This window comes from Comamonas sp. F1-6, assembly GCF_039581415.1.
In the GTDB taxonomy this organism is placed as follows: Bacteria; Pseudomonadota; Gammaproteobacteria; order Burkholderiales; family Burkholderiaceae_C; genus Comamonas; species Comamonas thiooxydans.
Map to the genome: position 1 here is coordinate 57,507 of NZ_JBCPWN010000016.1, position 56,959 is coordinate 114,465.

Here is a 56,959-nt window from a genome sequence, read left to right on the forward strand (position 1 = left end):
GAGCTGCGCTTCCACGACTCAAACCGCATCCACCAATGGTGGCATGGCTAGTACCACTCCTGGCACTTTGCTGGCCAAGTACGCCCCCGCTAGCTGCCGTTAATAACGCAGCTTCCTAAGCTGGAAAAAGGATTCCGTAAGGAATCCTTTTTTATTGTTGGCTTGATTTGCGCAGTTCTCCGGCCCCCGCCTCTCAGCCTGTCACAGACCCCTTATTGAACCGCAACGCTAGCGCATGCAACAGAGCACAAAGCCTACACGTCTGACTTTTGCCCTAAGGGCTCTGAGTATCCACTTTGGCGCCAGCTGCGCTCTGGCTCTGGTTGTTGCGTGGATCGTTTTTGCGTACTGGATTCCTAAGCCTTATTACGGCTTGGTGGGGGCGCCCCAGTTATTTCTGATTTTGCTGGGCGTCGATGTTGTATGTGGCCCGCTGCTCACAGCGATACTGGCCAATCCGGCTAAGCCTCGCCGAGAGTTGTTGATGGACCTCAGTCTGGTCATCTTGCTGCAACTGGGCGCACTGACTTATGGGCTACACACGATTGCTAACGCCCGCCCTGTTGCGTTGGTGTTTGAGGTGGACCGGTTTGTGGTCGTATCCGCCTCGCAAATCAACACCGAAGACATGGCTCAAACTTTAGGAGGCTTTCGGCAGCTGCCTTGGGACGGACCTCGATTGTTGGGTGTGCGCGCTTCGCGAAACGGCGGAGAAACTTTGCAAAGCATAGAGCTGTCACTGCAAGGCATCGAGCCCAGTGCTCGCCCTGGCTGGTGGCAAAGCTATGACATCAGTCGCCCTCAAGCGATGCAGCGTATGCAGCCTATCGCTACGCTGCTCCACGCAGCAAGCGCAGAGCAGCGGCAATTGATTGACAAAGCCATGCAAGCGTTACCACAGACGCTTAAGCAGGTATTTTATTTGCCGCTGGTCTCTGGCCGCCAGCTCGACAGCTGGATCGTGCTGCTGGACGCGAAGGCAAACATCATTGGTTACGTGCCTGTAGGAGGCTTTTAGTAAACCCGCTCAGAGTGAGCCGGTGGGGCAGCGTCTGCGCAGCTCATGTCTTTCATCTTTCGTATTCATGGGCCTTATTCGCTTCTTGCCACAACGCACAACATCCATGCCCTGCCACGTGAATGAACCTGGGCAATGCTCACTGTCGCCTCTGCGGACGCGATGGTATGCCCAGCCTGCCTGGTGGTTTTTTGTGGTCTTGGTGCTCGTCTGGAATATTCCGAACCTGCTGCCCTGGGAGCAGAGCTTGTACCCCGCCACGTATTGGCTGGACATGCAGGATCGCTTGTTCAAATCTTTGCTGCTGGCTGCTCTGGCAATGGCACTGTTTGCCCGCCCCTGGGTAGCTTGGGGCGTTTCGTGGGGACTGTGTCTGTGGTGGCTACCCATTTCGGTGGCAGTGCGTTATATGAACGAAACGCCGCTGAATGCCAGCCTGATTGGCATGGCCATGGCTAGCAGCCTTGGTGAATTGAAGGGGCTGTTGCTGTCTATGCCACGCAACATTGTGCTGGCGATGCTGCTCTGGAACGGTTTGTGTGGCCTGGTGCTTTACGGGCTTTGGCACAAGCGTCACTGGCGCTGGGCGGGATGGCCGCGGGCGCGTGTGTTGCTGGTGTGCGTGGGTCTGCTGCTGCTTCCCCGTATCGTGCAGTGGAGTGTGCGGGAGCCTGTGGTTGAGCAGCATGCCAAGGTTCAGAGTCGAGCATCGATGAACGACGACCCTTTCAAGGAGGGGGATCGGGCCATTGGTTTCGATGTTGATTTGCCCCGCGCCTTTCCATATGAGTTGCCATGGGCATTGGCGCAGTACTGGCAGGCGCGACGGGTGGTGGAGGCGTCTATCGCAAGCATGCGCGAGGTGCAGGATGCACCTGCGCTGGCCTCGGGCGCGCCAGAGGTGGTGGTATTAGTGATTGGTGAGTCTTCCTCGCGCAAGGCTTGGCAGCTGTTTAATCCTCAACTCGAGGTACAGACCACGCCCCTTTTATTAGAGCGTTTGGCGCGGGGCGAGCAGGTTCTACCGTTTTCCAATGTGGTCGCGCAGTCTGTTTCAACGCGGCAGGCAGTGCCTTCCATGCTGACGAAAGAGCCCGTGCTATGGCCGGACGGCACGCCTAATCCACAAGCAATGCGCTCCGTTCTGTCGCAGGTAGCACAGGTGGGCTATCGCACCGGCTGGTTCTCCAATCAGGCGGCTGTGGGCGAGTTTGATGGCGTGATCGCTGCATACGCGAATGAGGCACAGTCTAGAGCTTTCCTGAATCCTTCCAGCTTTGTGTCACAAGGCAGCTATGACGAGGTTTTGTTGCCCGCGTTGAAGCGCTTTTTGGCGATAAATGAGGGGGCTGGGCGGGCGTTTGCGGTGTTGCACACCATGGGCAGCCATTTCCAGTTTGAGCACCGTTATCCACCAGGTTTCGGTCCCTTTGCCCTGCCGCACAGCGCGGAGCAGGCCTACCAAAACAGTGTTGCCTATACCGATGCAGTGCTTGATCAGGTGATCGATGCTCTGGAGCAGGACGGGCGTTCGGCCGTGATGCTGTATGTGTCTGATCATGGGCAGGGGCTGTCTGAACAACGGTGCAGCAAGTCGGATATCAATCGGTTGACAGTGGACTCTTATGAGGTGCCAGCCTTGCTTTGGCTCAGTCCAGGCTATGCGCAGGCTAATCCTCGGGTGGTGACAGCGTTGAAGGCCAACTCCAAGCGTCCTTACACCACGGCGGTAGTTCACCAGACGCTGCGTGATTTGCTTGCAGGCGATGAGGCTGCACAGGCACCAGCTTTGGCGCAGGCAGGCAGTTTTTTGCGCACGCCGCCACTGGATTTTGTGCAGAGGGTGGTGTTTGCCGGTGCACAGTGGGTAGATTTTCAGGAAGCAGCGGCTCGCAACCCTTGCTTTATCAAAGCGCCTTGAGCCGTCGGGCGAATTAGGTATTGGCTGTTTGCTATGGACGTGTTTGTAATGAAGAAACTTTCTTCTGCGCTGATTGCGCTCACATTTTTTTCCTCTGGATGTGCCGCGCTGGTGTATCAGGTGGTGTGGCAGCGCTATCTGTTTACCGGGCTGGGGGTCGATATCGATTCTGTGACGCTGATCGTTTCGTCTTTCATGTTGGGCATTGGCATTGGTGGGGCGCTCGGGGGCTGGCTGGCTGATCGCTGGCCGCGTGAGCGGCTTCGGTTTTATGCGTTGGCGGAGCTGGGACTAGCCGTGATCGGCTTTGTCAGTCCATGGTTGTTTGCCGCCGTGCAGTCGCTTGGTAGCTGGGGCTGGTCTTATGGAAGTGTGGCGTTTATGGCGGTATTGATAGTGCTGGTGCCCACTACGATTATGGGAACCACGCTGCCCTTGCTCACAATGTTCTTTGATGAGTCCCTGACCAATGTGGGAGTGTCGGTCGGAATGCTGTACTTCTTCAATACTCTGGGAGCGGCGTTTGGGGCGTGGCTGACGGCCAATATATTGTTTATGCACTGGGGTCTAAATACTAGTGCCTGGACGGCAGCAGCCATCAATCTGGGCTGTTTTGCGGCGACCTTGCTGGCGGCGAAGTTGTCGCGTGGGCATTCGGCAAATATGACTGCGCATGCTGCAGCCTAAAGGAGATTTTTTGCCATGAATGCTGCTCGTTTTATCAGTTTCTGGACAGGTTTTTGTAGCCTGTCACTTGAGATCGCCTGGGTGCGTCTCTATGGTTATGCCAATCAGAGCACGCCGCAGGCGTTTGCCTTTGTGTTGGCCACTTATTTGCTGGGGATCGCCCTGGGGGCGCAGATCGGCAAGCGCGTGTGTCAGTTGCCGCAGCGTCAGGATATTGAGAAGGTCTCAGTGCTGGTGCTGCTGCTGGGAGCCGTTGTAGCGGTGATGGCTCCTTGGGCTTTTTTAGGCTCCACAGATTTGGCGTTAGACGATATTGTCGCCCCACTGGGTATTTTTCTGACTGCTGCCACCTTGTCGGTGTTGTTCCCTGTAACCCATCATTTAGGCACTCCACAACAGTCGGCGGGCAATGATGTGGGCAAGGGACGGCACTTCTCGCGAGTCTACATTACGAATGTGGCCGGGGCTGCGCTAGGGCCTCTGGTAACGGGCTATGTCTTGTTGGAGTTTCTGACAATTACGCAGACCTTTGCCTTTCTGGCTAGTGTGATTTTTTTGCTGGCCTGCGCTGCTGGTTGGGTATATGGTCTGGGGCGAAAATTAATGGTGCAGGGCTGTGCACTGCTGTGCCTAGGCTTGACTCTGGTTGGTACATATTGGGCCTGGAGTGACGCGCATGCGTTTGCCCGCTCTATGGCGATTAAGTATGGGGATCCGGAGCCGGTGGTGATGGTCCATGAAAATAGGCATGGAATTATTACGATCACTGAATCCCCAAACGTTGGAGGGCAGACGTTTGTTGATTACTTGGTATATGGCGGGAACGTGTATGACGGCAAAGTGAATGTCGATCTGGAGCGCAACACCAATGGACTTGAACGACCGTTGGCCTTGAATGTACTGCAGCCCGAGGCCAAGAGGGTGCTGATTCTGGGCCTGTCCATCGGGTCGTGGTTGACAGTCGTGCAAGGCTTCCCTGGCGTGGAGCAGATAGAGGTGGTCGAGATCAATCCCGGCTATCTGACGCTGGCTCGCCAGTTTGAGGCACAGCGTAGGGCACTGGAAGACCCGCGTGTACGTCTACATATTGACGATGCACGCCGCTGGCTGCAGTACCACCCGCAAGAAAAATACGACCTTATTCTGATGAATACGACCTGGCATTGGCGCGCCAATAGCTCTATGTTGCTTTCACAGGAAATGATGGCGTTGGCCGGTCGTCATCTAACCGATAAAGGAGTGCTGGCATTCAACGCGACGGGATCGGTGGACGCGTTCTATACGGCATCGACGGTATTCAAGGAAACACGACGCTATCAAAACTTTATCTATGGCGCGCAGTGGGACCCTTTCACGCAGGCCCAATCTTTGCAGTCTTGGGAGCGCCTTTATCAGGTGACAGTGGATGGTAAGCCTAGCTTCAGAAAGGGGCATGGTTTTGTCGAGAAGTACGCCAAAATCCCGTTTTTAAATGTGGAGCACGATCTTCAGGCGCTAGGCAGAGCCCCTGAAGTGATCAGAGATGACAATATGCTGGTGGAATACAAATATGGGAAAAAATAACGAGTGTTCTACAGTGGGACCTCACCCTTGCAACCGTTCCTAATGGTGAAGAAAGGAAGCTGTATCCCATATTGCAAGCGCACATCGAGTATCATTCGCTCAAGTTTGTTTGAGTTTGTACTGGGTAAGGATTCAGGCGACCCAATCCCCCGACTTCCCCCCCTGCTTCTCTAACACCCTGACTCCCCCCATCACCATCCCCTTATCCACCGCCTTGCACATATCGTAGATAGTCAGCAAGCCGACCTGCACGGCGGTCAGGGCTTCCATTTCCACGCCGGTCTGGCCTTTTAGCTCGACGGTGGCGGTGCAGAGAATGGAGCTGGATTCGGGCTCCAGCTCGAACTCCACGGCAACGCGGGTCAGGGCCAGGGGGTGGCAAAGCGGGATGAGGTCGCTGGTCTTTTTGGCGGCCATGATGGCGGCGATGCGGGCCACGCCCAGCACGTCGCCTTTTTTGGCCGTGCCGGCCTGCACAATGGCCAGGGTCTCGGGCTTCATGGTGATGCGGCCTTCGGCGACGGCGATGCGGTGGGTGCTGGGCTTTGCTCCAACGTCCACCATATGGGCCTGGCCCTGGGCGTCGAAGTGGGTAAGAGAGGACATGGCGGTTCTTTCCGGCTGCAGACGGGTTCGGCTCTGCGGCGCAATCAGGGTTGAGCGGGTGGTGGGTGGCGGCTATACCTGGGCATCACAGGCGGGCATCTCGCCGCATCCATCAATCAAGGCATCATAGTGGGGTGTGGAACGGTCGGCATATGGAGGATCCGTATGTCGGCAATGCTGTGATTGCCATGCCATTTTTGATGCCAAAACTGCGTACAGTTCATATTCTAAAAGCGCTGACAGCTTCTGTTTTGATAGCTATTCAGGCCGTATCCCCATTGGCTTCCTCTGCGCAGGCGGCGGGTTTGCCGACCCTGGGCGACGGCGCATCGTCGCTGACCACGGGCGAGGAGCGGCGTCTGGGCGATTCCATCGTCCGCGAGCTGTACCGCGATCCGGACTATCTGGACGACCCGGTGCTGCAGGAATATGTGGAAGGCATCTGGCTGCACCTGCAGGATGCGGCGCGCAAGAATGGCGAGCTGTCGCCCGAGCTGGAGGAGCGCTTTGCCTGGACGCTGCTCCTGGGCAAGGACCGCCAGGTCAACGCGTTTGCACTGCCCGGCGGCTATATGGGCGTCTATCTGGGTCTGATCGGCGTGGTCAGCAGCGGCGATGAGCTGGCCTCGGTCATTGCCCATGAAACCAGTCACATCACCCAGCGCCACATTGCCCGCATGATGGCGCAGCAAGGCAAGCAGACGCCGCTGATGCTGGCTTCCATGCTGCTGGGCGCCCTGGCGGCCACGCGCAGCCCCGATGCAGCCATGGCCATCATGATGGGCGGTCCGGCGGCGGTGATGCAAAACCAGCTGAACTTCTCGCGCGCCATGGAGAGCGAGGCGGACCGCATGGGTTACAGCCTGATGTCTCCCGCGGGCTTTGCCCCCCAGGGTTTTGTGAGCATGTTCGGCAAGCTGCAGCAGGCCAGCCGGCTCAATGACAACGGCAGCTGGCCCTATCTGCGCAGCCACCCGCTGACTACCCAGCGTATCGCGGACATGGATTCGCGCATTCCGCCCGGCAAGCGTGCGGCCGACCCCGTGCCGACGCTGGAGCATGTGATGATGGCGGCCCGCGCCCGTGTGATCTCCAACCCCGGTGTCGAGGTACGTCGCCAGTGGGCCACGCTGCCGCGTTCCGGCAGTTTTTCCAGCCTGAGCCAGTTGGAGCAGGTCGCTCAGCTCTATGCCGCGACGCTCAGTGCCATGTATCTGCGCGACTGGCCGCTGGCGCGCGAGATGGCGCAGCGGCTGCTCGCGGCGACGGCGGGCAACGCACCAGCGAATATTCAAGCCAGATGGCTGAATGCCGAGCTTGAATTCAAGGCAGACAACCCGCAGGCGGCCTTGGCGGCTTTGCCGCTGCAGTCCGGCAATGCCCCCCAGGCGGCGCCCAGGGTCATGGCCAGCGGCAATCTGGCCGGGCCGCGCGAGGCCGGGCCGCGTGAGGCCGGGCCAAGCCTGGCCACGATTGACGTGGTGGAGCAGGTCGCACCACGCAGGCCAGAGCTGTTGCTCAAGACGGAAATCCTGCTCAGGCTCAACCAGGCTGGATCCATGGCCAGCCCCCTGCAGACCTGGGTGACGGACCATCCGCGCGATGGCTCGGCCTGGCAGACGCTGGCGCGCGTGTGGCGCAGCCAGGGCCAGGAGATGCGCGCCCTGCGGGCCGAAGCAGAGGCCCAGGTGGCGCACTATGACTACGCGGCAGCGGTGGATCGCTTCAAGGCCGCGCAGGATCTGGCCCGCAAGGCCGGCGCCAGTGCCGATTACTTCGAGGCTTCCATCATCGACACGCGTTTGCGTGCCGTGGAAGAGTTACTCCGGGAACAGCTGCGCGACAAGGCGGTCAATAAGTAGGCCCAGTACCGAGTAGATCAGCGCACCCAGCATGGCGGCCCAGAAGCCGGTGACATGGAAGCCGCCGAGGATGCCGGAGGCCATCCAGAACATCAGGCCGTTGACCACCAGCAGGAACAGGCCCACGGTGATGATGGTCACGGGCAGCGTCAGTATCACCAGGATGGGGCGAATGATGGTGTTGAGCAGGCCGATGACCAGGGCCGCAATCATGGCCGAGCCGAAGCTCTGTACCTGTACGCCGCTGTAGACATAGGCGACCGCGAGAAGAGCCGCCGCGCAAAGAAGCCATTTGACGAGGATTTTCATGCTGACCAGCATAGCAGCAGGCCGTGTCTGCGCTCATCGCGGCACAGCATAAAAAAAGCCTTGCGAGGTGTTGGCCGCGCAAGGCTTATTTTGAGAGTGCTTGAAGCTCTTAAATCGAGAGCGAGTCGTCGATCACAAAGCCCATCATGGCGGCAATCGCCGCCATGGTGCCGGGCAGATTCCAGCGGCCACCGGTGGCGCCTGTCTTGGCATTGGCCTTGACGGGAGCGGCTTGCACGACCTCCTGCTTGGGGCGGCGGGCGTCGATGATCTGCGCTGCGCCATGTTCCTGTTGCAACTCGGCGACCAGCTCGGTCAGCGGGCCCTTGGCCAGCACGGCGGTGACCTTGCCTCCTGTCGTCGCCATCACGGGCATCAGCGCCGCAAACAGCTTGTCTGCCCATTTGCCGCGCCAGTTCTCGCGAGCGCGATGGCTGACCCATTTGCTCACACGGTGGGTCATGCGCGGAGCACAGGCCACCAGCAACCAGTGGGAGGAAGCCGCCTGGCTCGATCCCGCCAGTGCCTCGAGCATAGGCTGGGCGTATGTGGCGTCATCCACGTAAACAATGATGGGGTTCAAAGTGCGTCCTAACGGGAACGAAGGTTGAAGAATGCGGCACATCTGTAGGAATGTGCCGACTTGTTTCTATTGTGAGTCGTGAAGGCTGCGGTCAGTTCCCGCATTCCTTCACGAATTGCTGGGTTTTCCAGACTTAGTGGGCTGCAACCGCGGGGCGGCGGCTGGCAATGAACTTGCCCAGGGCCAGAACCAGCAGCGCGCCGCCGATATGGGCTGCCCAGTACAGGGTCTTGGAGATCTCGGCCAGACCTTGTGCATCGGTCGTGCCCAGCTTGGGCATCCACAGCCACTTGTCGGTGTTCACGAACACGGGGTCGGTCACGAACATGCCGCCCGCGATCCAGCCCAGCAGCATGCCGCCGGCCACGATGATCATGGGGAAGCGCTCCATCAGCTTGATGACCAGCTGCGAGCCCCAGACGATGATGGGCACGGAAATCAGCAGACCCAGCACGATCAGCAGCATCTGGTGGTCGCCCGAGCTCTGGGCTGCGCCGGCGATGGCGATCACGTTGTCCACGGACATCACCAGGTCGGCGACGATGATGGTCTTGATGGCGGCAAACAGCTTGTCGCTGCCTTCGATGTTGTCGTGACCTTCGTCATCGGGAGCAATCAGCTTGATACCGATCCAGATCAGCAGTATGGCACCCACGACCTTCAGGAACGGCAGCTGCAGCAGCACCATGGCAAAGGCGATCAGGATGATGCGCAGGACGATGGCACCGGCAGTACCGTAGATGATGCCCTTGCGACGCTGCTCGGGTGGCAGCTTGCGGCAGGCCAGTGCGATCACGACCGCGTTGTCGCCGCCTAGCAGGATGTCGATGATGATGATTTGGCCCAGCGCAATCCAGAAGGGCGTGTGGGTCAGAAAGTCCAGATCCATGTGATTTTTCCTCGTTGTGGAATGCCGCTGGTGCAGTCTGCATAGGTTTGGCACTTGACGCCAGCGGGTGAAGACCAAGGTGACGTAAGTCGAAGCGCAAACCCGCGCGAGGAATCGTGCAGGGGCAGACACTTTGATTGACCGTCATCGGCCTATCAAAGGTCTTGCTCGATTGCAGCCTGGCTGCAAACCGTATGGCCGGAAGCTTGCGCTTCGTATTGACGACCATCCGCTCATGACGCAAAACATGCGCCCGATAAGCTACTCCCCTTCGAAGCTGCGCATTTCAACACAGCAGGCATGGGATTTCAAGTTTCAAACCCCATCTAGTTCACAGGTTTTATATTGAGCAGCTGCCTTGCAGCGCCTTTGCACACAACACAGGCAGCTACCAAAAAAGAAGCAACCTTGCTGACGCAGGCCTCATGGCAGCGGCTTATGATGCCTGCTCCATGACTGCCATTCACATCACCGACATCGAAGCTGCCATCAATTACTGGCGAGGCCGTGCTCCATCGCCCGACGGCGTGCTGCTGGCACCCGAGGTGAAGGCTCTGGCCGAGGTGTATGCGCTGATGATTCATGCCTGCGAGTCCGAGGTGGCGGTGGAGGGCTTTCCGTCACATGCCATGGCTGCCTGGCTGGCCTGGTTCGACACCATGCCCGATACGCCTTGCATTGCCATCTGCTCCACCAGTCAGGGCGACGAGAAATGCAAGGGCTGCGGCCGCAGTTTCGACGAGGTGCAGTACTGGACGGCCATGGAGCCCGCCGAGAAGCGGGCCGTATGGCGTCGCATCACGGTCGAGGGCGATTCCTGGCGCTTCAACCGCTATGCGGAGCGCGCGGCGGAGCGGCGCGGCCAGAGTTTCTGAAGCTTATTTCCAGCGCGTGGGCTCGACAAACACCGTGCCCAGATTGCTGGACAGCGTGAGCTGGCCTTCCTGAATCGTGGCCTGCAGTTGCATGCTGCGCTCGGCCAGCGCACCCAGTTGCTGGGCCACTTCCGAGTCGATGTAATGCACTTCCAGCTTGCTCTGGCGGGCCAGCTTGCCTTCCAGACCCTTCCACCAGACATGGGCGGCGTGGTTGAAGGGGTAGACCAGCATATGGTCCGACTTGTTGCAGGCCTTGGTGATGGGCTTTTCGTCGGGCTGGCCGACTTCGATCCACAGGCGCTTCTGGCCGGTGTAGTCGGTGATGTGCACGTCCGGATCATCAGGGTCGGACAAGCCGATGCCAAAGCCCAGCGTGCCGTCACCATTGCACAGGTCCTGCAGCTTCCAGGCGTTCAGCGCCAGGGCCACCAGGCGCACCATCATGCGGTCATCTGTTTCGCTGGGATGGCGCGCCAGCGTCAGATTGTGGTCGGCGTAGTAGTTGTGGTCGATGTCGGCAATCGACAGATTGGCTTTGAAGATGGTGGACTTGATGGCCATGGCGGTGCTGCCCGCAGGCAGTCCTTTTGAAAACTATCAAAAACAAGAGCTGCCAGCGCCAATAAACATTGGCTTTGGCAGCTCTTTGATGCTGAAAAGCTTGAGTATCAAGCGCTAGCAGCTATCCTTTTTGCGGATCAAACTTGCGGTTCAAACGCGCTTGGCCAGCTCGGCAGCCTTGCCGATGTAGGAGGCTGGCGTCATGGCCAGCAGACGGTCCTTGTCGGCCTGGGGGATTTCCAGACCGTTGATCAGGCGGTGCAGGTCTTCGGCCAGCACGGTCTTGCCGCGCGTGACTTCCTTGAGCTTTTCGTAGGCGCCCTGCACGCCATAGCGGCGCATCACGGTCTGGATGGGCTCGGCCAGCACTTCCCAGGCGTGGTTCAGGTCTTCCTGCAGGCGCTCTTCATTGAGCTCCAGCTTGTTCAGGCCGGTCATCAGCGAAGCGTAGGCCAGCGTGGTGTAGCCAAAGGCGACGCCGATGTTGCGCAGCACGGTGGAGTCGGTCAGGTCACGCTGCCAGCGGCTGATGGGCAGCTTCTCGGCCAGATGCTTGAGCATGGCGTTGGCCATGCCCAGATTGCCTTCGCAGTTCTCGAAGTCGATGGGATTGACCTTGTGGGGCATGGTGGACGAGCCGATCTCGCCGGCCTTCAGGCGCTGCTTGAAGAAGCCCAGGGACACATAGCCCCAGATGTCGCGCGACAGGTCGATCAGGATGGTGTTGGTGCGAGCCATGGCGTCAAACAGCTCGGCCATGTAGTCATGGGGCTCGATCTGGATGGAGTAGGGCTGGAAGCTGATGCCCAGACCCTTGGGCTCGGCGGATTCCACCACGTTCTGGCTGAAGGCTTCCCAGTCGAACTCGGGCCAGGCCGACAGGTGGGCGTTGTAGTTGCCCACGGCGCCGTTCATCTTGCCCAGAATCTTCACACCGGCGATGTTGGCAGCGGCCTTTTGCAGACGCACGACCACATTGGCCAGTTCCTTGCCCACGGTGGTGGGAGAGGCGGTCTGGCCGTGCGTGCGGCTGAGCATGGGCACTTCGGCGTAGAGGTGGGCCATCTCGCGCAGCTTGGCGATGATGCCGTCGATGGCGGGCAGCAGCACGGTGTCGCGGCCGACGCGGATCTGCAGCGCGTGGCTGGTGTTGTTGATGTCTTCGCTGGTGCAGGCAAAGTGCACGAACTCGGCGGCCTTTTGCAGCTCGGCGCGGCCATCGAACTTGGACTTGATCCAGTACTCCACGGCCTTCACGTCGTGGTTGGTGGTCTTTTCGATGGCCTTGATGGCGTCTGCGTCGGCTTCGGAGAAGTTGGCGACCAGCGCGTGCAGATAGTCGCGCGATTCGGCCGACAGCGCGGGGAATTCGGCAAAGCCGGCATCGGACAGGGCGATGAACCAGGTCACCTCGACCTGAACACGGCGGTGCATATAGCCGTATTCGCTCATGATGGGGCGCAGTGCGGACAGCTTGGCGGCGTAGCGGCCGTCCAAGGGAGAGATGGCGGTGAGGGAGGACAGGTTCATGGTGGCGCAATTGTAGGTGCGCTGCATCAGTCGCACGCCGCGCTGGGTTGCTCGGCGGCCGCGGCCGGCATGCATGCCGGCCCTTTGCGGCGGCAGCCGTGCCGCCATGCCAGCGCATAGAATCATCGCACCGGCCCGTCGCCGGTGACTCGTGTCATGGAACCGCTGCTATGAAACTAATAGGCTCCACCACCAGCCCCTTTGTGCGCAAAGTCCGCGTCGTGCTGGCCGAAAAGAAGCTGGACTATCAATTCGTCGAAGAAAACCCCTGGGAGGAAGCGCTTGCGCCGGGGACGGGCAATCCTCTGGGCAAGGTGCCGCGTCTGGTGATGGACGGCACGGAGGCCATGTTCGATTCGCGCGTTATCGTCGAATATCTGGACACACTTTCGCCGGTTGGCAAGCTGATTCCGGGCACGGGCCGCGAGCGCGCCGAGGTCAAGACCTGGGAGGCCCTGGCTGACGGCATGCTGGACGCTGCGGTTCTGGTGCGGCTGGAGGCCACTTGGCCCGGCCGCAGCGCAGAGCAGCGCAGCCAGGCCTGGATGGACCGCCAGATGGGCAAGGTCCAGGCCGCGCTCAAGGTCATGTCTCAGGGCCTGGGCGAGAAGCCGTTTTGCTGCGGAGGCACGCATCTGACGCTGGCCGATATCAGCGTCGGCTGTGCCCTGGCCTGGCTGGATTTCCGCTTTCCCGAGATGGATTGGCGCGCCGAGCATCCGAATCTGGCCGCCTTGCTGATCAAGCTGGCGGCACGCCCCAGCTTTGTGAACACCGTGCCCCACTGAGTGACAGCATGCCGTCAAAGAAAAGGCCACTCGAAAGTGGCCTTTTTTGGGGCATAAAAAAGCTGCGAAGCATCCCGAAACGAATTAAGAGAGGGAGGGAGGAGAAGCGCTCCGGGGATTGTTCAATGGGCGTACCCAAGGGCTTCGCAACTGGAAATTGGTGAATGCAGACCTGTCAGTTCATTGCACTTGACTATCAGATAAGACACTGTTGCAGAAGTTCCAGCCCCCGTGGGTTTCATTTTTGTAACAGTTTGGCAATGCCTGTAGGCAAATCTTGATGGATGCTGCCAGTGCTTCGAAAAGCAGGTACTCACCAATCTCCGGTCCCTTGAGACAGTTAGCTGCTTTGCGCTGAGTCGACAGGCCCGAACACCGCAGTCCAGAGCTTGAGTACCGCTTCACGCTGGGCCTGGGCCTGCTCTGGTTCCAGCTGTCCGGAACGCTCATCCAGTCTTGCCACGTGTTGCAGGCGGCGCAGCTCGCGGTAGGCCTTGGCTGCTTCATAGCCCACTGTCTTGGGCAGCAGGCCCGCGTCTTCGGCGCGCTGCAGCAAGGCGATATTGCCCACATTGGCGATCAGCTCGCGGTGCGCGCCGGATTCGGCAAGCACCAGGTACTGCACGGCAAATTCCACATCCACCATGCCGCCGGGGCTGTGTTTGACGTCAAACAGGCCGCCGCGTACCGGGTGGGCGCCGCGCACCCGCTCACGCATGGTTTCAATCTCGTTGCGCAGAGCAGCGGCATCGCGCGGCGCGGTGATGACGGCTTCGCGCACCGCATCAAAGCGCTGATGCAGGTGCAGATCGGTCGCAGGCTCGCCTGCAGGCGAGGGAAAGTCGCGGCTGCCAAGCACAAAGCGGGCACGCGTCATGGCCTGGTGTTCCCAGGTCCAGGCGGTGTTGCTGCCGCGCTGCTGCTGGTAATTGGCATAGGACTCGAAGCTGGTCACCAGCAGGCCCGAGTTGCCGTTGGGGCGCAGCGCGGTGTCGATCTCGAACAGATCGCCTTCACCGGTCTTGACGGTCAGCCAGTTGATGAGCTTGCGCACATAGGCCGCGTAGACCTCGGGCGCGCGGTCATCGTCGTCATCGAAGACGAAGACGATGTCCAGATCGCTGCCGTAGCCGAGCTCCTTGCCGCCCAGCTTGCCGTAGCCCACGATGCCGAAACGTGGCGTATCGCGATGGCGGTTCTTGAGCCGGCTCCAGCACCATTGGGCCGTGATGCGCAGCACGCTGTCGGCCAGGGCGCTGAGGTCGTCGGCCACTTGCTCTACGGTAATGCGGCCTTCGATATCGCGCGCCAGGGTGCGGAAGACTTCGGCATGGTGGGCGCGGCGCAGCAGATTGAGCAGGGTTTCATCGTCGTCCTCGCCCGTGGACTGCAGGGCGGCCAGGCGCATGGCCAGCTCGTGCTCGAAGTCTGCTGCAACAAAGCGCTCCTTGAGGATGGCATCGCTGGCCAGCTCGTCGATCACCCCGGGGTGTTGCTGCAGGTAACGTGCAGGCCAGCGTGCAGCTCCCAAAAGATGTAGCAACCTCTCGTGAACTGCCGGGCGTTCCAGCAGCAAGGCGAGGTAGCTTTCGCGGCGCAGCAAGGGTTCCAGCCACTGCAGAAAGCGTTTGGCAGCTTCTTCGCTGGACTGGCCGCTTTCCACCCATTGCGAGGTGCGCTCCACCAGCCTGAACAAACGGGCCCGCGTCTCGTCGCGCAGGCCATTGATGCGGGTATTGCTGCGCCAGTCGGCGACCTGCCCGGCCAGCGAGGGAGGCAGGGCCTCGATCAGGTCTTCGATGTCTCTGGGCGTGGGCGGTCCGCCTGCCGCAGCCTTGGCGGCATTGCAGTGGCCGTTGCTGCATTGCTGGGAGTCGCCGCCGAGCAAGGTGTCGAACTCCTGTGCCACCAGTTCGCGGTGCTCGTCCAGATGGTGCAGAAAGCCGCAGGCATCGGCATAGCCCAGGGTGCGGGCAATCCACAGCAGATCATCGTCGCGTGTGGGCAGCACATGGGTCTGCTGATCGTCCAGATACTGGATGCGGTGCTCCACCTGGCGCAAGAAGATGTAGGCGCGGCTCAGCGCATCGGCAATTTCGGCGCTCATCAGATTGGCCTGCACCAGGCGCTGCAGCGCTTCCAGCGTGGGGCGGCGGCGCAGTTCGGGGAACTGGCCGCCGCGCACCACCTGCAGCAGCTGCACGATGAATTCGATCTCGCGGATGCCGCCGCGCGAGAGCTTGACGTCGTTGGCGCGCTCGGGATGGCCTGCGCTGCGCTTGGAGGCGTGGTCGCGGATCTGGCGATGCAGGCTGCGCAGCGAGTCGAACACCGCATAGTCCAGATAGCGGCGGAACACAAAGGGCAGCACCACGCCGCGCAGGGCCTGGACGTTGGGGGTCTGGATATCGGCCAGCGGCGCCACGATGCGGCTCTTGAGCCAGGCAAAGCGCTCCCACTCCCGGCCGTGGATCTGTAGATACTCCTCCAGAGAGGACAGCGAAACGGCGGGGGCACCGGAATTGCCGTTGGGCCGCAGAGCCAGGTCGACGCGAAAGACAAAGCCGTGCTCGGTGGTGTCGCCGATCAGGCTGAAGATGCCCTTGACGGCACGGCCGAAGTACTCGTGGTTGGAGATCACGCCGCGGCCGTCGGCCTTGCCCCGGGTGTCGCCGTCATGTTCGTAGACGTAGATCAGGTCGATGTCGCTGGAGACATTGAGCTCGCGGGCACCTAGCTTGCCCATGCCTATGACCCAGAACTGGACTTCCTGGCCGGCGGGTCCTTGAGGTGCACCATGCCGGGTGTCGAGTTCGGCGCGCACCTGGGTGCAGGCGCGATCCAGGGCCAGCTCGGCCAGCTCGGTGACGGCCTTGGTCACCACGGCGAGAGGTGCCTGCTGTTCGCAGTCCAACACGATGATGCGCTCCATCACCAACTGGCGCAGCACGCGCAGCGCCGCGGAGAGGTCCAGGCCGCGCGACTGCAGCGTGCCCAGGGCCTGCTCCATCAGGGCCCGGTCGGGGGCTCCCGGCGGCAAGGCGTCAAACCAGTTCTCGTAACGGCGGTGAAGGCGCTGCACAAAGCGCGAGTACTGGGCCGGGGAAGGAACATTGAGGGCGTTTTCTGCCATTGCTTGCTCTGGGGACTGCATGCGGACCGTGAAAAATGATGTCAGGCAGGCAGGTAATCAGCCCGGCAACGTGTGGTTACCGAAACGTGCACGGGGGCGCCGGTCATAATTCCTGCCATTGCTAGGCCACCGATGATCGAACCGAAACCACTCCCAACTCGCCAAATTCATAGGCTGGCCAGCTTGGCACGGTGGTCTCTGGGACTGGTCCTGAGCCTGTGGCTGCTGCTGGCCACCGTGTGGGGGGGGCTCCATTTCTGGATTGTGCCGCGAATCGAACAGTGGCGCCCCGAGCTGGAATCCCTGGCCTCACGCAGCCTGGGTGTACCGGTTTCCATTGGCCGGCTGAATGCTTACCGCTCGGGTCTGGTGCCGACTTTCGAGCTGGGCGACGTGGTCCTGCATGACCCTGCGAACAAGAGTGAGGCCTTGCTGCTGCCCAAGGTGGTGGTGGCGGTCTCTGCCCATTCGCTGATGACCCTGGGCATCGAGCAGATATATCTGGAAGGGCCGGATCTGACGGTCCGCCGCGATGCCGACGGCCAGATCTTTGTGGCCGGTATTGCCGTGTCATTCGATCCGGGGCAGGGAACCGACTCCGACTGGATCTTCTCCCAGCCCGAAATCGCCATCCGCAGCGGCAAGCTGCAGTGGGTGGACGAGCTGCGCAATGCTGCGCCCTTGCAACTGCAGGATGTGGATCTGGTGCTGCGCAACAAGCGCTGGCACCACTCCCTGCGGCTGGATGCCACGCCGCCAGAGGGCTGGGGCCAGCGCTTTACGGTCATGGGCAACTTCAAGGAGCCTTTGCTGTCGGTGCATGAAGGGCGTCTGGAGCGCTGGAGCGGACAGGCTTATCTGGACTTCACGCATATCGATCTGTCCCATCTGGGTCAGTATCTGGGTCCGCAGGACTGGAAGCTGCAGCAGGGCAAGGGCTCGGTCAGGGCCTGGCTGGATGTGGAGCACGGCCAGCCCGTGGGCGGGGTGGCCGATGTCGCGGTACAGGCGTTGCAACTCCAATGGCGGGACAGACCTGAGCCCCTGGCCCTGCAGGCCTTGCGGGGGCGCCTGCGGGCCAAGAACCAGAATGGTTACCAGTTTTCCGTCCAGGGATTGCAGTTCACGGCCGATGACGGCCTGAACTGGCCCAGAGGCGACTTCAGCCTGCGCTATGTGCCGACCGGCGCTTCCGAGCAGGGCAGCCAGGGCGAGCATGGCGAGGTTCAAGCCGATGGCATCGATCTGGCCATTGCGGCGCAGATGCTGCAGCGTCTGCCCCTGCCGCAGGCCGTGCAGACCCAGCTCAAGGCGCTTGCGCCGGCAGGACAGCTGAGTGATCTCAAGCTGTCATGGCGCGGACCTCTGCAGCAGCTGGCCCAGTACAAGGCTTCGGGGCGCTTCGAGCAACTGGGCTTGCGTTCCCAGGCTTCGCAGGAGGGCCCGCACAGCATTGGTATCCCCGGCGTGCGGGGGCTGAGTGGCAAGTTCAGCCTGGACCAGGACAGCGGCGAGGCAACGCTGACCAAGACGGCGGCCGCCAGCCAGGCCATGCTGAGCTTCCCCGGAGTGTTTGAAGACCCCGATATTCCGTTCGACCAGTTCGACAGCCTGGTGCGCTGGCAGCTGCTGGACAAGGGCCAGTCCATCAAGGTGCAGGTGCCCCGGCTGCGTTTCGCCAATGAGGACACGGCCGGCCAGGCCCAGGCCAGCTGGCAGTCCGGTGCTGGGACCAAGGAGCAGCCGCGCTTTCCGGGACTGCTGGATCTGCAAGGGCAGCTCAGCCGCGCCAAGGGTGAACGGATTTATCGCTATCTGCCCCAGGATCTGGGCAGCGATGCGCTGCGCTATGTGCGCGAGGCCATCACCACGGGTCAGGCCAGCGCGGTGAACTTCCGCGTCAAGGGCGAGCTCGAGCATGTGCCGTTTGAAAAACCGGGCAAGGGCGAATTCCACATCAGTGCCCAGGTGCATGATGTGAACTACCAGTTTGTGCCCGGCTATCTGCTGGGCCCTGGCGAAAAGCCCTGGCCGCCGCTGACCAAGCTGTCGGGCGAGCTGGTGTTCGACCGCAACTCCATGCAGGTGCGCAAGGCCAAGGGCTTTCTGGGGCATACCGCCATCGTGGTTGATGAAGCGCAGGCCGGAGTGGCCGACTGGAACCTGACCGAGGTGGAGGTCAACGCCAAGGCTCATGGAGCCCTGGGCGATATGCTGAACCTGGTTCAAGGCTCTGCCCTGTCTGCGCTGACTGCCCATGCTCTGGATGGCAGCAAGGCCACGGGCAATGCCAAGCTCAGCCTCAGGCTGCATCTGCCCACCATGCATATGGAGCGCAGCAAGGTACAGGGTGAAGTGGCGCTGGCGGGCAATACGCTGCAGCTGATGCCCGAGGTGCCCACACTCAGCCAACTGCGCGGCAATGTGCAGTTTTCGGAGACCGGCTTTCAGCTCTCGGGCGTGCAGGCCAAAGCGCTGGGCGGCGATGTGCGCATCGAGGGCGGCATGAAGCCTGCCGCCGACGCCGCCACGGCCCCGGTGCAAGTGCGCGTGGACGGTATTGCCACGGCCCAGGGTCTGCGTGATGCCAAGGAGATGAGCGAACTGGTGGCTCTGGGCAAGCATCTGCAGGGCCAGGCCCGTTATGGCTTGCAGATCAAGGTGCTGCACAGCGTGCCGGAAATAAGTCTGCAGTCCGACCTGCAGGGCATGGCGGTCATGTTGCCAGCTCCTTTGGGCAAGGCGGCCGACAGCTCCCTGGCCTTGCGTGTCAACCGCACGGTGCCAGCCGTGGCTAAGCCGCTGACCGATCAGTTCGGCGTGCAATGGGGCAATCACGCCGCAGCTTTGCTGGAGCGCGATATCAGCGGGGCTCAGGCCCGCATCACACGTGGCAGCCTGGAGCTGGTGGAGTCGGGCACGGCGGAAGCCACGTTGCCGCCTGCCGGCCTGCAGGCCAGGGTGCAACTGCCGGTGCTTGATCTGGATGCCTGGAGTCGTTTGTGGCCCGATGGCGCAGGGGGCGCTGCCAATGGCCCCGGTGCCGAGGAAGAGAGCTGGCGCCAGTTTGTGCCGCAGCAACTGGCGCTCCAGGCGCGCGAGGTGAAGCTCCATGGCCGTTCGCTGCACGACGTATCCCTGCAGCTCAGCCATGCCAGCAAGGTCTGGATCAACCAGATCCAGTCACGCGAGCTGGCAGGGCGTGTGGAGTACCGAGAGCCCTCTGCGCAGGAGCCGGGCGGCCTTGTCATCGCCAAGCTCTCGCGTCTGAGCATTCCCGACGGCCCGGACGAAGGGCTGGATGCCGCTGCGGAACAGACCGGCAATGTGCGCGAGTTACCGGCCTTGCAGGTCAGTGTGGACGACTTCCAGCTGGGCAGGCGTTCGCTGGGCAAGCTGGATGTGGTGGCGCGCAATCACGGGCTGTCCGTCGGCGCGGGGCAGCGCGAATGGCAACTGTCGCGCTTCAATATCAGCACGCCCGAGGCGACGTTGACGGCCCAGGGCTCCTGGGGGCTGCGCTCCAGTGACAAAAAGCACCCGGGGCAGACCCAGCTGCAGTTCCAGCTCAATCTGCGCGATGTGGGCAAGCTGCTCAATCGCTTTGACATGCCTGGCGTGGTTGCCAATGGACAGGGCCAGCTGCAGGGTGAAATCAGCTGGACAGGAGCGCCCGTGACGCCGGAGTTCAAGACCATGTCCGGCGCCGTGCATCTGGAGGTGCAAAAAGGCCAGTTCCTCAAGGCCGATCCGGGACTGGCCAAGCTGCTGGGCGTGCTCAGCCTGCAGTCCTTGCCCAGGCGGCTGACGCTGGATTTCCGCGACGTGTTCCGCAACGGCTTCTCGTTCGACTTCATGCGAGGCGATGTCACCATAGAGCGCGGCATTGCCAAGACGAATAACATGCAGATGAAGGGCGTGAACGCGGCTGTGCTGATGGAGGGCTCTGCCGATATCGACAAGGAAACCCAGGACCTGCATGTGGTGGTGGTGCCGGAGATCAACGCCCTGTCCGCCTCCCTGGTTGCGACGGCCATCAATCCCGTGGTGGGGCTGAGCAGCTTTCTGGCACAGATGATTCTGCGTGGCCCGCTGATTGCGGCCACGACCAAGGAGTTCCATATCCACGGCAGCTGGGAAGACCCGCAGGTGACCGAGCTGCCCAGGCGCAGTGTGCCCAAAGCCGGTGCCGACGATGCCGGCAAGCAGCCCGCCGCCGCTCCAAGCTCAGAGGAGAAGCCATGAAGATTGCCGCTCTACAAATGGTCTCGGGTCAGGACGTCGCAGCCAATCTGGCGCAGGCGCGCAGCCTGATGCAGCAGGCTGCCGCCCTGGGTGCGGAGCTGGTGGTGCTGCCCGAGTATTTTTGTGCCATGGGAGCCAGGGACACCGACAAGCTGGCCTACCGGGAGGCGTTTGGCCAGGGGCCGATCCAGGACTTCATGGCCGGGGCTGCCAGGCAGCTGCAGCTGTGGGTGGTGGCCGGCACGCTGCCGCTGCAGGCCGCTGACGACAGCCATGTGCTCAACACCAGTCTGGTCTATTCGCCCGAGGGCGAATGCGTGGCCCGCTACGACAAGATCCACCTCTTTCAGTTCGACAACGGGCGTGAGAGCTATACCGAGGCCGCCGTGGTGCAGGCGGGCAGCCAGTCCGTGGTCTGCGACATACAGGCCAGAAATGGCGTGAGTTGGCGCCTGGGCCTGAGTGTCTGCTATGACCTTCGCTTTCCCGAGCTGTACCGCGCGCTCAGCGCACAGGGGGCCGATCTGCTGCTGGTGCCAAGTGCCTTCACCTACACCACGGGCCAGGCGCACTGGGAGGTGCTGCTGCGGGCGCGGGCGATAGAGAACCTGGCCTATGTGCTGGCACCGGGCCAGGGCGGCGTGCATGAAAACGGTCGCCGCACCTGGGGCCACAGCCTGCTGATCGACCCCTGGGGCGAGGTGCAGGGCCTGCAGGCCAGCGGCACCGGTGTGGTGGCGGGAGAGCTCAATCGTGACCGCCTGCTGCAGGTGCGCCAGCAATTGCCGGCCTTGACCCATCGTGTGCTGTGACTGATCCGCTGAATACCGCTCTTGACGCACTGCCCGAGGACCATCCCGCCCACTGGCCCTGGCGGCGCTGGCGCATGGCCTGGAAGCGCTGGTCGCTATGGACCTTGCTGGTGGCACTGGTGGTCAGCATGCTGGTCACCATGGTCTGGCTGGCCGGACGCTATGAGGCCTCGCAGGTGCAGGAAAAGCTGGAGCGCGACACCGCCAATGCGGTCGGCGATATCCGTGCAGCGCTGGGCCGTAATCTGCAGGACCTGCTGGCGCTGAGCGCCTACAGCAGCAAGCATGCCGCCTGGCGCGAGCATGCGACCGAGCTGCTGCAGCAGCGCCGCGACCTGATGCGCATCGAATGGCGCGGTGAAAACATGCGTCTCATCGAGCATGCCGAGACGCCTTATCGCACCTTGCTGGTCGAGGACGAAAGCCATTTGCCCGAGCTGCATTCGGGCGAGGCACTGACCTGTACCCAGGCCAGGCGCGTCAACGGGCCATCGTACTCGCCCAGCCGCTTCCAGCTGCTGGGCGAGGGCCTGGGCACGGAGACCATGCAGGTCTGCATGCCGCTGACGGAGAACGGCCATGTGGTGGGCTATGTGCTGGGCACGTACAGCCTGCAGGGCATTCTGATGGCCCAGGTGGGCAAATCCCTGCCGCGCACCCAGGAGGTTTCGTTCACCGAGCCGGACGGCACGCGTCTGGCCATGGTGGGGGCGGCCTGGCGCGGCTCGCGCATGTTCACGGCCCAGCAGTTGCTGGATCTGCCGGGCAACACCCTGGTGCTGCGCATGGACAGCTGGCATCACGCGCCCAGTGTTTTTCCGAATGTGATGACGGCGCTGGTGACCGGCATGTCGATCGCGCTGGTGACTGTGGTGGTGGTGCTGGTGCGCGACAACCGCCGCCGCCTGCGGGCGGAGCGCGATCTGGGCGATGCGCTGGCCTTTCGCAAGGCCATGGAGGACTCTCTGGTCACGGGCATGCGTGCACGCGATCTCCAGGGCCGCATCACCTATGTGAATCCGGCCTTCTGCAATATGGTGGGCTTCAGCGCGCAGGAGCTGCTGGGCCTCAATGTGGCGCCTTACTGGCCGCCCGAGCTGGCCCAGGAATATGTGAGCCGGCGCGATCAGCGCCTTGCCGGCCTGCTGCCCACACCGCGTCAGGGCCACGAGAGCGTGTTCATGCGCAAGGACGGCTCGCGCTTTCCAGTGCTGATTTTCGAGGCGCCGCTGATCACCGCCCAGGGCCAGCACACGGGCTGGATGAGCGCTTTCATCGATATCAGCGAGCAGCGCCGCATGGAGGAGATGTCGCGTGCCTCCCAGGAGCGCCTGCAGGCCACGGCACGCCTTGCGACGGTGGGCGAGATGGCCTCCATGCTCAGCCATGAGCTGACACAGCCGCTGGCCGCCATTTCCAGCTATGCCACGGGCTCGCTCAATCTGCTGGAGCATGAGCCGACCGGCCCTCAGGTCCCGCATCTCAAGGACTTGCGCATGGCTTTGGAGCGCATCGGTTTTCAGGCCGACCGCGCAGGCAAGGTCATCAAGAGCGTGCGCGATTTCGTGCGCCGGCGCGACAAGTCCAGAGAGGTGGTGCAGCCCGTGGAGCTGATCGATGCCGTCATGCCTCTGGTCTATCTGCAGGCGCACAAGCTCAATGCAACTGTGCAGCTGGAGCTGGAGCCCGATCTGCCGGGGGTGCTGTGCGATGTCACCATGGTCGAGCAGGTGCTGCTCAATCTGGCGCGCAACGGCATGCAGGCCATGGACCTGCCCGAGCTCAAGGAGAGGGTGTTGACCATGGCTGTCAGGCGCAGTTCTGACGGTAATAACGCGCGTTGGGTAGAATTTTCCATCATGGACTGCGGCGCCGGCATTTCTGCGGAAGTCGCCGAGCAGCTGTTCACCCCCTTCTTCACCACGCGCACCGAAGGCATGGGCCTGGGCCTGAGTCTGTGCCGCACGGTGGTGGAGCAACATGGTGGTCACCTTGATTACCGCCCGCACCTCCCGCAGGGCACGGAGTTTGTCTTCACGCTTCCGGCCCACTGGGAACCCAGAGAGAACTAGGCTTCATGGAACCTGTAACCGACGCTACCGTCTACGTGGTGGACGACGATGCCGATGTCCGAGAGGCATTGGCATGGCTGCTGCGTTCGCGCAGATTGCTGAGCGAGTGCTATCGCAACGCCGAAGAATTCGAGCAGGCCGTGCTGCAGACCAGCCCCGTGACGCGTCGCCCTTGCTGCCTGCTGCTCGATATGCGCATGACGGGCATGAGCGGGCTGTCGCTGTTCAACCGCATGCTGGAGCGCGGCCAGATCGAGGCCATGCCCGTGATCTTTCTGACCGGCCATGCCGATGTGCCGACGGCCGTGGATACGGTCAAGCGTGGCGCCTTCGATTTCTGCGAGAAGCCGTTTTCCGACAACGCGCTGGTGGACCGGGTGGAGCAGGCGCTGGCGCTGTCCGCCGAGCATCTGGCCGCCTTGCAGGCGCGCGAAGAGGTGCGCAGTCGCTTGGACGAGCTCACCGATCGCGAGAAAGACGTGATGAAGCTGGTCGTCGAGGGCGTGCCGAACAAGCTGATTGCCGATCAGCTCGATATCAGCGTGCGCACCGTGGAAGTGCACCGGGCGCGTGTCTTCGACAAGATGCAGGTCAAGTCGGCCGTCGAGCTGGCCAATCTGCTGCGCAACGCCTGAGCGGAAGCAAGCCTCCCCGAGATGAAAAAAGCCCCGCTTGGCGGGGCTTTTTGCTGGTCTCGCGCTGGTTTATTGAGGCGCACGCTCGCCCACGAAGATTTCCACGCGGCGGTTGCGCGCACGGCCTTCGTTGGTGGCATTGGAGGCCACGGGCTGGTGCGAGCCCATGCCCTGCACCTGGATGCGGGCGCCATTGACGCCACGCGATGTCAGATAGTTGCGGGTGCTCTCGGCGCGCTGCAGCGACAGAGGGTTGTTGATGGCATCGGAGCCTGTGCTGTCGGTGTGACCGATGATGCGCACTTCTGCGTTGGGGTTGTTGCGCAGACCTTCGGCAAAGCGATCGAGGATGGGGGCGAAGTTGCCCTTGATGTCGGCGCGGCCGGTGTCAAAGGAGATGTCGCTGGGGATGTCCAGCTTGAGTTGGTTGTCCGCGGTCTGTGTCACGCCCACGCCTGTGCCCTGGGTCGCGGCTTCCATTTCACGCTTTTGCTTCTCGAGGTTTTGCGACCAGATATAGGAGCCCAGGGCGCCGACACCGGCACCGATCAGTGCACCCTTGCCGGCATGGCCGCCAGCAATGGCGCCGATGGCAGCGCCGCCCAGTGCGCCCACGCCTGCACCGGTGGCAGTACGACGCGTGGTGTCCGACATGCCGCCGGTATTGGCGCAGCCGGTGATCAACAATGCAGAGGCCAGAGCGGCCGTCACAGCCATTTGCTTGCGCATAGAAAACTCCTTAGTTTGATAAACGACCCGGAGGGTCTTGCAAACCAGCTTCGCGTAAAAGCTGCAAGGCCACGAGCGTACTGCCAAGAGAAGGCAAAAAAAGTAGGACGCGGGCCAGCGAGCGGTTTCTGATGCAAAAGATTGTCACATGCAGCCCGCGCTGCAGTGGCTGCAGCGCCATGGGCTAAGCTCGATTAGAGCGATCTTGTTCGGGGTCTGCAAGCACTTCTTTGTGCGGCGCAGGCTCGACCGGGGCCGGCAACTCACCCTTTTTTCGACCTGAGAACATGGTCCACCACACAATAGCGACCAAAATGGCCAATGCCAGCAGTGCTTCAAGCAAAATCAGACCCATGAATTTCCATCTCCTGCGCCGTGCTTCACTGGCGCTGATTGTAGGAACCCTGGTGGCATGCACCACCACCAAGCAGCAAAACGACCCGGCATCGGTGCCCGAGATGGCTCCGCATGGCGGGCCGGCTTCCGCAGCCAAGCCGCCGTTCACCGCCAATGTACCGACTAAAAGCCGCTGGGTGGCGGTGGACTGGGGCGAGTTGCCCGGTGTGCCCCAGGATTCCCTGAACGAGGCCTGGAATGCCTGGATCAAGAACTGCGAGCGTCCCAGCACCGTGTTTGCCAATCTGTGCGGCGAGGTGCGAAGGCTGAGCATTGCCTCGGAAGACGAGCAGCGCAGCTGGATGATGAACACGCTGCAGCCCTATCGCATCGAAGCGACCACGGGCAGCCCCGACGGCATGCTGACCGCCTATTACGAGCCTCTGTACGAGGCGCGCCGGGTGCAGGGCAACGGTTTCAACGTGCCCATCTATCAGGTTCCGCAGGGTTTTGGCAAGCGCAAGCCCTGGTTCACGCGCCAGCAGATCGACACCAACTCCGAGGCGCAGGCCGCCCTGGCCGGCCGTGCCATTGCCTGGCTGCGCGACCCGGTGGACATGCTGGTGCTGCATATCCAGGGCTCGGGCCGGCTGATGCTGACCGAGGCCGACGGCCGTCAGCGCATGATCCGCGTGGCCTATGCCGGCACCAACGATCAGCCCTACAAGAGCGTGGGCCGCTGGCTGCTCGACCAGAACCTGGTGCGCGATGCCACCTGGCCCGGCATCAGTGCCTGGATTGCCGCCAATCCCTCGCGTGTCAACGAGATGCTCTGGAGCAATCCGCGCTATGTGTTCTTCCGCGAGGAGGCGCTCAATGACTTCGATGCCCAGTTCGGCCCCAAGGGCGCCCAGGGCGTGGCGCTGACGCCGGGCCGCTCCATTGCCGTGGATCGCAACAGCATCCCCTATGGCACGCCGGTCTGGCTGTCCACGCCCGGCCCTACGGTCTCGCTCAACCGCCTGGTGTTCGCGCAGGATACGGGCAGCGCCATTCTGGGCGCCGTGCGTGCCGACTATTTCATGGGCTGGGGGGCCGAGGCCGGTGATGTGGCGGGCCGCATCAAGCAGCCGCTCAAGCTCTGGGCCTTCTGGCCCAAGGCCTTGGCCGGATCGGCACCGCATCTGCGCTGATGCTAAAAACAGGAGCTGCCAGCGCTTGTCAGTCAATGAATTTCGATGAATAACTATCTGAAATCATTGAACTGAAAGCGCTGTAAGCTCTCTTTTAAAGAGCGTCGGTGAAGTAGCGCTGCACCACGGGCGGCTCCTTGCCCTTGTGAAAGCTCAGCTTGCGGTCGCGCAGCGCCACATCGGCGGTCGTCACGCGCTCGAAGCGGCGCAGATGCTCGGTCCAGGATTCGTCGGTGATCTGCTCCACGAAGCGTTCTGGCTGGCTCATGCTGTGCAGCAGGCTCCAGGACAGCGCGCCCTGGCGCAGGCGGCTGCGCCGGCTCAGCTGCATCAGGTCGCGGAAGGCGCCGGCCCTGGCCGGGTCGATCAGGTACTCGATGGTCACCACCACGCGGCCGGCTTCGGGCGGCAGCGCTGCCGTCGGCGGCGTGAAGGCGCGCGAAGGGCTGAGGTCTTCCTCGATGTCGCGGTCCGGGTTCAGGCGCTGCACGATCAGCAGTGCCGTCAGCCCGCTGACGGCGGCCACGGCCATGCTGATCTGCACCGAGCCCAGGCTGGCGATCTTGCCCCAGATGGCGGCGCCAATGGCCGTGCTGCCCATGATGGACATCTGGTAGATGGACATGCCGCGTGCCCGCACCCAGTTGGGCAGGGCCATCTGCGCGGCCACGCCCAGCGTATTGGCCGTGGCCAGCAGGGCCATGCCCGAGAGCATCATGCCCGGCACGGCCACGGCGATATGGGGGGCGAAGGCCACGGTCAGCGTGGCCAGGCTTTGCGCGGCCACGCCGGCCAGTACCGTGCGCTCGCCCGACAGCATCTGGCGTATGCGCGGCAGCAGCATGGCGCCCAGGATGGCGCCCGCGCCCATGGAGGCCAGCAGCAGCGTGAAGGTGCCGGCACTGCCGCTGCTGGCCGTGCCGTGGTCCAGGCGCTGGGCCGTCAGCGGCAGCAGGGCCATGATGGCGGCGGCCTGCAGAAAGTAGCAGACGGTGCGCAGCAGCACGGCATGCATGCGCGGCGACTCCTGGATGAACTGCAGGCCCACGCGCATGGCCGAGCCCAGGCGCTCGCGACCCAGCGGGTTGGCGGGCTGCTGGCGCTTCCAGCGCAGCAGCACAAAGCCCGAGACGATGGACAGCACGGCGTTGAGCACAAACACCCAGGCGCTGCCCAGGCTGGCAATGAGGGCACCCGCCACCAGCGGGCCGATGATGCGCGAGGCATTCATGGCCACGCCGTTGAGCGCCATCGCAAAAGGCAGGTGGTGCTTGGGCACCAGCTCCGGGATCAGCGCGGAGAACACCGGCCAGCGCATGGCCAGGCCGATGCCGTTGGCAAACACCAGGGCCAGCAGCAGATAGGGCGTCAGCTGGCCCGAGAGCACGGCCAGGCACAGCAACAGGGCCACGGCAGCCACCCAGAACTGGGTGACGATGAAGTAGCGGCGTCGGTCCAGGATATCGGCCAGCGCCCCGCTGGGAAGGGCCAGCAGCATGACCGGCAGGGTGGAGGCCGACTGCACCAGCGCCACCAGCACGGGCGAGGTGGTCAGCGATGTCATCAGCCAGGCAGCCGCCACATCGTTCATCCACATGCAGATATTGGCCGTCATCCAGATCATCCACAGCATGCGGAAGGTGGGCGTGGCCAGCGGCGTCCAGACGCCCGGGGCTGCGGCAGGCGGCGCGCCGCCGTCATTCATGGCCGAGGGATCTTCCAGCAGCTTGCCTGCAGGGACCTGGCCGGATTCTGAAGTTATTGGATTGTGGGAAGCGCGCTCTGCGGAATCATCGTGGGCCATGGGGCATGATTCTGTAGCAGGAAAGTTGATGTGACAAATACGTAGTTACTCAAACCTGCCTGGCTCGGAGCTCGATGCTGCTCATCTCCTGAGTGCTACTGATAAGTGAGCTTGCAGCGCTTTTTGGGCAAGGATTTCAATGTTGATTGAGTCCACATCGCAGATGAATAAAGCGGTACATGCTCCACTTTTGAAGGATGCCGGCCTGGTGCGAACGGCACTCAGGCATGCGTCAGCGTGCTGGGCAGCGGCAGCGCGCTGCTGGACTTGACCTCGCCCAGCGAAAAAATCGTGTGCACGTCTTTGACGTTGGGCAGGCGCAGCAGCACATTGCGCACAAAACCGGAAAAGCTCTCCAGATCCCTGGCCACGACCTGCAGCTCGAAGGTGCCCGCGCCGCTGATGTAGTGGCAGGAGGTGACTTCGGGCAGCAGGCGAATGGCTTCCTCCATGCGCAGCGTGATGTCGGCCGTGTTCTGTGCGGCATCCACGCGCACAAAGGCCAGCACGCCCAGGCCCAGCTTGTGGCGGTCCAGTGTGGCGTGATAGCCGGTGATATAGCCCGACTCCTCCAGCGCGCGCACGCGTCGCCAGCAGGGCGCGGCGGACAGGCCCACGCGCTGGGCCAACTCGGCATTGGTGAGGCGGCCATCCATTTGCAGCTCATTCAGGATGGCCCAGTCGAAGCGATCAAGTTGGTTCATGATTCGCAATTTACAGCAAGATTCTTTCAAAAACTAGGTTAATCCCGGCAATAAAAAGAAAGCTCTATTCGGGGCGTTTTCCTTAAACTTTGCTCAAACAACTCGCGTTCCATGCCTCTGGCGCAGGAATGCCCAAAGCAATATGCTGCTCTGGTAGCCAACAGCTGCCACGGGTGGTCACCCACATGGAGACAAGCCATGAATGCCCCTTTGCCCGATGAAGTCCGTCGCGCCCTGGAGTCTGTGACTCTGGACGACAAATATTCCCTGGCCCGCGGCCGCGCCTTTATGAGCGGCGTGCAGGCCCTGGTCCGCCTGCCCATGCTGCAGCGGCTGCGCGATGCGCAGGCCGGGCTCAATACCGCCGGCTTCATCAGCGGCTATCGTGGCTCGCCTCTGGGCACTTACGACCAGTCCCTGTGGGCGGCCAAAAAGCATATGGAGGCGAATCACATCGTCTTTCAGCCCGGCGTGAACGAAGAGCTGGGCGCCACGGCCGTCTGGGGCACGCAGCAGCTCGATCTCTATCCTGAAACCAAGAAGTTCGACGGCGTCTTCGGCATCTGGTATGGCAAGGGGCCGGGCGTGGACCGCTGCTCCGACGTGTTCAAGCACGCCAATATGGCGGGCACGGCCAAGCATGGCGGCGTGATTGCGATCGCGGGCGACGACCACATCAGCAAGTCCTCCACGGCCGCGCACCAGAGCGACCATATCTTCAAGGCCTGCGGCACGCCGGTGTTCTTCCCCAGCAATGTGCAGGACATCCTCGACATGGGCCTGCATGCCTTTGCCATGAGCCGTTTCTCGGGCCTGTGGTCGGGCATGAAGACGATCCAGGAGGTGGTGGAGTCCTCCTCCTCGGTGCTGGTGGACCCGGATCGCGTCAACATCATCCTGCCCGAAGACTTTCAGATGCCGGACGGCGGCCTGCATATCCGCTGGCCCGATCCGCCGCTGGAGCAGGAAGCGCGGCTGATGAACTACAAGTGGTATGCAGCCCTGGCCTATGTGCGCGCCAACAAGCTCAACCACAATGTGATCGAAGGGCCCAACGACCGCTTCGGCATCATCGCCAGCGGCAAGGCCTATAACGATACGCGCCAGGCCATGGCCGATCTGGGGCTGGACGAGGACACCTGCCGCCAGCTGGGCATCAGGCTGCACAAGGTCAACGTGGTCTGGCCGCTGGAGGCCACCATCACGCGCGATTTCGCGCGCGGCCTGCAGGAGATTCTGGTGGTCGAGGAAAAGCGCCAGGTCATCGAATACCAGATCAAGGAAGAGCTCTACAACTGGCGCGACGACGTGCGCCCCAATGTGGTGGGCAAGTTCAGCGACGAGCATGGCGGCGAATGGTCGCTGCCCAATCCCAGCACCGACTGGCTGCTGCGCCCCACAGCCGATCTGACTCCCGCCATCATTGCGCGCGCCATTGCCCAGCGCCTGAAGAAGCTGGGCGTGCCCGAGCATGTGCAAACGCGCATGCAGCAGCGTCTGGCCGTGCTCGACGCCCGCGAAGCGGCGATCAAGGCGGCCAAGGAGGTTTCGACCGGCGACCGCACGCCCTGGTTCTGCAGCGGCTGCCCGCACAACACCTCGACACGCGTGCCCGAAGGCTCGCGCGCCGTGGCCGGCATCGGCTGCCACTACATGACCACCTGGATGCCCGACCGCCGCACCAGCACCTTCACGCAAATGGGCGGCGAGGGCGTGACCTGGGTGGGGCAGGCGCCTTTCACCAAGGAGGCCCATGTCTTCGCCAACTTGGGCGACGGCACCTACTTCCACAGCGGGCTGCTGGCGATCCGCCAGAGCATTGCGGCCGGCACCAACATCACCTACAAGGTGCTCTACAACGACGCCGTGGCCATGACGGGCGGCCAGCGCGTGGGCGAGCGGCCCGAAGGCCATTCGGTGCTGCAGATCATGAACAGCCTGCTCTCCGAAGGCGTGGGCAAGCTGGTCATCGTCACCGACGAGCCCGAGAAATACGATGGCGTGAAGCTGGGCGAGGGCGTGACCGTCCACCACCGCGACGAGCTGGATGCGATCCAGCGCCAGTTCCGCGAGCTCAAGGGCTGCACGGCCATCATCTACGACCAGACCTGCGCCACCGAAAAGCGCCGCCGCCGCAAACGCGGCGTGCTAAGCACGCCCGACAAGACCGTGGTCATCAACGAACTGGTCTGCGAGGGCTGTGGCGATTGCTCGGTGCAGTCCAACTGCCTGTCGGTCGAGCCCGTGGAGACCGAGTTCGGCCGCAAGCGCCGCATCAACCAGAACAGCTGCAACAAGGACTATTCCTGCGTCAAGGGCTTCTGCCCCAGCTTCGTCACCGTCGAGGGCGGTCAGCTCAAGAAGCCCAAGCAGGAGAAGAAGGGCAGCCTGGAGGCTCTTCCCATTATTCCCGAGCCCGTCCTGCCCGTGGCCGAGCAGGCCTGGGGCATCGTGGTGGCCGGTGTCGGCGGCACGGGCGTGATTACCATCGGTTCGCTGCTGGGCATGGCCGCACACCTGGAAGGCAAGGGCGTGGTCACGCAGGATGCGGCGGGTCTGGCGCAAAAAGGCGGCTCCACCTGGAGCCATATCCAGATCGCCAACCGCTCCGATGCCATCTACACCACCAAGGTGGACATGGCCAAGGCCGATCTGGTCATAGGCTGCGACCCCATCGTGGCGGCCACGCCCACCACCTTGTCCGTGATGCAGCCGGGGCGCACCTATGTGGCGCTCAACAGCCATGCCGCGCCCACGGCCACCTTCGTGGGCAACCCCGACTGGCAGTCGCCTGCCGCACGCTGCGCCACGGCGCTGGCCGAGGCCGTGGGTCATGGCGCCCTGGGCAGCTTCGACGCCGAGAAGGCCTCCACGGCCTTGCTGGGCGACAGCATCTACGCCAACCCCATGATGCTGGGCTACGCCTGGCAAAAAGGCCGGGTGCCGCTCAGCCATGCCTCGCTGATGCGCGCCATGGAGCTCAACGGCGTGCAGGTGGCGCGCAACCAGGAGGCCTTTGAATGGGGCCGCCGCTGCGCCCACGATCTGGAGGCCGTGCGCGCTCTGTATCAGGCATCGCAGGTGATCCAGTTCGTCAAGAAGCCGTCGCTGGAGGAAATGCTGGACAAGCGTGTGGAATTCCTCACGGCCTACCAGAACGCGGCCTATGCCCAGCAGTACCGCGACTTCGTGGCCAAGGTGCGCGCAGCGGAAGAGCCGCTGGCCCAGGGCACGCGCCTGTCCCAGGCCGTGGCGCGCTATCTGTTCAAGCTCATGGCGTACAAGGACGAGTACGAGGTGGCGCGTCTGCACACCGATGCGGCCTTCACCCAGAAGATCAGCGAGATGTTCGAGGGCGACTACAAGCTCGTCCATCACCTGGCGCCCCCCGGTTTTGCCAAGAAGGACGAGCAGGGCCATCTGCTCAAAAAATCCTATGGCCCCTGGATGCGCAAGGCCATAGGCTGGCTGGCCGGCATGAAGGGATTGCGCGGCACGGCGCTCGATCCCTTCGGTCGCACCGAGGAGCGCCGTACCGAGCGCGCCCTGATCGTCGAATACCGCCAGTGCATCGAAACCCTGCTGACGGGTTTGACGACCGACAAGCTGGCGCTGGCCGTGGAGATCGCCTCCATCCCCGAAGACATTCGAGGCTACGGCCACGTGAAGGAGCACCATCTGGCGGCTGCGCGCATCAAGTGGCAGTCCTTGATGACTCGCTGGAATGGCTCGGCTGCAGCTGCTGCGCCAGCAGTCAAGCTGATGGCAGTGAACTAATTGCGCCGAGGCGCATCACAACAAGGCCGGGGCAACCCGGCCTTTGTATTCATGGCCAGAGGCGATGCTGGCAGTGGGCTATCTGAATTTGATAGCTGCCAGCGCCTGTATTGATTGATATTCAAATATAAAACAGTCACAAAGCAAGACAGGTAATTCGCTGATAGCTATGTTTTTTGCAGGCGTTGCTGATGTGGGAAGGGAGGTCCCCATCGCATCAGGGAATGCCTGTGCTGCGCGGCTGCCCATGCCAATCTTGGGTACAAGCCAGCCGAATACAATGTCCCGCTGACCTGGCGAGATCGCGCAAGTGCGCGCCTGCCGGGACCTATTCCTGACAAATTCACTCTTTCGGAGTCTTTTTCGTGTTCATTTCTTCTGCTTTCGCCCAGACCGCTCCTGCCGCCGCTGCTGAAGGCGGCTTCATGGGTTCGCTCACCGGCATGCTGCCTCTGGTGCTGATGTTCGTGGTGCTGTACTTCGTGATGATTCGTCCACAGATGAAGCGCCAGAAGGAACACCGCTCCATGATCGACGCGCTGGCCAAGGGTGATGAAGTGGCTACCGCCGGCGGCATCATCGGCACCGTGACCCGCATGGCCGAGCAATTCATCTACATCGAAGTGGCTTCCGGCGTGGAAGTCCAGATCCAGCGCTCCGCTGTGGTGCAGGTGCTGCCCAAGGGCACGGCCAAGTAAGCCTGTCCGCTGTGGATTTTGAGGGGTACGGCGCTCGACCAGAGTGCGCGTACCCGTTGTGCGTTGCTGTAAAAAAAAGAGCGCGATCATGAACCGATACCCGGTCTGGAAGTACGCGATCATCGTGATCGCGCTGCTGGTGGGGGTGCTCTACACCCTGCCCAATTTCTTTGGTGAAGCGCCTGCCGTGCAGGTGTCCTCGGCCAAGTCCACCGTCAAGGTGGACAACGCGGTGCTGCAAAAGGTGGAATCTGCCTTGAGCGCAGCCAGTGTCAAAGCCACATCGATGTCGCTGGAAGGCACTTCGGTGCGCGCCCGCTTCGATACGCCCGACGAGCAGCTCAAGGCCAAGGACGTCATCCAGAAGGCCCTGATCTCCGACCCCACCGACCCCTCCTACATCGTGGCGCTGAACCTGGTGTCGCGCTCGCCCGACTGGCTGACAGCCATCGGCGCCAAGCCCATGTATCTGGGTCTGGATCTGCGTGGCGGCGTGCACTTCATGCTGCAGGTGGACATGGCGGCGGCCCTGACCAAGAAGGCCGAGAGCTATGCGGGCGATCTGCGCTCTTCGATGCGCGACAAGAATATCCGCCACGGCGGTGTCAGCCGCGACGGCAACAACGTCACCATTCGCGTGCGCGACGAAGCCACGCTGACGGCGGCGCGCAATCTGATCGCGGACCAGTTCCCCGATCTGGCGGCCACTTCCACGCCTGACGGCACGGGCTTCAAGCTGGTGGCCTCGATCAAGCCCGAAGCCCTGCGCAAGGTGCAGGAGCAGGCGCTCAAGCAGAACATCGTCACGCTGCACAACCGTATAAACGAACTCGGCGTGGCCGAGCCCGTGATCCAGCAGCAGGGCCTGGACCGCATCGTGGTGCAACTGCCCGGCGTGCAGGACACCGCCAAGGCCAAGGACATTCTGGGCCGCACCGCCACGCTGGAAGTGCGCATGGTGGACGAGTCCGCCGAAGCGCGTGCTGCCGAGATGGGCTCCGGCCCCGTGCCTTTCGGCTCCGAGAAATACCTGGACCGCAACGGCCAGAGCATCATCGTGCAAAAGCAGGTGACGCTGACCGGCGAGAACCTGACGGATGCACAGCCCGGTTTTGACAGCCAGACCCAGGAGCCCACCGTCAACCTGACGCTGGATGCCAAGGGCGCGCGCATCTTCAAGGACGTGACGCGCGAGAACGTGGGCAAGCGCATGGCCATCATCCTGTTCGAAAAGGGCAAGGGCGAAGTGGTGACGGCTCCCGTGATCCGTGGCGAAATCGGCGGCGGCCGCGTGCAGATCTCGGGTCGCATGACTACGGCTGAAGCCAACGACACTTCGCTGCTGCTGCGCGCCGGCTCGCTGGCCGCGCCCATGGAAATCATCGAGGAATACACCATCGGCCCGAGCCTGGGCGCCGACAACATCAACCGCGGTATTCACTCCGTGGTCTGGGGCATGGTGGCGATTGCGGCCTTTATGTGCATGTACTACATGCTGTTCGGCGTGTTCTCCACGATTGCTCTGTCGGTGAACGTGTTGCTGCTGCTGGCCATTCTGTCCATGCTGCAGGCCACGCTGACCCTGCCCGGCATTGCCGCCATGGCGCTGGCGCTGGGCGTGGCCATCGACTCGAACGTGCTGATCAACGAGCGTATTCGTGAAGAGCTGCGTGCCGGTGCTTCGCCTCAGGCGGCCATCCATGCAGGCTACGAGAACGCCTGGCACACCATTCTGGACTCCAACGTGACCACGCTGATCGCCGGCCTGGCCCTGCTGGCCTTCGGTTCGGGCGTGGTGCGCGGCTTTGCCGTGGTGCACTGCATCGGCATTCTGACCAGCATGTTCTCTGCAGTGTTCTTCTCTCGCGGGCTGGTCAACCTCTGGTATGGCGGCAAGAAGAAGCTCAAGAGCGTCTCCATCGGTCAGGTCTGGAAGCCTGAGGGTGAGGGTCACCGTTCCGTGGCCGGTCGCGGCAGCAACAACTAAGGAGGAAGATCATGGAGTTCTTCCGCATCAAAAAAGACATTCCGTTCATGAAGTACGCGTTGGTCTTCAACGCGATTTCCTTCATCACCTTTGCGCTGGCCGTCTTTTTCCTGTTCTCGCGCGGCCTGCATCTGTCCGTGGAGTTCACGGGCGGTACGGTCATGGAAGTGGCCTACACCCAGCCTGCCGATATCGGCAAGGTGCGTGAAACCGTTTCCAAGCTCGGCTATGCCGATGTGATCGTGCAGAATTTCGGTACATCCAAGGATGTGATGATTCGTCTGCCTGTGCAAAAGGGCGTGACGACTGCTCAGCAAAGTGAGCGGGTGATCACTGCACTGAAGGCCGAGGATGCCGAGGTCACGCTGCGCCGCACCGAGTTTGTCGGCCCGCAGGTGGGCGATGAACTGATGCACAACGGCCTGATGGCGCTGGGCATGGTGGTGCTGGGCATCATCATCTATCTGGCCTTTCGCTTCGAGTGGAAGTTCGGCGTGGCGGCCATCATTGCCAACTTGCACGACGTGATCATCATCCTGGGCTTCTTCGCCTTCTTCCAGTGGGAGTTCTCGCTCTCCGTTCTGGCAGGCGTGCTGGCCGTGCTGGGCTACTCGGTCAATGAGTCCGTGGTGATTTTCGACCGTATCCGCGAAGCCTTCCGCAAGTTCCGCAAGCTCAGCACCCACGAGGTGATCGACCACGCCATCACCTCGACCATGAGCCGGACCATCATCACTCACGCCTCGACCGAAGCCATGGTGCTGTCCATGTTCTTCTTTGGCGGCCCCAGCCTGCATTACTTTGCGCTGGCGCTGACGATCGGTATCTTGTTCGGTATCTATTCTTCGGTGTTCGTGGCGGCTGCCATTGCCATGTGGCTGGGCGTCAAGCGCGAAGATCTGGTCAAGGCTCCCGCCAAGTCCGGGTCGCAAGACCCCAATGATCCCAACGCGGGAGCCGTGGTCTGACGCTTTGACCATTGCGGCGGGTGCATGACTGCTTCTGCCGCCATTACACTTACGGAATGGCTCTCTCGCAGTCTTCCTCCACCGCGCCTGCGGCCCCGCAACAGCTGGGCTGGCAGGCGCGCTTGCGTTGGGTCCATGGCATTTGTCAGGGCCTGCCCAAGGTCGCTCGGCAGCTGGATGAATTCCTCTCCAACCAGAGCAGTGCCGTCTCCACTGCCAAGGAGATGCAGGAGTGGCGCGAGGCCTGGGTCGGCTTTCAGCAGAACAAGGACGCCTGGTTGCAGGCAGGTGTTCAGGCGCTGCAGCAGGCTGCGCGCAAGCCACCCTCTGGTGGAGCCGAGAGCAATGCTTCGGGCTCGGCTCCGCTGACCTTCGAGCTGCTCAGCGACGATGTCGTCGAAAACAGGATTCTGGCCTCCCGCATGGCTCTGGCCATGGGAGAGACGCTGCAGCCCGGCTTCGAGGCCATGCGCCTGCGCATTCAGGCGCTGGAGGGCCATGAGCTGGCTTCTCGGGACATGTTCCGTGCCGAGACCATCTGTCTGCATCTGGTCGAGCAATGGCTTGGCAGCGGCATGGAGCGCAAGCATTTGCTCAGGGCCGTGGAGCCTTTGCAGAATGCGCTGGCACCGCTGATGGAGTCCGAATACAGCATCCTGCACAAGCTGCTCGATGCCAAGGGCGTCAGCAAGGCACAGGATGCGCCGCTGCGCGTGCGACGTACCGAGGGTGGCCCGTCCACCGGTGCCATGCATCTGGGCGCCAGCAGTGGCTATGGCAATGCGTCCGATGCGGGTTGGAGCAACTCTGCCATGCAGTACATGCCGGCCGGTATGGCTGCAGGTCTGGGCGCCGGGCCAGGGATGGCTCCGGGCATTGCCCTGCCGCCAGGCGCCAGCGCCGGCCTGGGCATGCTGGCGCGGGCGCGCCATCGCGCGCTGGATGCCATGAATCAGCTGCGCCAGGTGCTGAGCCAGCCTGCGGTCGGCATTCCAGGACTGATGCCTGGCGCGCCTGTCGTTCCCATGCCTCCTGCGTCTGCCGCTCTGGCGCAGGCGCTGCAGGAGCAGCAACAGCTGATGGCGGCCGAGCTCCAGGCCCAGTATCCGTCTGCGGCCGGTTCGGCCATGGCCATGCCCGCCATGGACTACAGTCCGGCAGCGATCGACCAACTGGTCAATCTGGTGCGCGAACGCTCGGCCGACTGGAAGCAAAAGGCCGAGACCAAGAGCGAGAAGGCGACCATCGAGGTGGTGGCGCTGATGTTCCAGAGCATTCTTTCGGAAGACCGGCTGCCGCCGTCCATTCGCGTCTGGTTCGCGCGCCTGCAGGTCCCCGTGTTGCGCGTGGCCCTGGCCGAGCCGCAGTTCTTCAGCGACCTCAATCACCCGGCGCGCAAGCTGATCGACCGCATGGGCTCCTGCGTCATGGGTTTTGACGCCAGCAGCATCAACGGCAATGCGCTGGAGACCGAGATCCGCCGCGTGGTTCAGGTGATAGAGCAGTACCCTGAAACCGGGCAGAAGGTCTTTGCCCTGGTGCTGCGCGAGTTCGAGGAATTCCTCACCAGGCATTTTGCCCAGAATCGGTCCACGGCCAAGATCACCAGCGTGGCTCAGCAGGTGGAGCAGAAGGAGACGCTGGCCATCCAATACACCATAGAGCTGCGCAATATGCTCACCGACATGCCGGTGCGCGAAGAGGTGCGAGACTTTCTCTTCAAGTCCTGGGCCGATGTGCTGGCCATGGCCACCGTGCGCTATGGCGCCAAGGATGCACGGGCCATGCGCCTCAAGCAGGCGGCCAGCGAGCTGGTCTGGTCGGCCAGCGCCAAGCCCTTGCGTCAGGAGCGCGCGCGTGTCATCCAGGGCTTGCCGACCTTGCTGCAGACCTTGCGTGAAGGACTGGAGCTGGTGAGCGTGACCGGCGATGCACAGTCGGCCGCGATCAAGGTGTTGACCGATACGCTGGCCCAGGCCTTCATGTCCAAGACGGCAGCCATTCCGGCCGAGCGTATCGAGGCCATGGCCAAGCGCCTGGCGGAGCTGGAGAAATACATCAGCGAGGATGGCAAGCTCGACGATATGCCGCTGTCCAGCGAGAGCATAGAGCTGATGCTGGGCGTGGATGCGGGCGATCTGAACGTCATTCCCAACACGGACAGCCCGGTGGAGCCCGCCATGCTGGAGTGGGCCCAGTCGCTGGAAAGCGGTCGCTGGTTCACGCTGGACCACAACGGTGCCCGTGTGCAGGTGCAATATGTCTGGCATAGCCGTCGCAAGCATCTGCATTTGTTCGCCTCGCTGGATGGCCATTGCTATCTGCTGCAGGCGCAACGCATGGCGACCTATCTGCAGGCCGGCTTGCTCGCGGTGCATGACGCCGAAGCCCTGACGGTGCGCGCCACGCGCGATGCACTGCAGAAAATTCAGGCGAATCCGGAAAGGCTGGCCTGACCCACAGGCGCCGCATCCTACTGGTGTCTCTTTGCGCAGGGGCGTGAGTTCCGGGGCGTTTCAGCCTTGTGTAAGTCGCTGGTAGAGGCCGCCAGGCAGGCGCGCGACCAGGCCGTCGAGCTCCAGTTCCATCAGCTGCGCCTGCAAATGGGCAGCATCCCAGCCCGTGCGATCGCTCAAGGACTCCAGTGTCATGGGGTCATGGCCCAGCGCCTGCAGCAACGGGTTATCCGGTGTCGGTGCTTTGTTTTTGACAGCTTCCTGCGCTGGTTCGGCTCTGGTCGGCGCGAGCTTCAGACCTTGAAGCTCTTCGAGCACGTTGTCAGCGGTTTCCACCAGCTTGGCACCCTGGCGTATCAGCGCATGGCAGCCCTTGGCCTGCGGCGCGTGGATGGAGCCGGGGATGGCAAAGACTTCACGCCCCTGCTCGTTGGCCAGGCGGGCCGTGATCAGCGAGCCAGACTGCAGGGCGGCTTCCACCACCAGGGTGCCTTGCGACAGGCCGGAGATGATGCGGTTGCGCTGAGGGAAATGCCGGGGCAGGGGCTCGCTGACCAGCGGGTATTCGCTGATGACCAGCCCGTTGCGCGCAATTTGCTGTGCCAGCTTGGCGTGCGCACGCGGATAGACCTGATCGAGTCCGGTGCCGACGACGGCAATCGTGCAGGGGGTAGGGCCTGAGCGGGCCTGAAGTGCTCCCTCATGGGCAGCTGCATCTATGCCGCGTGCCAGGCCTGAGACTATGCACAGCCCTTGCTCGGCCAGTGCCTGCGCCATGCTGCGCGCATTGATGACGCCCTGGGCGGATGGATTGCGGCTGCCCACCATTGCCAGGGTGGCGGGGTAGGGAAACCAGGGCCGGGCAGATGCCAGCAGTGCCGCTGGACCTTGGACAAACAGCAGCAGGGGCGGATCTTCGGTCTGCAGCAGGCAGTCCGGATACTGAGAGTTGCCCAGATGGATCACGGTGTGCAAGGTACCCGGTGCGGGCGAGGCCAGCCATCGAGCCAGGGTGCTGCAATGTTTTTCCCAGTCTGTCGGGAGCTCTGTCAGAGCCTTGATCTGAGCCTGAGTGGCGCATTCAGCCCATGTTGACAGCGGCAGCCGCCAGACCGCGTCTGCACTGCCGGCTTTGGCCAGCAGGCGGCGTGCCGTGGTGCGTCCAAGACCCGGCGTCAGCAGCAGGCGCAGCCAGGCCAGAGTTTCGGCATCGGGAAGGGCATGGTGCGCATCTTGTGAAGGGGACGACACCATGCTCATGCTCCATTCAGGGCAGGGGTGACTGCAGGCCATCGCCCACATTCACTCCACGCTGGGCCGTGGTGATGAGCGCGTAGGAAACCCGGTCAAACACCTTGAAGACCATGGCATAGCCATTGGCCTCATCGGGCAGCTTCACCCGGTCACGATTGGGGCTGGTCTTGTCCACGATGACATTGCCCTTGCTGACGAGTTCCAGCACTGCGCCGATGTCCATGCCGTCCTGGGCTCCCTTGTTGATGGCAATGACCTGATTCTGAGCTGCGTTATAGCCCACCGAGTCGCCATAGATGGAGACCACGGCGGCATCCACCGCATGGCGCGGGGCATGGGGCACATAGCTCAGATACTGCTGCTCGGGCGAGGGCAGCAGGCGGTCACCTGCGCGGATTTCATTCTTGGAGCGGATGATGTCCACAGTTCCAGGCGTGGTCTGTACAGGCTGGCCTGGCGCGGATTCAAGCAATGTTTCACTACGTGCCACGGTGGCACTGCCCAGGTACTTGGCTTCGTAGCCAAGGATTTCCCCGGTGATGGGGTCCTTGAGCGGCGTGGCATCGCGGAAGATGCGATAGCTCGCGGGCCGGCCCTTGCCGGCGGTGACCAGCGCGCCACCGGAGTTGCGTACATAGGCGCGATCGCCAATGGCCATGAGCACGCGCTTGTCCTGGGTGGCGATGATGCGCGGGGCTTGTGTAAGTGCCTGGCTGTCCACCACCAGCGGCTCGGCCAGGAAGGGCTCGATCAGATGCGGCGGCAGCGTGGGCAGAGCCAGGTCGTTCAGTGACGATTCACGCGTTTGCGGCGACAGACGAACTACCCCGGAATCGCCGTTGGGGGCAGTGGTCGATAGACGGGCATAACCGTTGCTGCGCACCAGATACAGCACCTGGCCGGGGTAGATCTGATGAGGGTTGGCGATGCTGGAGAGGTTCATGCCCCAGAGTTCGGGCCAGCGCCAGGGCTGGCGCAGATACATGCCCGAGATGCCCCAGAGCGTGTCGCCGCGCTTGACGGTGTATTGCGCGGGAGCGTTGGGCGCCAGTTCGTTCTCGGGGATGCCTTGCTGAGCGACTTGCTGTGCGGTGGAGCGCTGGGTGGCGGTCACAGGATAGCTTTGGGCGTGGACCGAAGTCAGGGCTGCAAGCAATGTGGCTCCAATGCTCAAGGCGCGTGCAGTGGCAAATGCGGTCATGAAGTTCCTTCTGGCGGGATTCGTTTGCTGCAGCGTCCCTCGCGTCGCCGCACTGTGGCCGATCTTGGCATAGCCAGCCAACAAGTCTTACAAATGTGTCGAAATTCTCGATGCAAGGCCTCGATAGATCAATGTTTATTGAGGACGTGCCAAGCGTTTGGCAGCAAATGTTGGGACAATAACGACAGATTTACCGAGACACCATGGCCATTCTTCCCATCCTCTGCTACCCCGATCCCCGTCTTCACAAGGTCGCCAAGCCCGTGGCGCAGGTGGATGAGCGCATCCAGACTCTGGTGAAAGACATGCTCGAGACCATGTATGACGCTCAGGGCATCGGCTTGGCCGCGACACAGATCGATGTGCATGAGCGCGTCATCGTGATCGACGTGTCCGAGAAGCGCAACGAGCCCATGGCCTTGATCAACCCCGAGATTCTCTGGGCCAGCGAGGAAAAGCAGCTGGGCGAGGAAGGCTGCCTGTCCGTGCCCGGCATCTACGACGGCGTGGAGCGCTCCATTGCCGTCAAGGTCAAGGCCCTGGATGAAAACGGCAACAGCCGTGAGATCGACGCCGAAGGCATGCTGGCCATCTGCATCCAGCACGAGATGGATCACCTGCTGGGCAAGGTGTTTGTCGAATACCTCTCGCCGCTGAAGCGCAATCGCATCAAGACCAAGCTGGTCAAAGCCCAGAAGCAGGCCCTGAGGGCCTGATCGGAGTGTCCATGTCCCTGCCTCGCCTGCAAACGCTGTTGACTGCAAGTCTGCTGGCAGCGGGACTGGCGGGTTGCATGGTGCCCCAGTGGCAAAAGCCCGGCATGCCTCAGGCCGAGGTGGAAAAAGGCATGGGCAAGCCCACTTTGGTCGTGCCTCTGCCCGACGGCGGCCAGCGCCTGCTCTATAGCCAGCAGCCGGCCGGTCAGCAGGTCTATCACATGGATTTCGATGCCCAGCGCAAGCTGGTGCATGTGGAGCAGGTACTGGATACGGCGCACTTTTTCGCGTTGCGCAATGGTGTGGATACCCGTGATGATGTCTACCGCATGTTCGGCCCGCCCGCCATAGTCGAGAGGGTCTACAGCTTCAAAGGTGACATCTGGACCTACCGTTTTCTGGACAATACCTTTGCTCGGCGTGCCCATGTGCACATAGACCAGCAAGGTGTGGTGCAGAAGGTCATGTTTACCGATGAAAGCATGTACCTCAGAGAGCCGCATCGTTGAACATCTGGCAGCCGGCGGCTGCCTTTTTAATTTGTGAGTCCCATGAAAGTCATTTTTGCCGGCACGCCCGAATTTGCGCGCGTGGCCCTGGAGAGTCTGCTGGCTGCAGGTTTTGAAGTTCCGCTGGTGCTGACCCAACCGGACCGTCCGGCCGGGCGTGGCATGAAGCTCCAGGCTTCTCCCGTCAAGCAGTGCGCTTTGGAGCATGGCATTGCCGTGGCTCAGCCGCTGAGTCTGCGTCTGGACGGCAAATATCCCGAAGATGCCGCTGCCGCCAAGGCCGCGATCGATGCCGCTCAGGCCGATGTGATGGTGGTGGCGGCCTATGGCCTGATCCTGCCGCAGTGGGTGCTCGATACGCCTCGCCTGGGCTGCCTGAACATCCACGCCAGCCTGCTGCCGCGCTGGCGCGGTGCAGCGCCGATTCATCGCGCCATCGAGGCCGGTGACGCCGAAACCGGCGTCACCATCATGCAGATGGATGCAGGCCTGGATACCGGCGATATGTGTGTGATCGAGCGTCTGCCGATAGCCGCAGACGACACCACGGCCAGTCTGCAGGACAAGCTGGCCGCGTTGGGCGGCCGCCTGATCGTGGAAGCGCTGGAAATGGCGGCCTGCGGAGGTCTCAGTCGCACGCCACAGCCTGCCGATGGAGTGAGCTATGCACACAAGATCGAGAAGGCCGAGAGCCTGATCGACTGGAGCGAAAGCGCCGAAGTCATTGCGCGCCGCCTGCGTGCCTTCAACCCCTTCCCCGGTGGCGCCACCAGCCTGGGCGGCGAGGCCATCAAGGTCTGGGAAGCAGAGGCCCAGCAAGGCAGCGGCGCGCCCGGCTCCGTGCTGTCGGCCGACGCCCGCGGCGTGCGCGTGGCCTGTGGCAGTGGCGTGCTCAACATGACGCTGTTGCAGCGTGCCGGTGGCAAGCGTCTGGCCGCAGGCGATTTTCTGCGTGGTTTCGAGCTGCCCGCAGGCGCGCAACTGGGCGAGGGTGCTGGCGAGGTATGACGGATATGGCGTTCACGCTGGGTCAGCGTGCGAAATCGATAATCAGGGATCCGTTCTTCTGGGTCGGCTCCAAGGAGATGGGCGGCACCGCCCTGGGCATCGCCGCCTGGGGTCTGGTGACCGGCGTGGCCATGGTCAAGAGCGGTCTGTCCGTTCCTCTGGCACTGCTCATGGGTTTGACTGTCTATGCGGGCAGTGCCCAGCTGGCCGTGCTGCCGCTGATGGCCGTGGGGGCTCCGCTGTGGGTGGTCTGGTTCACCGCCATCTGCGTGAACCTGCGTTTTGTGATCCTGTCCAGCATGTGGCGCAGCTATTTCGCCAAGCTGAGTCTGCGTCACCGTTTGGCGGTCGCCTATTTCAGCGGCGATGTGATTTTCGTGAATTTCATGCGTCGCTACCCAGAGGCCAGGCCGCAGCCCGAGCAACTGCCCTATTTCTGGGGCGCAGCACTGACCAACTGGCTGGCCTGGCAGATCCCGTCCACGCTGGGCATTTTCCTGGCCGACCAGATTCCTCTGTCCTGGGGACTGGGCTTTGCCGGCGTGCTGGCGTTGTTGGGTGTGTTGCTGTCCATGCTCAAGGACCGAGCAACCTGGGTGGCCTCCATCGTGGCCTGTACGGCAGCTGTGGCGGCTTTTGCGCTGCCGCTCAAGCTCAATATCCTGGTGGCGATCGCAGCTGCGGTGGCTGCAGGCCTGACGGCCGAGCAACTGCAAAAGCAGGCCAGCCGGCTGCCTGCGGTGAAGAATGAGGAGGACCGGTCATGATGAGCAGTTTCTGGGTCATCGTTGCCTGCATCGGTCTGGCCCTCATCACGCTGATCACGCGTGCTTTCTTCATGATCCCCGAGCGTGAACTGCCGCTGCCCGACTGGCTCAAGCGCGGGCTCAAATACGCGCCGCTGGCGGCCCTGGCGGCGGTGATTGCGCCCGAGATCGTGATGAGCAATGGTCAGCTGATCAACACTCTGGCTGATGCTCGACTGCCTGCGCTGGCCGCTTCGGTGGTGTATTTTTTTTACAAGCGCAGCATTCTTGGCACCATTGCTCTGGGCATGGCGATTTATCTGCCTCTGCATATCGGTCTGGGCTGGTAGCTCCAAGACCAGAGAAAACAGGAGCTGCGTGCTCCTGTTTTCATATGGGCTGTCTATAAAAAGGCTTGAAACCAAGTTACAGAGCGCGCAGGATGCTCCTGTTTTTGAGTCGAGTAAGCGTGTAAAAGCGATGCCTGAAAGTGGCGATCGCCCTAGAATGCAGGCAGATTTTGTGTTTTCCAACCTTTGTATGGGCGACTTTCGGAGTCGCTTTTTTGCTGCATGAACATCATCCGCTTCTCCGATCTGTGCGCCCAGGGCAAGGCCCAAGGTCAACGTGTTTTCATCCGTGCCGACCTGAACGTACCCCTGAACGACGCTGGTGAAATCACCGAAGACACGCGTGTGCGCGCTTCCGTGCCTGCGATTGAAATGGCTTTGAAGGCCGGCGCTGCCGTGATGGTCACCAGCCACCTGGGCCGCCCCACCGAAGGTGAATTCAAGCCCCAGGACTCGCTGGCTCCCGTGGCCAAGCGCCTGTCCGAGCTGCTGGGCCGCGATGTGCCCCTGGTCGCCAACTGGGTGGACGGCGTGCAGATTGCTCCCGGCCAGGTCGTGCTGCTGGAGAACTGCCGTGTCAACGTGGGTGAAAAGAAGAACAAGCCCGAGTTGGCCCAGAAGCTGGCCAAGCTCTGCGACATCTTTGTGAACGATGCCTTCGGCACCGCTCACCGTGCCGAAGGCACGACCTACGGCATCGCCGAATACGCCCCCATCGCCTGTGCCGGCCCGCTGCTGTCGGCCGAGATCGACGCGCTGAACAAGGCCTTGGCCGCGCCTGCACGTCCTCTGGCCGCCATCGTGGCAGGCTCCAAGGTGTCCACCAAGCTGACCATCCTCAAGAGCCTGGCCGACAAGGTGGACCAGCTCATCGTGGGCGGCGGCATTGCCAACACCTTCATGCTGGCTGCCGGTCTGAAGATCGGCAAGAGCCTGGCCGAGCCCGATCTGGTGGCCGATGCCAAGGCCGTGATCGACGCCATGGCTGCCCGTGGCGCCAATGTGCCCGTGCCCACCGATGTGGTCACTGCCAAGACCTTTGCTGCCGATGCCGTGGCCACCGTCAAGAAGGCCTCCGAAGTGGCCGACGACGACATGATTCTGGACATCGGCCCGGAAACCGCAGCCCTGCTGGCCGAGCAGCTCAAAAAGGCTGGCACCATCGTCTGGAACGGCCCCGTGGGCGTGTTCGAGTTCGACCAGTTTGCCATTGGCACCAAGGTCATCGCCCAGGCGATTGCCGAGTCACCCGCCTTCAGCATTGCCGGCGGTGGCGACACCCTGGCCGCCATTGCCAAGTACGGCATTGAAAAGGACGTGGGCTACATCTCCACCGGCGGCGGTGCCTTCCTGGAAGTGCTGGAGGGCAAGAAGCTGCCTGCCTTCGAGATCCTGGAAAAGCGCGCCAACGGCTGATTTCCTTGAAAAATGTCGCTAGCCCAACTGGGAAGAGCGATATAAGCTATCAAAGAAGGATCGAATCATCGATCCTTTTTTGTTTTGACGCGGATGAAGATGCAGACACTCTGGGGAAGTAAAAGCAACTCCGCACCGCAAGTGATTGGCGGGACTGTCAGAGTCGCTTAGCATTCAGCCTGCGTTGATGGTGAGCCATGGCGCGCTATGAATTTCTTTTACCCTGAGCGGCCGGGATGCGTATCCGGATTTGTCCACCGGATGGCATGCGGCGTTCGCGTTCCACCCACTGCTTATGTTCGCTTCAACACCTCAGGATTTGTCGGCGCTGATCCAGGCGATGACGACCTCGGTTGCCACCGATACCGCTCAAAACGTGCTCAGTGCCGCTCAATGGGAGTTGCTGGCGCCGTATCTGCAGCCGATCAATCTGGCGGCCAGCGAGGTGTTGTTTGCCGAAGGGGCGCTGGATCGCAATCTGTATCTGGTGGAGTACGGCTCGCTGAGCGTGCATTACCAGGATTCGAAGGAAAGAATCCGCCTGGCTTTGGTGGGGCCGGGGGCGATTGTGGGGGAAGGAGCCTTCTTCGCCCATAGACCACGCAAGGCCACGGTTCAGGCCGCAGCGCCCAGCCGTCTATGGTGTCTGACAGCGCTGCGTTATTCCGAAATTGCCAACCGTCAGCCTGCTCTGGCCCTGGCGCTGCTGACCATGGCAGGTCAGGTGCTGGCCCGCCGTGCAGGGGACAGTCGTCGCCGGGTGGCCAGCACCTGAGTGAAGATTTTTTGTATTTCGACCGGGCTGGGCGCTTGATCCACGTCGGACAAAGGCTAATATTTCGGTAAATGTCACGAGCTGCTCCAGACCTGGAGGCAGAATGTGTCTCGTTGTAAATCCTGCTTGTTCGAGTGTGCTCATGTCCCTGTTCCGATGGTTTTCTCGCGGGCCTCGCCGAGAAGGTAGCACGCAAGCACCGCACCACGAGGATGATCCAGTAGCGCGTCAGTCGCAGCGCCGTGAGCGCTCCGCCAGACGCGAGCAGCTGTACGTCATAGTGCGCGAAGCCATGGTCAGGGTCGGTATTCTTTCGGCCGGATACAAGTTCAAGGTGCTCTCGCTGGACAACGTCGGCCAGCGCTTTGTCGTGATGGTGGATCTGGCTCCTGCATACGCTGCGGATGCTCTGCAGCAAAGGCGTATCGAGGCATTGATTGCCGAGCTCGCCAGAACCCGCATGGATGCTGGGGTTCACGCTGTTTACTGGCGCGTGAACGGGCAGCTTCAAAGCGCTGCTAGCCCTGATTTTGCGCAGACGCAGTTTGACGGGGCCGTACCCCCGATGAAGGCGCCACGCCATGCTCCGGTTGCGGCACATTCAGGCCGCTCTTTCGAGCCCATTGACGCGCAGGAAATGGATGCGTTCAAGCAGGCGGTGGCCATGGCTGCTGCATCGCCTGCGAGTGTTCGCCCATCACGCCAGGCGCCATTGCTGGGCCCTGGCTCTGGCCATGAGGAAGGCGGCGAATTTGCCGTGTCCGGACTGGGCTCTCTGGGCGCGACGCAGTACGGAGAGCTGCGCTGATCCAGGGCTGTTGCGGGGCTGCTCAGTGCCCGGCAAAGTCAACCAGAGTGAACAGGGGCAGGCCGCTGTCCTTGAGGTGCTTGGAGCCGCCCAGTTCCGGCAGATCCACAATCGCTGCGCCTTCCACCACGGTAGCCCCCAGCTTTTCCAGCAGTTTCTTGCCGGCCATCATGGTGCCGCCGGTGGCGATCAAATCGTCGATCAGCAACACGCGGTCGCCGGACTTGACGGCATCGGTGTGCAGCTCCACGGTAGCGCTGCCGTATTCGAGCTCATAGGTTTCCTCCACCGTGGTGAAGGGCAGTTTGCCTTTTTTGCGGATGGGCACAAAGCCGACGTTGAGCTCGTGGGCGATCACGGCACCCAGAATAAATCCGCGCGCATCCAGGCCGGCAACCACGTCGGGGCGCAGCTTGGGGTCCATGTAACGATGAACAAAGGCATCGGTCATGATGCGAAAAACCTTGGGGTCCTGCAGCAGGGGCGTGATGTCACGGAATTGCACGCCCGGCGCAGGCCAGTCCGGCACGGTGCGGATATGGTCACGCAGATAGTCGTTGACGCTGGTGGAAGTTTGCATGTGGCCGCCTGAGTTCTTGAATGCTCGCCAGTGTATGGGCTCGGGCCTGAAATGCGGGCCAAAGGGGTGTTGCCCGCTGCCCGGCAAGCATGGGCTGGCTAAAATCCGGGCATGAATTCTGATGCTGCCAATTCGCGTCTGATCGACGCACCGCGAGCTTTGAACCTGGCCCGTGAGGCCCTGGATATAGAGGCCGCTGCCTTGCGTGCGATGTCGGTGCGCCTCAATGGCGCATTCACGGCGGTGGTTCAGCGCATTCTGCAGCTGCCAGGCCGTGTGGTGGTCATGGGCATGGGTAAAAGCGGGCATGTGGGCCGGAAGGTGGCTGCGACGCTCGCGTCCACAGGGACCCCTTCCTTTTTCGTGCACCCCGCAGAAGCCAGTCATGGTGACCTGGGCATGCTGACACAGGACGATCTGGTGCTGGCCCTGTCCAATAGCGGCGAGACCGATGAGCTGACGGGCGTGTTGCCCGCCATCAAGCGCATGGGCGTGCCCCTGGTGGCCGTGACCGGCGGTCTGCAATCGACACTGGCCAAGCATGCAGACTGGGTGCTGGACACCCATGTCGACAAGGAAGCTTGTCCCTTGAACCTGGCTCCCACTGCCAGCACCACGGCTCAGCTGGCCATGGGAGATGCGCTGGCCGTGGCCTTGCTCGATGCCCGGGGCTTTGGTGCCGAGGATTTTGCGCGCTCACACCCCGGAGGAGCATTGGGACGACGACTGCTGACCCATGTGCGCGATGTGATGCGTCGTGGTGTCGATGTGCCCCAGGTTGCCCAGGATGTGAGCAGCGTGGACCTGATGCGCGAAATGAGTGCCAAGGGCCTGGGCTGCTCCGCCGTGGTCAACGCATCCGGTGAGCTGGTGGGGATCTTTACCGATGGTGATTTGCGCCGCTGTGTGGAAGCCGGCGTGGATCTGCGCAGCCGCACGGCGCAGGACATCATGCATGCCAGGCCTCTGACGATCAAGCCCGATCTGCTGGCGGTGGCTGCGGCACGCATGATGGAAGAACATGGCATTACCGCAGTGCTGGTGGCCGATGACAATCAGCGCCTGCAGGGTGTGGTGCATATTCGCGATCTGATGCGTGCCAAGGTGATTTGATGAACCGACCTGCTCTGACACCCCGTCAGCAATGGGACCCACAGCTGTTGCTCAAGGCCCAGGGAATTCGTGTGGCCTTCTTCGATGTGGATGGCGTCCTGACCGACGGCGGCCTTTACTTCTCGGGTGAGGGTGAGGTCCTCAAGCGCTTCCATACGCTGGATGGTCATGGCCTGAAAATGTTGCAAAAGGCCGGCATCACGCCGGCCGTGGTGACGGGGCGAGATTCTGCGCCGCTGCGTTTGCGCTTGAAGCAACTGGGCATTGAACATGCGCGCTTTGGCACGGAGGACAAAGTGCCGGCTGCCGAGTCCATCCTGGCTGAACTGGGTCTGCAATGGCCGCAGGCCGCCGCCATGGGGGACGACTGGCCCGATCTTCCCGTCATGCGTCGCAGCCACTTTTCCTGCGCACCCGCCAATGCCCATGACGAGGCATCGCATGTGGCGGACTGGGTTAGTGCCAAGAATGGCGGAGAGGGGGCGGTGCGGCAGTTCTGCGATCTGCTGCTGGCCGCCAATGGTGCTTATGCGGCGCTGCTTTCGGGGTATGGCTCATGAGCGGGCAATGGCGCCGTGTGGGCGACAAGGCCTCGATGTACCTCCCCGTGCTCATCATGGGCCTGCTGGCGCTGGGCACCTGGTGGCTGGTGCGCAATGCTCCCAAGCCGATTGTCAGTGGCGCGGAGAAGTCCGTGCGGCACGATCCAGACTATTTCCTCAAAGACTTCGTCATCAAGAATTTCGAAGCATCGGGCCGCCTCAAAAATCGCCTGAATGGCGCGACAGGTGAGCACTTTCCCGATACCGATACGCTGGAAGTCTACGACGCACGCATGCTGAGCTTCACGCCTGATGGACGCAAGACCGTGGGCAGCTCCAACCGGGCATTGAGCAATGGCGACGGCTCGGAAATCCAGATGTTCGGCCAGGCCGTCATTCAGCGCGAGCCGGTGCCTGCAACTGCAACCCAGAAGGCCTTGCCTGCCATGCGGCTGGAGAGCGAGTTCCTGCAAATCTGGCCCAATGACGAGCGCGTCAGCACCAACAAAGCGGTGGTCATGACCCGTGGCAATGACAGATTTACGGGTGACAGCATGCAGTATGCGCACCTTGATCAGATTCTGCAGATGCAGGGGCGGGTCAAGGGTGTCATCCTGCCCAACCAAAAGCCGTAAATCATGGCAGGGCATGGGGCCGGACTCGTCTATATCACCGGTGCTTCCAGCGGCATTGGGCAGGCCCTGGCCTGGTACTACTATCAGCGTGGCTGGTCGATCGCATTGGTGGCAAGACGCACCGTGCTCATGGAGCAATGGGCGCAGTCCATGCGAATGGATGCATCCCGCTACGCCGTTTATGGTGCGGATGTCACGAATATAGCAAGTGCTTGCAGTGCTGCGAATGCCTGTCTTGAGCGCCAGGGTCTGCCTGATGTTGTTATTGCCAACGCGGGTGTCAGCTGGGGTGTGGATACCGCCTTGCGCGAGGATCTTGAGGTCATGCAGCAGGTGCTGGCCAGCAACACAATGGGGCTGGCTGCAAGCTTCCAGCCGTTCATTGCACCCATGGTGCGACGCGGCTCCGGGCGTCTGGTGGGTATTTGCAGTGTGGCTGGTATTCGCGGTTTGCCTGGCCATGCCGCATATTCGGCCAGTAAAGCGGCAGCCATTGCTTACTGTGAGAGTCTGCGTGTTGAGTTGCAGAAATCCGGGGTCTCTGTGACCAGTTTATTGCCTGGCTATGTGGACACTCCGTTGACGAAAAATAATCCGTATTCCATGCCTTTTCTGCTCTCGCCCGAGGAGTTCGCAAGGCGTGCCTTTCGTGTTATCGAGTGCAAAGCCAGATATGCGATTATTCCCTGGCAGATGAGGATTGTCGGCGGCGTAATGCGGGTGTTGCCCGCTTATCTGTGGGATAGATTGACTCTGGGGAAAACCAGAAAGCCCCGGCATCTAAAAAAGGATTGAGTGGAAGACATTGGGAAAATGACTATGCATTTGAATGTCTTCAAAAATAAATAAAGGCACGCTATCGTGCCTTTATTGTTGAGCTGTTAAAAGAAGCTCATTCGCCGTGGTTATTGCCACCACCGTAGCCGCCGCGACCACCGTGGCGTGGGCCTGAGCCATAGGGGCTGCGGAAGCCACCTTCGCCGCGACCACCACCGCCATAGCCGCCGCCATCACCGCGACCATAGCCACCACCTTCACTGCGGCTACCGTAACCGCCATCGCGATTACCGCCGCCAAAACCGCCTTCACTGCGGAAGCCGCCTCCATAACCGCCGGAGCGAGGGGGGCGGGGTTCCATAGGGCGTGCCTCATTCACGACGAGGCTGCGACCCCCGAGGGGCTGACCATTCATGCCTTGAATGGCGGCTTGTGCTTCTGCTTCGCTGGCCATTTCCACAAAACCAAAGCCTTTGGAGCGGCCGGTGTCTCGTTCCATCATGACGCGTGCACTTGCTACGGCTCCAAACTGGCTGAACGCCTGCTCAAGATCGTTGTCACGCACACCATAAGGAAGGTTGCCGACATACAGCTTATTGCCCATTAATAACTCCTAGCTCCTCAATGCTTCAATGGCGCGATCGAGTTCAGGACGTCCACTGCATATCCATGGGAAAACATGCAAAAAATCCTGAACACTTATTCGCTTGTGAACGGGAAATGCCCGAGAAAGGAATTATGACGGAGAACAATGAAAAAAATAAATGCTCGAAAACCGCATTGCTAACGTTTAGCAACAAAAAAAGGATCCGAAGATCCTTTTTTTTGTTATTGGCAATAACTGATTAGTAGCTATTGCGACGGCCGTAGCCGCCGTCGCCACGGCCACCGCCGAAGCCGCCGTCACCACGGCCACCGCCAAAACCACCTTCACGACCGCCGCCGAAGCCGCCGCCGAAGCCGCCGGAGCGGGGAGGACGAGGCTCCATGGGGCGTGCTTCGTTCACGACCAGATCACGGCCGCCACGGTTTTGGCCGTGCAGGCCTTGGATAGCGGCTTGTGCTTCGGCATCGCTGCCCATTTCCACAAAGCCAAAGCCCTTGGAACGGCCGGTGTCGCGCTCCATCATCACCTTGGCGCTGTTCACAGTGCCGAATTCGCTGAAGCTGTCTTGCAGATCTTGGTCGCGGAAGGAATAAGGCAGATTGCCTACGTAAAGCTTGTTGCCCATGCTGGACTCCTGAAAAAACTTGAAAACGCGATGGAGCCCTAGGGAGTCAGCCTTGGATGACAACATTAGAGACGCTAACGCACTTGCCCCATCCAGAAATTGCTTTCCAGACAAAGACTCAAGCATTATGAGTCACAAGAGAAGCCGTAGTATTACGAAAAGATCAAATTTCGTGCTTGTAACAACATTGTCCTGATGGGAGTTACCCTGAAATACAAAATTTTGAATATCCAAATACGCAGATGTCTTACAGGGTTAAGCATGTAGAATGACGGCTACTTTCTTTGGGGAGTAGGCCGTTCGGCAGCCGTCTGCCGGATGCATGCGTCAACAGACTTGGGTCCTCGTGACCTATGGCGCATGCGGTACCGCGTGCAATGCGTGGTGCGACCGGCCGAGACCATTGATTACGTACCGAGAAAACCTATGAAGAGATAGGCCGGAGTCGGTGCGTGATCAATGCGTTCTGGCAACTCCGGCCGTCTATCCCCATCATGGAAGCCTTTCTCATATCCACCTCCATCGTCGCCCTGGCCGAGATGGGGGACAAGACCCAACTGCTGTCATTGGTACTGGCAGCCAAGTTCCGCAAGCCACTGCCCATCGTGGCCGGCATTTTTGCCGCGACGCTGGTCAACCATGCTCTGGCCGGCGCCGTGGGCAACTGGATCACCACGATGCTAGGTCCCGATGTGCTGCGCTGGATCTTGGGGGTTTCATTCATCCTCATGGCGGGCTGGATGCTGATTCCCGACAAGTTAGACGATGACGATACCGGCAATGGCGCCGGGCGTTGGGGTGTCTTCGGTACGACGCTGATGCTGTTCTTCCTGGCCGAGATGGGGGACAAGACCCAACTGGCCACGGTGGGCCTGGCCGCCAAGTACCCTCTGTCGTATTACTGGGTGGTGGCTGGCACCACGCTGGGCATGATGCTGGCCAATGCACCGGTGGTGTGGTTTGGCGAGAAGATCACCAAGAAGCTGCCGATCAAGACGATTCACCGTGTGTGCGCCGTGATCTTCCTGGTGCTGGGTGTGGCGGCGCTCCTGACCAAAGTGTGAAGCTACCAAAAGCATAGCTATTTGCACAAGCCTAAAAAGGCTTGGACAGCTTTGACAGTCTGCTTTTGAGTTCGGTGCAATGAATGCAGTACACTGCACTTTTCACGCGCCGATTTGCCAAAGCTTGCGGGCGCTTTATAAATCCAGCTAAAGACCCGTCCGCGAAGTGACAGTACACCGACCCGGCCTCGTTTTTAGCGATGCCGGGTTTTTTCATATGTCCTTCATCGCGACACCTCAGTTCATGCATTTTGATGAGCCGCTGCCCTTGCAGAGCGGTGGTTCCATCGCCGATTACGACCTTGCCTTCGAGACCTATGGCCAGCTCAATGCCGACAAGAGCAATGCCATCGTGGTCTGTCATGCGCTCAATGCCTCCCACCATGTAGCTGGCAGCTACGAGGGGCAGTCCAAGAGCGAAGGCTGGTGGGACAACATGATCGGCCCGGGCAAGCCCGTCGATACCGACAAGTTCTTTGTCATCGGCATCAACAATCTGGGCTCCTGCTTCGGCTCTACCGGCCCCATGCACACCAACTCGGCCACGGGCAAGCCCTATGGTGCGGATTTTCCCGTGGTGACGGTGGAGGACTGGGTGGATGCGCAGGCACGTTTGCTGGACCGCCTGGGCATAGGCAAGCTCGCCGCCGTGCTGGGCGGCAGCCTGGGCGGCATGCAGGCCCTGTCCTGGTCGCTGCGCTATCCCGAGCGCATGCGCCACGCCGTGGTGGTGGCCAGTGCGCCGAATCTGAACGCCGAGAACATTGCCTTCAACGAGGTGGCGCGTCGCGCCATCGTCACCGACCCGGATTTCAACGGCGGCCATTTCTACGAGCATGGCGTGGTGCCCGCGCGCGGCCTGCGCATCGCGCGCATGATCGGTCACATCACTTATCTCAGCGATGACGTGATGAACCAGAAGTTCGGCCGCAGTCTGAGGGCCCCCGCATTCCTCGCTGAGGGGGCTGACCCGACTCGGGGCGGCCCGGCGCCGGATCGGCGCGATTATCTGTACAGCACCCAGGATGTGGAGTTCCAGATCGAGAGCTATCTGCGCTACCAGGGCGAGAAGTTCAGCGGCTACTTTGACGCCAACACCTATCTGCTCATCACGCGCGCACTGGACTATTTCGATCCGGCGCGCTCCCATGACGGCGATCTGACCCGGGCGCTGGCCGTGGCCAAGGCCCGGTTTCTGCTCGTGAGCTTCACGACGGACTGGCGCTTCGCTCCGGCGCGCAGCCGAGAGATCGTCAAGTCGCTGCTGGAGAACAACCGCGACGTCAGCTATGCCGAGATCGACGCCCCCCATGGTCATGATGCGTTTTTGCTTGATGACCCACGCTATATGGGCGTGATGCGCTCCTATTTTGAAGGCATTGCCAAAGAACTGAACACCGCCGAACGCGCAGGAGAAGCCGCATGACCGAGTTGACCACCATGAACGCCATTGCCCAGCTGGTGCCGGAGGGCGCACGCGTGCTGGACCTGGGTTGTGGCGACGGAGCGCTGCTCGAGCATCTGGTGCGCGAGCGCGGCTGTACGGGCTATGGCGTGGAACTGGACGACTCCAATGTGCTGGCCTGCACGCGCCGCGGCGTGAACGTGCTGCAGCTCAATCTGGAGGACGGCCTGGCCATCTTCGGCGACAACAGCTTCGATGTGGTGCTGCAGATCGACACGCTGCAGCATTTGCGCAATGCCGAGGTGATGTTGCAGGAGACGGCCCGCATCGGCAAGCAAGGCGTGGTTGCCTTTCCCAACTTTGCACATTGGCAAAATCGCTTCTCCGTGCTGCGCGGGCGCATGCCGGTCACGCGTCGCCTGCCTTACCAGTGGTATGACACGCCGAATATCCGGGTGGGCACCTACAAGGACTTCGAGGTGCTGGCCACCAAGAACCGCCTGCGCATTCGCGACTCCTTCGGTCTGCAAAACGGTCAGGTGGTGAGGAGCTTGCCCAATCTGTTGGCGACAACGGCGGTGTTCCACTTCGAGCATGCCTGATTGCTGCTCTTGAAACAGTAGCTAATTGCGGTTCATTGGCAATGAATCTGGTATCGATTCACATCGAATTCTTTGTCTGACAAGAGCCGGAAGCTCTTAAATCTGAGAGGGTTGCACTCCTGCGGCAAGGCGGGGTGCTGCCGCCGCCGTAATGCAAAAATGTAAGCATTTGATTCATAATCAACTGCTTATTTCTTTTTGATCTGAATCAATGCACCGACGCTTCGGCCGGTGCGCGCCTTGCCATGCGTTTTAGTTCCCGTCTCATTTTTTGCTCGGCTGCGCCTGCAGCCTTGTTTGTTTTGGCGCTGCTCAGCAGCCAGTGGGGACTGACCCGCACACAGTCCGATTTCAACGACTACCTGAGGAACAACCAAGCCGTGGTGGCGCAGTTGCAGGAGCTGTATGCCCAGGGTCTGCAATCGGGCCAGGCACTGCGCAATATCGTGATGGATCCGTCGGACGGGCAGGCCGTGCAGAACCTGGGCAATGCCCGTCGGGCCTATGACGCCGCCTATGACGATCTGAGCCGGCGCGTGCAGGGCACGGCCATGGAAGTCGCCGTCAAGAGCCTGCAGGCCTTGCGCCAGGCCCAGTCCGAAGCGCAGGACCAGATCGTGACTCTGGCGGCCGAGGACTATGACACCGCCGCCGCCGCGCTCAAGACTCGGGAAACCCCGGCCTGGCGCAAGCTGCGCGAAGCCGTGCTGCAACAGCTCAAGGCGGCCCGCGATGCGGCCGAAGCATCCCATGCAGCCACCCGTGCCAGCGCCCAGCGCATGCAGCTGTGGTCGGGTCTGCTGGCCCTGCTGGCCGTGGTCATCTCGGCCACGCTGCTCTGGGTGATGGTGCGCACGCTGCGCAGCGAGCTGGGCGGAGACCCGGCCGATGCGCGCAAGGCGTTGCGCCGCGTGGCCGATGGCGATCTGACCGATGAGAGCTCGGGCGGCATGGCCCGGGGCCTGATGTCCGATCTGCAAACCATGCGCGGCGCGCTGCGCGAACTGGTCCAGCGCGTGCACGGCGCATCGGTGCAGATGCAGCATGCCTCCAGCGAGATTGCTCAGGGCAATGCCGACCTGTCTGCGCGTACCGAAAGCCAGGCCAGCGCGCTGGAGGAAACGGCGGCCAGCATGGAGCAGCTCAACGCCACCGTGCGCCAGAACGCTGATAGCGCCCAGACGGCCAATCAGTTGGCGCAGAACGCCTCGCAAGTGGCCCGGCAGGGCGGTGCTGTAGTAGCGCGCGTTGTGCAGACCATGCAGGACATCAACACCAGCAGCTCGCGCATTGCCGACATCATCGGCGTCATAGACACCATCGCCTTCCAGACCAATATCCTGGCACTGAACGCGGCCGTGGAGGCTGCACGCGCCGGTGAACAGGGCCGAGGCTTTGCCGTGGTGGCCAGCGAGGTGCGCGCCCTGGCGGGGCGCAGCGCCGATGCGGCCAAGGAAATCAAGACGTTGATCACTGCCAGCG

The 56,959-nt window shown here is 61.8% G+C and carries 50 protein-coding genes (2 of these 50 only partly in view); 34 read left to right on the top strand and 16 right to left on the bottom strand.

The window, feature by feature from the left end:
• The 5 genes from AAIL66_RS16395 to AAIL66_RS16415 form a co-directional block, all read left to right on the top strand.
• On the top strand, positions 1-103 hold the final stretch of the coding sequence (locus AAIL66_RS16395; RefSeq protein ID WP_343497236.1) for a pilin. Its footprint begins 452 nt before the window's first position; only the last 103 of its 555 coding nucleotides appear in the window; its start codon lies beyond the left edge, outside the window; the stop codon is at positions 101-103.
• A gap of 132 nt (positions 104-235) precedes the next feature.
• Positions 236-1,018, top strand: a complete 783-nt coding sequence (gene tfpZ, locus AAIL66_RS16400) for a TfpX/TfpZ family type IV pilin accessory protein (protein WP_343497237.1) — start codon at positions 236-238, stop codon at positions 1,016-1,018.
• Positions 1,019-1,124: 106 nt separating this feature from the next.
• Positions 1,125-2,939, top strand: coding sequence for a phosphoethanolamine transferase (locus tag AAIL66_RS16405; protein ID WP_343497238.1), 1,815 nt, complete (start codon positions 1,125-1,127; stop codon positions 2,937-2,939).
• A gap of 48 nt (positions 2,940-2,987) precedes the next feature.
• Positions 2,988-3,626, top strand: a complete 639-nt coding sequence (locus AAIL66_RS16410; protein ID WP_343497239.1) for a hypothetical protein — start codon at positions 2,988-2,990, stop codon at positions 3,624-3,626.
• Positions 3,627-3,641: 15 nt separating this feature from the next.
• The gene (locus AAIL66_RS16415; protein ID WP_343497240.1) at positions 3,642-5,189 is read left to right on the top strand and encodes a hypothetical protein; all 1,548 of its coding nucleotides are present in this window, start codon (positions 3,642-3,644) and stop codon (positions 5,187-5,189) included.
• Between the two features lie 132 nt (positions 5,190-5,321).
• On the opposite strand, the gene moaC is transcribed toward AAIL66_RS16415, so the two are convergent.
• Positions 5,322-5,795 (bottom strand): cyclic pyranopterin monophosphate synthase MoaC, encoded by a 474-nt coding sequence (moaC, locus tag AAIL66_RS16420; protein ID WP_343497241.1) that lies wholly within the window; start codon positions 5,793-5,795, stop codon positions 5,322-5,324.
• 200 nt (positions 5,796-5,995) lie between these two features.
• On the opposite strand from moaC, the gene AAIL66_RS16425 reads away from it, so the two are divergent.
• Entirely contained in the window at positions 5,996-7,657 is a 1,662-nt protein-coding gene (locus AAIL66_RS16425; protein WP_343497242.1) for a M48 family metalloprotease, read from the top strand.
• Here AAIL66_RS16425 and AAIL66_RS16430 read toward each other — a convergent pair.
• From AAIL66_RS16430 to AAIL66_RS16440, 3 genes are all read right to left on the bottom strand, one after another.
• Positions 7,616-7,966 carry a phage holin family protein gene (locus tag AAIL66_RS16430; RefSeq protein WP_034348032.1) on the bottom strand — a complete coding sequence of 117 codons (351 nt, stop codon included), beginning with the start codon at positions 7,964-7,966 and terminating at the stop codon, positions 7,616-7,618. The genes AAIL66_RS16425 and AAIL66_RS16430 overlap by 42 nt on opposite strands.
• Positions 7,967-8,075: 109 nt before the next feature.
• Positions 8,076-8,549: a hypothetical protein gene (locus tag AAIL66_RS16435; protein WP_034351037.1), complete on the bottom strand. Its 474-nt coding sequence runs from the start codon at positions 8,547-8,549 to the stop codon at positions 8,076-8,078.
• Between the two features lie 133 nt (positions 8,550-8,682).
• Positions 8,683-9,438 carry a TerC family protein gene (locus tag AAIL66_RS16440; RefSeq protein WP_034351034.1) on the bottom strand — a complete coding sequence of 252 codons (756 nt, stop codon included), beginning with the start codon at positions 9,436-9,438 and terminating at the stop codon, positions 8,683-8,685.
• A gap of 425 nt (positions 9,439-9,863) precedes the next feature.
• Here AAIL66_RS16440 and AAIL66_RS16445 point away from each other — a divergent pair, with 425 nt between their 5' ends.
• Positions 9,864-10,313 (top strand): DUF3717 domain-containing protein, encoded by a 450-nt coding sequence (locus tag AAIL66_RS16445; protein ID WP_034351032.1) that lies wholly within the window; start codon positions 9,864-9,866, stop codon positions 10,311-10,313.
• A 3-nt stretch (positions 10,314-10,316) separates the two neighbouring features.
• Here the strand turns inward: AAIL66_RS16445 and AAIL66_RS16450 are convergent, their stop codons facing one another.
• Positions 10,317-10,877, bottom strand: a complete 561-nt coding sequence (locus tag AAIL66_RS16450; protein WP_003072218.1) for a YaeQ family protein — start codon at positions 10,875-10,877, stop codon at positions 10,317-10,319.
• A gap of 150 nt (positions 10,878-11,027) precedes the next feature.
• The gene (gene purB, locus AAIL66_RS16455) at positions 11,028-12,407 is read right to left on the bottom strand and encodes an adenylosuccinate lyase (RefSeq protein WP_003066783.1); all 1,380 of its coding nucleotides are present in this window, start codon (positions 12,405-12,407) and stop codon (positions 11,028-11,030) included.
• Positions 12,408-12,577: 170 nt separating this feature from the next.
• Here purB and AAIL66_RS16460 point away from each other — a divergent pair, with 170 nt between their 5' ends.
• On the top strand, positions 12,578-13,195 hold the full coding sequence (locus AAIL66_RS16460) for a glutathione S-transferase C-terminal domain-containing protein (RefSeq protein ID WP_012840344.1): 618 nt from the start codon (positions 12,578-12,580) through the stop codon (positions 13,193-13,195).
• A gap of 340 nt (positions 13,196-13,535) precedes the next feature.
• Here the strand turns inward: AAIL66_RS16460 and glnE are convergent, their stop codons facing one another.
• On the bottom strand, positions 13,536-16,328 hold the full coding sequence (gene glnE, locus AAIL66_RS16465; RefSeq protein ID WP_343497243.1) for a bifunctional [glutamate--ammonia ligase]-adenylyl-L-tyrosine phosphorylase/[glutamate--ammonia-ligase] adenylyltransferase: 2,793 nt from the start codon (positions 16,326-16,328) through the stop codon (positions 13,536-13,538).
• Between the two features lie 183 nt (positions 16,329-16,511).
• On the opposite strand from glnE, the gene AAIL66_RS16470 reads away from it, so the two are divergent.
• From AAIL66_RS16470 to AAIL66_RS16485, 4 genes are read left to right on the top strand one after another with little or no spacing between them, the layout of a single operon-like run.
• On the top strand, positions 16,512-20,573 hold the full coding sequence (locus AAIL66_RS16470; RefSeq protein WP_343497244.1) for a YhdP family protein: 4,062 nt from the start codon (positions 16,512-16,514) through the stop codon (positions 20,571-20,573).
• Positions 20,570-21,385 (top strand): carbon-nitrogen hydrolase family protein, encoded by an 816-nt coding sequence (locus AAIL66_RS16475; RefSeq protein WP_343497245.1) that lies wholly within the window; start codon positions 20,570-20,572, stop codon positions 21,383-21,385. Before AAIL66_RS16470 ends, AAIL66_RS16475 begins: the two co-directional genes overlap by 4 nt.
• Positions 21,382-23,457, top strand: a complete 2,076-nt coding sequence (locus tag AAIL66_RS16480; protein ID WP_034351024.1) for a PAS domain S-box protein — start codon at positions 21,382-21,384, stop codon at positions 23,455-23,457. Before AAIL66_RS16475 ends, AAIL66_RS16480 begins: the two co-directional genes overlap by 4 nt.
• Before the next feature lie 5 nt (positions 23,458-23,462).
• Complete coding sequence (locus AAIL66_RS16485) at positions 23,463-24,092, top strand: response regulator (protein ID WP_003066795.1); 630 nt, start codon at positions 23,463-23,465, stop codon at positions 24,090-24,092.
• A 69-nt stretch (positions 24,093-24,161) separates the two neighbouring features.
• Here AAIL66_RS16485 and AAIL66_RS16490 read toward each other — a convergent pair whose 3' ends face one another.
• On the bottom strand, positions 24,162-24,821 hold the full coding sequence (locus AAIL66_RS16490) for an OmpA family protein (protein WP_003066797.1): 660 nt from the start codon (positions 24,819-24,821) through the stop codon (positions 24,162-24,164).
• 184 nt (positions 24,822-25,005) lie between these two features.
• On the bottom strand, positions 25,006-25,176 hold the full coding sequence (locus AAIL66_RS16495) for a hypothetical protein (protein ID WP_003072234.1): 171 nt from the start codon (positions 25,174-25,176) through the stop codon (positions 25,006-25,008).
• Between AAIL66_RS16495 and AAIL66_RS16500 the strand changes: the two genes are divergently transcribed.
• On the top strand, positions 25,175-26,350 hold the full coding sequence (locus AAIL66_RS16500) for an MltA domain-containing protein (protein ID WP_003066801.1): 1,176 nt from the start codon (positions 25,175-25,177) through the stop codon (positions 26,348-26,350). The two genes, AAIL66_RS16495 and AAIL66_RS16500, sit on opposite strands and share 2 nt — an antisense overlap.
• 94 nt (positions 26,351-26,444) lie before the next feature.
• Here AAIL66_RS16500 and AAIL66_RS16505 read toward each other — a convergent pair whose 3' ends face one another.
• Positions 26,445-28,154, bottom strand: coding sequence for an MFS transporter (locus AAIL66_RS16505; protein ID WP_059440027.1), 1,710 nt, complete (start codon positions 28,152-28,154; stop codon positions 26,445-26,447).
• Positions 28,155-28,375: 221 nt separating this feature from the next.
• Positions 28,376-28,858: an Lrp/AsnC family transcriptional regulator gene (locus AAIL66_RS16510; protein ID WP_003060152.1), complete on the bottom strand. Its 483-nt coding sequence runs from the start codon at positions 28,856-28,858 to the stop codon at positions 28,376-28,378.
• A gap of 198 nt (positions 28,859-29,056) precedes the next feature.
• Here AAIL66_RS16510 and AAIL66_RS16515 point away from each other — a divergent pair, with 198 nt between their 5' ends.
• The 5 genes from AAIL66_RS16515 to AAIL66_RS16535 all read left to right on the top strand — a co-directional run bounded on the left by AAIL66_RS16515 (position 29,057) and on the right by AAIL66_RS16535 (position 38,744).
• Positions 29,057-32,635 carry an indolepyruvate ferredoxin oxidoreductase family protein gene (locus tag AAIL66_RS16515; RefSeq protein WP_343497246.1) on the top strand — a complete coding sequence of 1,193 codons (3,579 nt, stop codon included), beginning with the start codon at positions 29,057-29,059 and terminating at the stop codon, positions 32,633-32,635.
• A 365-nt stretch (positions 32,636-33,000) separates the two neighbouring features.
• Complete coding sequence (gene yajC / locus AAIL66_RS16520) at positions 33,001-33,333, top strand: preprotein translocase subunit YajC (protein ID WP_003066810.1); 333 nt, start codon at positions 33,001-33,003, stop codon at positions 33,331-33,333.
• An 88-nt stretch (positions 33,334-33,421) separates the two neighbouring features.
• The gene (gene secD, locus AAIL66_RS16525) at positions 33,422-35,320 is read left to right on the top strand and encodes a protein translocase subunit SecD (protein ID WP_034351013.1); all 1,899 of its coding nucleotides are present in this window, start codon (positions 33,422-33,424) and stop codon (positions 35,318-35,320) included.
• Between the two features lie 11 nt (positions 35,321-35,331).
• The gene (secF, locus tag AAIL66_RS16530) at positions 35,332-36,288 is read left to right on the top strand and encodes a protein translocase subunit SecF (RefSeq protein ID WP_003066813.1); all 957 of its coding nucleotides are present in this window, start codon (positions 35,332-35,334) and stop codon (positions 36,286-36,288) included.
• A 56-nt stretch (positions 36,289-36,344) separates the two neighbouring features.
• Positions 36,345-38,744, top strand: coding sequence for a DUF1631 domain-containing protein (locus AAIL66_RS16535; RefSeq protein ID WP_343497247.1), 2,400 nt, complete (start codon positions 36,345-36,347; stop codon positions 38,742-38,744).
• 60 nt (positions 38,745-38,804) lie between these two features.
• Here the strand turns inward: AAIL66_RS16535 and dprA are convergent, their stop codons facing one another.
• A complete protein-coding gene (gene dprA / locus AAIL66_RS16540; RefSeq protein ID WP_343497248.1) occupies positions 38,805-39,998 on the bottom strand; it encodes a DNA-processing protein DprA in 1,194 nt (397 codons plus the stop codon).
• Between the two features lie 13 nt (positions 39,999-40,011).
• The gene (locus AAIL66_RS16545; RefSeq protein ID WP_343497249.1) at positions 40,012-41,199 is read right to left on the bottom strand and encodes a LysM domain-containing protein; all 1,188 of its coding nucleotides are present in this window, start codon (positions 41,197-41,199) and stop codon (positions 40,012-40,014) included.
• Positions 41,200-41,402: 203 nt separating this feature from the next.
• On the opposite strand from AAIL66_RS16545, the gene def reads away from it, so the two are divergent.
• The 8 genes from def (at position 41,403) to AAIL66_RS16585 (ending at position 47,527) form a co-directional block, all read left to right on the top strand.
• On the top strand, positions 41,403-41,915 hold the full coding sequence (gene def / locus AAIL66_RS16550) for a peptide deformylase (protein ID WP_003072256.1): 513 nt from the start codon (positions 41,403-41,405) through the stop codon (positions 41,913-41,915).
• A gap of 11 nt (positions 41,916-41,926) precedes the next feature.
• Positions 41,927-42,424 carry a hypothetical protein gene (locus AAIL66_RS16555; protein WP_063662373.1) on the top strand — a complete coding sequence of 166 codons (498 nt, stop codon included), beginning with the start codon at positions 41,927-41,929 and terminating at the stop codon, positions 42,422-42,424.
• Between the two features lie 42 nt (positions 42,425-42,466).
• Positions 42,467-43,432 (top strand): methionyl-tRNA formyltransferase, encoded by a 966-nt coding sequence (fmt, locus tag AAIL66_RS16560; protein WP_034351004.1) that lies wholly within the window; start codon positions 42,467-42,469, stop codon positions 43,430-43,432.
• A complete protein-coding gene (locus tag AAIL66_RS16565) occupies positions 43,429-44,199 on the top strand; it encodes an AzlC family ABC transporter permease (RefSeq protein WP_122974712.1) in 771 nt (256 codons plus the stop codon). The genes fmt and AAIL66_RS16565 overlap by 4 nt, the downstream gene beginning before the upstream one ends.
• Complete coding sequence (locus AAIL66_RS16570) at positions 44,196-44,528, top strand: AzlD domain-containing protein (RefSeq protein ID WP_080747042.1); 333 nt, start codon at positions 44,196-44,198, stop codon at positions 44,526-44,528. The genes AAIL66_RS16565 and AAIL66_RS16570 overlap by 4 nt, the downstream gene beginning before the upstream one ends.
• A 222-nt stretch (positions 44,529-44,750) precedes the next feature.
• Positions 44,751-45,944, top strand: a complete 1,194-nt coding sequence (locus AAIL66_RS16575; protein ID WP_343497250.1) for a phosphoglycerate kinase — start codon at positions 44,751-44,753, stop codon at positions 45,942-45,944.
• Between the two features lie 295 nt (positions 45,945-46,239).
• Entirely contained in the window at positions 46,240-46,719 is a 480-nt protein-coding gene (locus AAIL66_RS16580) for a cyclic nucleotide-binding domain-containing protein (RefSeq protein WP_034347941.1), read from the top strand.
• A gap of 142 nt (positions 46,720-46,861) precedes the next feature.
• Entirely contained in the window at positions 46,862-47,527 is a 666-nt protein-coding gene (locus tag AAIL66_RS16585; RefSeq protein WP_343497251.1) for a hypothetical protein, read from the top strand.
• Between the two features lie 22 nt (positions 47,528-47,549).
• Here the strand turns inward: AAIL66_RS16585 and AAIL66_RS16590 are convergent, their stop codons facing one another.
• Positions 47,550-48,107 carry an adenine phosphoribosyltransferase gene (locus AAIL66_RS16590; protein ID WP_003066840.1) on the bottom strand — a complete coding sequence of 186 codons (558 nt, stop codon included), beginning with the start codon at positions 48,105-48,107 and terminating at the stop codon, positions 47,550-47,552.
• A gap of 111 nt (positions 48,108-48,218) precedes the next feature.
• Between AAIL66_RS16590 and AAIL66_RS16595 the strand changes: the two genes are divergently transcribed.
• The 4 genes from AAIL66_RS16595 to AAIL66_RS16610 are packed head-to-tail and all read left to right on the top strand — an operon-like array spanning position 48,219 to position 51,192.
• Complete coding sequence (locus AAIL66_RS16595) at positions 48,219-49,220, top strand: KpsF/GutQ family sugar-phosphate isomerase (protein ID WP_343497252.1); 1,002 nt, start codon at positions 48,219-48,221, stop codon at positions 49,218-49,220.
• A complete protein-coding gene (locus tag AAIL66_RS16600) occupies positions 49,220-49,780 on the top strand; it encodes an HAD hydrolase family protein (RefSeq protein ID WP_034350998.1) in 561 nt (186 codons plus the stop codon). Before AAIL66_RS16595 ends, AAIL66_RS16600 begins: the two co-directional genes overlap by 1 nt.
• A complete protein-coding gene (gene lptC / locus AAIL66_RS16605) occupies positions 49,777-50,397 on the top strand; it encodes an LPS export ABC transporter periplasmic protein LptC (RefSeq protein ID WP_034382377.1) in 621 nt (206 codons plus the stop codon). The genes AAIL66_RS16600 and lptC overlap by 4 nt, the downstream gene beginning before the upstream one ends.
• 3 nt (positions 50,398-50,400) lie before the next feature.
• Positions 50,401-51,192 (top strand): SDR family oxidoreductase, encoded by a 792-nt coding sequence (locus AAIL66_RS16610; protein WP_343497253.1) that lies wholly within the window; start codon positions 50,401-50,403, stop codon positions 51,190-51,192.
• Between the two features lie 97 nt (positions 51,193-51,289).
• Here AAIL66_RS16610 and AAIL66_RS16615 read toward each other — a convergent pair whose 3' ends face one another.
• Both AAIL66_RS16615 and AAIL66_RS16620 read right to left on the bottom strand, forming a co-directional pair.
• Positions 51,290-51,778, bottom strand: a complete 489-nt coding sequence (locus tag AAIL66_RS16615; protein ID WP_343497254.1) for an RNA-binding protein — start codon at positions 51,776-51,778, stop codon at positions 51,290-51,292.
• 241 nt (positions 51,779-52,019) lie between these two features.
• Entirely contained in the window at positions 52,020-52,406 is a 387-nt protein-coding gene (locus AAIL66_RS16620) for an RNA-binding protein (protein ID WP_003066853.1), read from the bottom strand.
• 494 nt (positions 52,407-52,900) lie between these two features.
• Between AAIL66_RS16620 and AAIL66_RS16625 the strand changes: the two genes are divergently transcribed.
• The 4 genes from AAIL66_RS16625 to AAIL66_RS16640 all read left to right on the top strand — a co-directional run.
• Positions 52,901-53,470: a TMEM165/GDT1 family protein gene (locus AAIL66_RS16625; RefSeq protein ID WP_003066856.1), complete on the top strand. Its 570-nt coding sequence runs from the start codon at positions 52,901-52,903 to the stop codon at positions 53,468-53,470.
• Positions 53,471-53,687: 217 nt separating this feature from the next.
• Positions 53,688-54,896 carry a homoserine O-acetyltransferase gene (locus AAIL66_RS16630; RefSeq protein ID WP_034406523.1) on the top strand — a complete coding sequence of 403 codons (1,209 nt, stop codon included), beginning with the start codon at positions 53,688-53,690 and terminating at the stop codon, positions 54,894-54,896.
• Positions 54,893-55,477, top strand: a complete 585-nt coding sequence (gene metW / locus AAIL66_RS16635; RefSeq protein ID WP_343497255.1) for a methionine biosynthesis protein MetW — start codon at positions 54,893-54,895, stop codon at positions 55,475-55,477. Before AAIL66_RS16630 ends, metW begins: the two co-directional genes overlap by 4 nt.
• Before the next feature lie 302 nt (positions 55,478-55,779).
• Positions 55,780-56,959, top strand: partial view of a methyl-accepting chemotaxis protein gene (locus tag AAIL66_RS16640; RefSeq protein ID WP_343497263.1) — the 5' portion only. The gene runs 305 nt beyond the window's last position; only the first 1,180 of its 1,485 coding nucleotides appear in the window; it begins with the start codon at positions 55,780-55,782; its stop codon lies off the right edge, out of view.

Coding starts and splice junctions, on each gene's coding strand:
- lptC (WP_034382377.1), top strand. CDS start 49,777: ATGAGCGGGCAATGGCGCCGTGTGGGCGACAAGGCCTCGATGTACCTC.
- AAIL66_RS16510 (WP_003060152.1), bottom strand. CDS start 28,858: ATGAACCAACTTGATCGCTTCGACTGGGCCATCCTGAATGAGCTGCAA.
- AAIL66_RS16410 (WP_343497239.1), top strand. CDS start 2,988: ATGAAGAAACTTTCTTCTGCGCTGATTGCGCTCACATTTTTTTCCTCT.
- AAIL66_RS16505 (WP_059440027.1), bottom strand. CDS start 28,154: ATGGCCCACGATGATTCCGCAGAGCGCGCTTCCCACAATCCAATAACT.
- AAIL66_RS16450 (WP_003072218.1), bottom strand. CDS start 10,877: ATGGCCATCAAGTCCACCATCTTCAAAGCCAATCTGTCGATTGCCGAC.
- AAIL66_RS16570 (WP_080747042.1), top strand. CDS start 44,196: ATGATGAGCAGTTTCTGGGTCATCGTTGCCTGCATCGGTCTGGCCCTC.
- AAIL66_RS16430 (WP_034348032.1), bottom strand. CDS start 7,966: ATGAAAATCCTCGTCAAATGGCTTCTTTGCGCGGCGGCTCTTCTCGCG.
- AAIL66_RS16445 (WP_034351032.1), top strand. CDS start 9,864: ATGGCAGCGGCTTATGATGCCTGCTCCATGACTGCCATTCACATCACC.
- AAIL66_RS16585 (WP_343497251.1), top strand. CDS start 46,862: ATGTCCCTGTTCCGATGGTTTTCTCGCGGGCCTCGCCGAGAAGGTAGC.
- AAIL66_RS16475 (WP_343497245.1), top strand. CDS start 20,570: ATGAAGATTGCCGCTCTACAAATGGTCTCGGGTCAGGACGTCGCAGCC.
- AAIL66_RS16490 (WP_003066797.1), bottom strand. CDS start 24,821: ATGCGCAAGCAAATGGCTGTGACGGCCGCTCTGGCCTCTGCATTGTTG.
- purB (WP_003066783.1), bottom strand. CDS start 12,407: ATGAACCTGTCCTCCCTCACCGCCATCTCTCCCTTGGACGGCCGCTAC.
- AAIL66_RS16425 (WP_343497242.1), top strand. CDS start 5,996: ATGCCAAAACTGCGTACAGTTCATATTCTAAAAGCGCTGACAGCTTCT.
- AAIL66_RS16615 (WP_343497254.1), bottom strand. CDS start 51,778: ATGGGCAATAAGCTGTATGTCGGCAACCTTCCTTATGGTGTGCGTGAC.
- fmt (WP_034351004.1), top strand. CDS start 42,467: ATGAAAGTCATTTTTGCCGGCACGCCCGAATTTGCGCGCGTGGCCCTG.
- AAIL66_RS16535 (WP_343497247.1), top strand. CDS start 36,345: ATGGCTCTCTCGCAGTCTTCCTCCACCGCGCCTGCGGCCCCGCAACAG.
- metW (WP_343497255.1), top strand. CDS start 54,893: ATGACCGAGTTGACCACCATGAACGCCATTGCCCAGCTGGTGCCGGAG.
- AAIL66_RS16500 (WP_003066801.1), top strand. CDS start 25,175: ATGAATTTCCATCTCCTGCGCCGTGCTTCACTGGCGCTGATTGTAGGA.
- moaC (WP_343497241.1), bottom strand. CDS start 5,795: ATGTCCTCTCTTACCCACTTCGACGCCCAGGGCCAGGCCCATATGGTG.
- AAIL66_RS16600 (WP_034350998.1), top strand. CDS start 49,220: ATGAACCGACCTGCTCTGACACCCCGTCAGCAATGGGACCCACAGCTG.
- AAIL66_RS16545 (WP_343497249.1), bottom strand. CDS start 41,199: ATGACCGCATTTGCCACTGCACGCGCCTTGAGCATTGGAGCCACATTG.
- AAIL66_RS16405 (WP_343497238.1), top strand. CDS start 1,125: ATGCCCTGCCACGTGAATGAACCTGGGCAATGCTCACTGTCGCCTCTG.
- AAIL66_RS16415 (WP_343497240.1), top strand. CDS start 3,642: ATGAATGCTGCTCGTTTTATCAGTTTCTGGACAGGTTTTTGTAGCCTG.
- AAIL66_RS16555 (WP_063662373.1), top strand. CDS start 41,927: ATGTCCCTGCCTCGCCTGCAAACGCTGTTGACTGCAAGTCTGCTGGCA.
- tfpZ (WP_343497237.1), top strand. CDS start 236: ATGCAACAGAGCACAAAGCCTACACGTCTGACTTTTGCCCTAAGGGCT.
- secF (WP_003066813.1), top strand. CDS start 35,332: ATGGAGTTCTTCCGCATCAAAAAAGACATTCCGTTCATGAAGTACGCG.
- AAIL66_RS16630 (WP_034406523.1), top strand. CDS start 53,688: ATGTCCTTCATCGCGACACCTCAGTTCATGCATTTTGATGAGCCGCTG.
- AAIL66_RS16625 (WP_003066856.1), top strand. CDS start 52,901: ATGGAAGCCTTTCTCATATCCACCTCCATCGTCGCCCTGGCCGAGATG.
- AAIL66_RS16495 (WP_003072234.1), bottom strand. CDS start 25,176: ATGGGTCTGATTTTGCTTGAAGCACTGCTGGCATTGGCCATTTTGGTC.
- secD (WP_034351013.1), top strand. CDS start 33,422: ATGAACCGATACCCGGTCTGGAAGTACGCGATCATCGTGATCGCGCTG.
- AAIL66_RS16610 (WP_343497253.1), top strand. CDS start 50,401: ATGGCAGGGCATGGGGCCGGACTCGTCTATATCACCGGTGCTTCCAGC.
- AAIL66_RS16580 (WP_034347941.1), top strand. CDS start 46,240: ATGTTCGCTTCAACACCTCAGGATTTGTCGGCGCTGATCCAGGCGATG.
- dprA (WP_343497248.1), bottom strand. CDS start 39,998: ATGGTGTCGTCCCCTTCACAAGATGCGCACCATGCCCTTCCCGATGCC.
- AAIL66_RS16575 (WP_343497250.1), top strand. CDS start 44,751: ATGAACATCATCCGCTTCTCCGATCTGTGCGCCCAGGGCAAGGCCCAA.
- AAIL66_RS16440 (WP_034351034.1), bottom strand. CDS start 9,438: ATGGATCTGGACTTTCTGACCCACACGCCCTTCTGGATTGCGCTGGGC.
- glnE (WP_343497243.1), bottom strand. CDS start 16,328: ATGGCAGAAAACGCCCTCAATGTTCCTTCCCCGGCCCAGTACTCGCGC.
- AAIL66_RS16485 (WP_003066795.1), top strand. CDS start 23,463: ATGGAACCTGTAACCGACGCTACCGTCTACGTGGTGGACGACGATGCC.
- AAIL66_RS16595 (WP_343497252.1), top strand. CDS start 48,219: ATGAATTCTGATGCTGCCAATTCGCGTCTGATCGACGCACCGCGAGCT.
- AAIL66_RS16620 (WP_003066853.1), bottom strand. CDS start 52,406: ATGGGCAACAAGCTTTACGTAGGCAATCTGCCTTATTCCTTCCGCGAC.
- AAIL66_RS16460 (WP_012840344.1), top strand. CDS start 12,578: ATGAAACTAATAGGCTCCACCACCAGCCCCTTTGTGCGCAAAGTCCGC.
- AAIL66_RS16565 (WP_122974712.1), top strand. CDS start 43,429: ATGACGGATATGGCGTTCACGCTGGGTCAGCGTGCGAAATCGATAATC.
- AAIL66_RS16515 (WP_343497246.1), top strand. CDS start 29,057: ATGAATGCCCCTTTGCCCGATGAAGTCCGTCGCGCCCTGGAGTCTGTG.
- AAIL66_RS16590 (WP_003066840.1), bottom strand. CDS start 48,107: ATGCAAACTTCCACCAGCGTCAACGACTATCTGCGTGACCATATCCGC.
- def (WP_003072256.1), top strand. CDS start 41,403: ATGGCCATTCTTCCCATCCTCTGCTACCCCGATCCCCGTCTTCACAAG.